This window comes from Listeria sp. ILCC796, assembly GCF_900186175.1.
GTDB lineage: Bacteria > Bacillota > Bacilli > Lactobacillales > Listeriaceae > Listeria > Listeria goaensis.
This window is the reverse complement of record NZ_FYBV01000002.1, coordinates 346,030-392,111: the sequence shown is the minus strand read 5'-3', so window position 1 is coordinate 392,111 and position 46,082 is coordinate 346,030. Positions and strand designations below refer to the sequence as shown.

The window sequence follows — 46,082 nt, the reverse complement described above, 5'->3', positions numbered from 1 at the left end:
GGCAAGGTCAGCACCTACAGTATTCGATGCGGCTTTACGAAGCCATCGAGGCTGAAAAAGTGCTGGAGAAATACATCGCGTTTGAACAAAGCCACACGACTTTTTTCGCCCCGTTTAGCGAGCTTGTGCGTGCGGTGCAACGAGCGGTGGAGGCGCTGCAAAATCAGGTGCAATTCAACGCAGAAACCGGCCTGTACAGTGTCGCAAAAACCTTTGCGCCAGCGATGAAAAGTTTACAGAAGTCGCTGAATGAAGCACGCGGGATTGATCCGAAACTCGATGCCCAGTTGGAAGAGTACCTCCTTTTCAAGGTGGCGTACAAAGATTCCAGTGGAAAAGAACAAGCGATGTGGATTTTGGAGAAAGACGGGGTACGTGTCCCGAACAGCGAACTCGAAGCGTATTTAAAACGAACCGCTGACTACCAAGATAAGGATAAATATACTATACTAACGTTAGAAGAGTTAAACGAGAAAATCATGAAAGCCTGGCAAGATAAGACGTATTACATGGACGGAAAAGTGTATTCAGGCGCGGCAGGGAGCATCTTACAAGCTTCTGCGTATGTGGAGGACTGGGAAGGCCAACTAGCCGAATCCGGCATTATGTCGGCATTATCAGGCGTAGGCCTAGGCGCTGCGATAGCTCGTGGGAGTAAGACGTATAAGGGTGGTAGTGGGGCTAAGTTTGGGAGTACAGAGAAACTAACAGAGCATTTTATAAAACATGGAAGTGAGTTTAAAGGAGCCTATAAAAATGTAGATGAGTACTTGAAGGGAGCAAATGATGTTGTAAAGAAAGGAATTAAAGTAAAATATGCATATAAAGGAGAAACAAGGACAGGATATGTGAAATTTATGGGAAACAATTCAAAGGGAGAAGCGAAATTTGAATTTGTTGGAACCAATTTAAGTGGTGAAATAACTACCTACCATATTCAAAGCGGTAAAAAATTTTGGAAAACCATTAACGGGGAAAATATTCCTGAAATTACTCCCAGTAAGTAGGTGATAAAATGATATATAGAGCAGAGGTATTAAAAACAAGTACAGTGGTAGAAGAAGAAGTAGTTGCCAGGATAAAAGGAGTTGAATTCACAGGTTTCATCGCGTATGCTCCTTATCAGGTGCAAGAAAATAAGGATTATTTGTTAGAACCTAGTCTTTTTCTAGTGGATGATCCCAAAATTTTTGAGAACGATGCAAATGAAAAAACACTTGTAAGAAAAGGGGATACTTTTTCTTATCAGGTAAAAGGCTATTTAACTCATGAAGGAATGCTGGATATAGGCTTTATAATTGATGATGAAATTTTAAAAGATTATGGACACTTCTTTGGAAGATATATAAGTTTTCAAGTTGATAGAATTGATTTAGATTTTCAATAAAAGTACATCAATCAAAATAGTCGTAATCAACTTTTTAGCAAGAAAAAGAGAAACAAATCCTAACACAGGAAATGTTTCTCTTTTTTCTATCCTCATTCACTTCCCATCAAGCTCTTCTTCGTCATAAGCCAAATGAATATCCATATCAAAAAAAGGGCGTATTATGTTAAACTAAAAAGTGGAAACGATGGTTATTCAATCTGCTCCAGCCCCAAGGGAGGTAGTGGGGCTAGTAATTTCAAATTTGGAAGTAATTCAAAGAATCATTTGAAAAATGTGGAGACGGTCAATACTAAAAAAGGTGTTGTCGGTGGTCATAATATGGTTGAATTCAATAATGCATTGAAGAATCAAGGGTTTAAATCAGAAGACTTGATTGTTTTTAAAAAACCACCCCCAACTATTGATGGTATTTATGAAGTTGAATATAGAATACCTAGAAAAGATATGGCGGGCAAGGTCGCAGAGCCAGTGTCGTATAAAAATATTAAGAATCCAAAAACAATTTATGATCCTGCTAAAATTAGTGACGAGGAAATATATAAGTGGGGAAAAGAAGCAATGCAAAATGGGGAAATTAATGGAAGCCTTGTTGAAGGAACAGCACCGAATGGTTTGAAATTCAGAGGGTATTTGGATGAAGCTGGTGAAATAACAAACTTTTTCCCTATTCTTGATTAATTGAACTATAATAATTTAGGAGGAAGAGAAATGAGTGAAGGCTATCAAATTGTTGGCAATAAAACTGATATTGATAAAATAATATCAACCTATTTCAACTTCATTAGTGGTAAATATTTGAAAACAGCATTAAAATGTTTTGCAAATAAAAAAGGATATGGGCAAGAAATAGTTTTTGTTTTTTTTGAAAAGGATTTAGATGACTACGGTATGGCTCAATTACCTAAACCGCTAGATGATAAACATGTTTTAGTTGAGTTAGGCTTTCCAGCTGTCGAAATAGACCAAATAGCGTATTTAGACTTCAAAACTTTTTATAGTTATTTAGAAGAGAATGTAAAAACTGAAATAGAAAAAAATTCAGGAGAAGGTGAATTAATAGAGCTATTAAAACAAGTTAAAAGCAGTTTAGAAATATAGTTTTTGCACCCCGTAACTTGATTGCCAGTAGCTAACAAAAGCTAGCTGTATTTATTGTACAGAAATTCAATATTGAAAAAGAAGCGATTCAGTTTTTTCTTTTTCTACTTTTATAACTTAATTTTTAGCCTCAAGGGAGGTAATGGGGTTAATCTATTCCATAGATAAGGAAAAATGCTACACAAGGTAAAGCCTTTGAACAGCAGGAATTCTAAAAATTTGAAAATAATGCAGATGAAACTGTGGAGCAGATGGCTATCAAATTGGAGAATTTGATTTAAATACAAGTGGATGAAATCCTTGTGCAGTTTACTATGTTATGCTAGATTAACAAGGACGTAGATAGAAGAAATTTTAGTAAGAGCGAAAATATGCATAAGCTTCCTAGTAAAGTAGTCATAGGAAGATGGGACATAAATAAAAAAAGCAAAAATCCAGTAAAACCCATTTTGGAAAACGGGATAATTACTGGATTTTTGCTTGTCTATTTTCCCTTTTTATGGAAAATAATCTAATTACATCCCAGTCGCTTTTCAATCCAAACTAGCTTTTTTCAAAACGATTCCTTTATAAAGTGTCACGGTAATGAAATAATAAATACAGTAAATCGCTAGGAAAAGTAACACGGGAACATAAAAATGATAATACGGGTTGATGAGAAGGAAAGAGAACATTTCCATGCCTAGCGCAACATGAATAAAGCCGATGATGCCTGGGAATAAGAAGATAAGAAACATTTCCTTGTAAATGGACTGTTTTAAGAGGCGCCGACGCACACCGATTTTTTCAAGCATTTCATAGCGGCGAATATCTTGAGTAGCGCCAGTCAAAATTTTAAACATTAGACAGCTCGCCATCATTGTAAGGAAAGCGAAACCGAGGAAGAAGCCCATAAACACTGTTCCACTCGCAAACGAGTTGTACATTTTATAAGAGCTATATTTGCTGCTTGTAATCTCTTTTCCGTAGCGAGCACTCTCCAATTCGTCCATTTTCTTTAATTCATCGAGATGCGAAACAAAGTTCGTTGTTTTTCCAAAATAAACTGTGCCAAGGTCGCCGTCCACATTAGAAAAATCAGCGGCAGACACGATTTTGAAAGTTTGATTCTGCGTTTCAGTTTGCGGGAAAGCTAAAGATAAGGCAGTGTCCCAAGCGTTTTGAGTCGCTTCCGAGTATTCTTTTAAACGCTTCGTTTCACTTTCACCATCTAGCGAATAGTTTTGTGCTAAAATTGGTTTTTTATTAAGTTCGCTGACATTGAAATAGACAGTATCGTTTTTTTGTTTATAAGCATATGTGGTTTTTTCTTTGAAATCGATTTCTTTCATGACAGCTTTCTCTGCCGGAGTTGGATTGACGATTTTTAAATCATACGCATCCATTCGGTCAGCGAGTAGCGGCCCATTATTTTGAAAGGCGAATCCAACTGAGATGGCGCCCACGCCAAGCGCGATAAGCATTGCTACGGTTGCTAAAACGCGTGTTAGTTGGCTTACACGGAAATTTAACTGCGCATACGTAAATGAGTTCAGTCGTTTGCTTTTTAAAATTTGTTTTTCGCGGCGTTTTTGAATGATTAATGGCAGGAAGGTTGCGAAAAACAAATAAGTGCCTAATGTAATGGTAAATAGTGCCACTATAATTCCGATATATTGCGTTTGCTTAATATCTATCATGCAGTAGTAACCAATTGCGAGTAGGATAATCGAAATGATAGCTTTTAAAACGATGGCTTTTTTACGGATAATAATTTTTTCTGATTTGGCATCGCCGTGGACTAAATCTAAAACGGTCACTTTTGAAATTTGAATCAAATTTGCAAATGCCGACAAAATAAAGAGGGCAGCAAAAAAGATACAAGTGACAATGAGCGACGGGAGATAAAATGGTGCATACGTGCTCGAATGAAATTCTAGTTGTTTCATCAAAGCTTGACCAATTAGGGCGGCAAGGCCTGTACCTAGCGCCGTTCCAATCAGTAAGGAAATGATGCCGATGAACATCGTTTCAATGAACATAATCAGTGAAATTTTGCGTTTTTTAGCGCCAAGTGTCATGTACATGCCGAATTCTTTTTGGCGTAAGGAAAACAAAAATGAGTTTGCGTAAAGCACGTAGGCAATTGTGATGATGGCGAGCAAAACGGATCCCGCCTGGAAAACAAAACTGACGGCATTAATCATCGCGTTTTCTTGAATAAAGGCTTTGTTTAAGGCAAGTGTTTCAAACATGTAAAAAATGGAAATGGACATAATTAAACCGAGTAAAAGTACAGCATAGTCTTTCGCTCGACTACGCATGCTCGATAAGGCGAGCTTAAATATCATCACTGTCACCCCGATTTTGTCCGAAAGTTGCGAGCACGTCTAGTATTTCTTTATAGAAGTCACTTCGGCTACCTGCGCGATTTAACTCTTTGTAAAGCACGCCATCTTGAATGAACAAGATGCGTTCGCAAAAACTAGCGCTTTGTGGGTCATGGGTGACCATTAAAATGGAAACATCTTGTTCCTCATTTAATTCCGTCATTGTTTCGAGTAAGCTTAAAGCATTTTTAGAATCTAGCGCACCTGTTGGCTCATCGCCTAACAAAATCGCTGGTTCATGCACAAGGGCGCGAGCGGCTGCGGTACGTTGTTTTTGACCACCGGATACTTCAGCAGGATATTTGTGTAAAATATCAGAGATGCCAAGCTGGCGGGCAACAATTTGTACGCGCTCACGGATTTTTTTCGGTTTTACGTCTTGCAAAGAGAGGGGAAGTGCAATGTTTTCATAGAGCGTTAAATTTTCAAGTAAGTTGAAATCCTGAAAAATAAATCCGAGTGATTGAGCACGAAAATCGGATAATTGGTCGTTTTTCATTTGGGTAATATCGACTCCAGCAATTTCGACTTTACCATTTGTTGGGCGGTCTAGTGTGGAGAGGACGTTCAGAAGGGTTGTTTTGCCTGAACCAGATGGCCCCATGATACCTATAAACTCCCCTTTTCTCATCGAAAAAGAAATATCTTTTAATGCGATGGATTGATTTTGATTTTTTTTACCGTAGATTTTTTCAATATGTTCTACATGTACGACATTGTTTGTCATGAAAAATTCCTCCTAATAGCTTGTCTATATTAGTATCATAAGGCAATTGTGCGATTGGAACATTCGAACGAGGTGACAAAAGTAGATTATTTTACTTACATTTTTGTCATTTTCGGCAGCAAGTTTGTGAACGTGTCAGAAAACTGCGCTAAATTAGAGATTTTAAAATGTTAAAAGCTGTTTTTCTCATTCTACAGACTGATTTTTCACAAATAAATCAAATGAGGGTTGAAAAAGATTTTATTATCGAGTAGAATAAGTGTTCGTCTTATTCTTTTTCAGGGAGGTTTACAATGAAGATTTTATTTCAACATTTGAAGAAATATCGAATGCAGACGATTTTATCCACGCTGTTTGTAGCCATTATGGTAGCGTCACAACTCTGGCAGCCTAAATTATTGCAACAAGTGCTCGATGCAATTATGGAAGACAAAATGGATGAAATAACGTCAATCGGTATTGTTCTTGTGGCAGTTGCTATCGTTGGTTTAATTGCAGGTATTTTAAACACGGTTTTATCAGCAAAAATTGCCCAAGGCGTGGGGGCTGACATCCGAGAGAGTAGCTTTCGAAAAGTTCAAACATTTTCATTTAGCAATATCGAACGTTTTTCGACTGGTAATTTAGTTGTCAGACAAACCAATGATATTACACAAGTTCAAAATTTAGTGATGATGTCACTTCAATCTTTAACGCGTATTCCGATCATGTTTATCGGAAGTTTTATTTTGGCGTTAGTGACATTACCTGCACTTTGGTGGGTTATTATTTTACTTGTTGTGCTCGTAGTATTAATCGTTATGATTACATTCGGGGCAATGGGGAAACATTTTGCAAAAATCCAAGCTTTCCTAGATAAGGTGAACGCAATTGCTAAGGAAAACTTAGCGGGGATGCGTGTGGTCAAAAGTTTTGTCCAAGAAGATAACGAACTTAAAAGATTTTCAGATACGAGTGATAAGCTAACAAGGCATACAATTATTGTAGGAACACTGTTTTCTGTTATGATTCCAGCGTTTATGCTCGTTTCGAACTTGGCAGTCGTTGTTTCGATTTATTTTGTTGGGGATATGGTAAAAGACGACCCAACTGTAATCGGGGCAATTGCTTCATTTATGAACTACTTAATGCAAATTATGATGGCAATCATTATCGGAGGTATGCTTACGATGATGGCTTCTCGTGCGTTCATTTCGCTTGGACGTATTAGTGAAGTTTTAAATACAGATGCAGATATTAAATATGATGAAGATGCGTCAGATGAAGACTTATCTGGTAGTGTCGAATTTAAAAATGTAAGTTTCCGTTACGAAGGAGATGACCAAAACGCGTTAAGCGATATTTCCTTTAAGGCGGCTCCTGGCGAGATGGTCGGGATTGTTGGGGCTACTGGTGCTGGTAAATCGACGCTTGCGCAGCTAATTCCACGACTTTATGACCCATCTGAAGGAGAGATTTTAATCGGTGGAAAGAACTTAGTACATGTGAATAAAAATACGCTACGCAAAACGGTTTCGTTAGTGTTGCAACGTGCGATTTTATTCTCAGGTACGATTTCTGACAACCTGCGCCACGGCAAAAAAGATGCGAATGACAATGATATGGAAAAAGCGACATCAATTGCACAGGCGAAAGAGTTCATTGAACGTCAAGATAAAATTTATGAAGCGATTGTGGAAGAACGCGGGAATAACTTTTCTGGCGGACAAAAACAACGCTTATCGATTTCACGCGGTGTTATCGGGGATCCGAAAATCTTGATTTTAGATGATAGTACGAGTGCGCTCGATGCTCGCTCCGAAAAACTCGTGAAAGAGGCGCTTAACAAAGAGCTTGATGATACAACTACATTTATTATTGCACAAAAGATTTCTTCTGTTATTCATGCGGATAAAATCTTAGTTTTAGATGGGGGTAAACTTGTTTCGGTTGGTTCGCACAAAGAATTGCTTGAGATAAGCCCGATTTATCAAGAAATCTATGAAACTCAAAAAGGAAAGGATGCGTGGGGAAATGAGTGAGTTTAAACAAATTACAAAATTCTTCTGGCACTATCTTCGCGCGTATAAATTACAACTTTCTGTTATCATCCTAGCGGTTATTGGTGCAACTTATTTGCAAGTTAAGGCGCCGCAATTTATTGGTGATGCGATTCAAGAGCTTGCCAATTATGCTGTAAAACTATTTACTACGGGTGTTGATGATAAATCAGAGTTCCATCATATTTTATGGATGCTACTTCTGTTTTATGTGTTAACTTCTGTAGCGACATTTATTCAAAGCATTATTATGACTGGTGTTTCTGGTAAGGCAACGAACCGGATGCGTATTGGTTTGTTCCGCAAAATGGAAAAACTTTCGATTCGCTTTTTCGACCGTCATAATGATGGGGAGATGCTAAGCCGTTTTACAAGTGATATGGATAACATCTCAAATACGCTTAATCAGGCGATCGTTCAAGTTTTATCTAACCTGGCCTTAATGATCGGCGTTATCATTATGATGTTCAATCAAAACGTTGAGTTGGCGCTTGTGACGCTAATTGCTTCACCGTTTGCGATTATCATTGCGGCGATTATTATTCGCAAGGCGCGTAGATATGTGGACTTACAACAAGATAGTTTGGGGCATCTAAACGCCTATATCGATGAAAAAATTTCTGGTCAAAAAGTGATTATCACAAATGGCCTCGAAGAAGAAACGATTGAAGGTTTTGTGAAGCACAACAATACGGTTAAAAATGCAACATATAAAGGACAAGTCTATTCAGGCTTACTTTTCCCCGTGATGCAAGGTATTTCGCTTTTAAATACGGCGATTGTCATCTTCTTCGGTGGATATTTAGCTTTAAACGGTAGCCTTGAACGTTCTGTTGCACTTGGTTTAATCGTAATGTTCGTGCAGTATTCGCAACAGTTTTATATGCCACTTACGCAGATTTCCTCGCAGTATAGCATGTTACAACTTGCAATTACTGGGGCGCGTCGTGTGAGTGAAGTATTCAATGAAAAAGATGAGTTTGAGCGTCCAAATGTGAGCAAAATTGATGGTATCAATACACAAGTTGCGCTTAAAAACGTGAACTTTGGTTATGATCCAGAAAAACCGGTTCTAAAAAATGTCAACATTACGCTTGATAAAGGCAAAATGGTGGCAGTTGTTGGGCCAACTGGTTCGGGTAAAACAACTATCATGAACTTGCTAAATCGCTTTTATAATGTGGATAGCGGCGAGATTGAATTTGATGGTAAAGATATTCGCGACATTGAGCTGAAATCACTCAGAAAACAAGTCGGAATCGTCTTGCAAGACTCTGTTCTGTTTAGCGGTACGATTCACGAAAACATTTCTTTTGGAAAACCGGAAGCACACCGCGATGATGTGGTATCGGCTGCGAAACAAGCCAATATTCACGATTTTATTATGACACTTGAAAAAGGTTATGATACGGAAATTAGTGATGAAAACAACATCTTTAGTGTTGGTCAGAAACAATTAATCAGCATTGCCCGAACGATTTTAACAAACCCAAGCTTGCTTATTTTGGATGAGGCGACAAGTAACGTTGATACGGTTACGGAGAGCAAAATTCAAAAGGCGATGGACAATGTTATTTCCGGTCGGACGAGTTTTGTTATCGCACACAGGCTGAAAACCATTTTAGACGCCGATCATATTGTTGTCTTGCACCAAGGTGAAGTCATTGAGGAAGGTACGCATGAAGGTTTACTGCAACAAAAAGGCTTCTACGCGGAACTTTATCATAATCAATTTGTATTGGAATAAAATGTTAGAGAGAGGCTGGGATTATGTCCTGGCCTCTTTTCATGTATAATGGAACAAAATAATGGGTGAAGGAGCTTGCAATGAAAAAATTTGGTTGGCTAGTTATACTGCTTTTTTTAGCGGGCTGCGGAAATGCGGAACCTGCGGATACATATGTGATGCTTGACGGGGTGATTAGTCGGGCTCATACGGGGGAAAATACGAGTGTTTTTGTGCGCGACTTATCTTCTCTTGATACCGATTTGCAAGGTGAAACGGAGCTTCATGCGATTAGTAAAATTGAAAATGAGAAGGATGGACGGGCGCTGAACGTGGCGTCGCTTGATGTGGAGGACCGTGTCCAAGTCTATTTGAAGGCGGATTTTAAAACGAAAGAAAAAGCAGTTCGGGAAATTGCTTATAAAGATATTATTAAAATTGTGAAGGAATAGTGGCATTAAATGATGTGTGCTTCAGTTGTGGAAACTACACTTTTAGAAACACTTGTTTTTGGAATTGCGGGAACAGCAAGGGGTGCGGTTCATGTAGTTACAGAAGCTGAGGCATATAGCTAATCTGTAAATATAATAAGAAACTGGTTTAAATGTGGCTAAAATGTGAAACTTTCCGAAAATAGGTTTCAATCCCTCCTTTTTCGAGTAAAATAAAAGTGATAGAGGCAGCGATTGGAGGAAGGACATATGGAAAAGCTAAATATTGAGCCAGCTTCTGTAGATGATATTAAACAAGTTGAAGAGCTTTTTATGGAACTAGAGGATTTAATTAAAGATTGCAATAATCTCGATGCGTTTGAAAAATTGGTCCGAATAGAATTGAAATTAGAAGAGTATCGGCTTAAACAAACACTGGCTGGTCAAGCAATCGAATCTGCGTATGCGGTAAAGCTAGAAAGTTTATTACGAAATGCTTAGGTTGCCAGTAACTGGCATTTTTCAAAGTCCTTGCTCGCTTCCCCGCACGGTCTGGCAAATAATGCCTTTCCTGTTTTCAATGCTGTTCTTGACCATGTGTGCGATGATACGTTTGTAGTGTGTAAGATTAGAAACAGACTTCCTACTGGGGGTCTGTTTTTTTATGGCGTTAGCGATGTTAAATTGATAGAATGAAAGAAAGATTAAAGTTCGTGATGGAGGAAAAAAGATGCGTCTAGATAAATTGCTTGCACATGCTGGTTTTGGGACAAGGAAGATTGTGAAAAATGTTTTAAAAAAAGAGGAAGTACTTGTGGACGGAAAACGGGTACGTGATGGGGCTTTTCAAGTTGTGTCAGCGAAAAATATTGTGACGGTCAATGGAGAGGCTGTTATGTATGCGGAACAGCTTTATTATATGTTGAATAAACCGCAGGGCGTTTTAAGTGCAACGGAAGACAAGGCGAGTAAGACGGTTATTGATTTGCTGGCAGAAAATGATAAGCGGCAAGGATTGTTCCCGGTTGGACGGCTAGATAAAGATACGGAAGGCTTGCTGATTTTAACGACAGATGGGCAGATGGCGCATGAACTTCTTTCGCCCAAAAAACATGTTGCTAAGGTTTATTTTGCGCGCACAGAAGGTGTTGTAACGGCAGAAGATGCGGCAGTATTTAAAATGGGCGTCACTTTCTTGGATGGCTATCAAGCGATGCCTGCAAGTCTTGAAATTATCCGCGTACACGGTGGTCAGTCAGACGTTCGGGTGACCATTTATGAAGGGAAATTTCATCAAGTGAAAAAAATGTTTGAAGCAGTTGGGAAAAAAGTGGTGTATTTAAAGCGAGAAAAAATGGGCAATTTAACGCTTGATGAGCAGCTTGCGCTTGGTGCCTATCGCCCTCTTTCAGATGCTGAACTGGCGTTACTTCGCGGTATCTAGTTGGTGCTGTGCTTTTAAAATGAGGAAGAGCTGTTGGGCCATATAGTCCGCGCTTTCTTGAAAATGATTTTCTGTCCAATAAACGATGATGCCAAAAATGGCGTGCGCCTGATAACTTGTGAGGACTTGCGGATTGATGTTGGCTAAGTTGGATTTAGTGGCATCGCGCAAAACTAAGTCTTGAATAACATGACAGACACGATTTTGAAAGCCGGGACCTATTTTTGATGAGATGACATGGCTATAAAATAATTGATTTCTATATACGTGATCAAAAATTTTAATCATGTGCGGCTGTAAATTTCTAGTGGAAAAAGCTTTATTTTGTTTATAAGGGTCGTCATAAGCGGTGCGCAAATCGTTTAAAACAGACTCTGTTAATTCGTGTAGCAAATCCTCCTTTTCACCATAGTGCTTGTAAAAGGTAGAGCGATTGACGTCGGCTTCTTGGACGAGCTCGGTGATGGTAATTTGCTGAACATTTTTTGTTTTTAATAATTCTAAGAAGGCACGATAAAAGGCATTTTTCGTTTTTTGGATACGTCTATCCATTTTTATCCCTCCAATGTTTACTTATTCAACATATATCAGAAAAATGGTGCTTAAGCAACGATAATGACTCTCGTTACTGATTGAATCCGCTTTCAATGAGTTGTATACTTGAGTGGAGAGCTAGAAACTTTAGCTGGAAAGCAATCAAGGAGGTAATAGTAATGGGGAAATTAAAAGGAAAAGTTGCTGTCATCACTGGGGCTGCGTCAGGCATGGGGAAACAAATTGCGCTGCTTTATGCAAAAGAAGGGGCGAAAATCGTTGTGGCAGATTTGAATTTGGAGAATGCGCAAGCGACGGTTGACGAAATTGTGGCGAGTGGTGGTGAAGGGCTAGCGGTTGTGGCAAATGTCATGAAACAAGCAGATGTTGATGGCATGATTGATGCAGCAGTTGATAAATACGGCAAGCTTGATATTTTGGTAAATAATGCGGGAATCATGGATAATTTTGTGCCCGTTTCTGAAGTGACGGATGACCTCTGGGAGCGTGTTTTATCTATTAATACGACGGGGGTAATGCGGGCGGCTCGAAAGGCTATTCCGTTATTTGAAGAAAATGGTGGCGGTGTTATTGTGAATATTGCATCAGCAGGCGGATTGTTCGGTTCGAGGGCAGGAGCGGCCTATACGGCGTCTAAACATGCTGTTGTTGGTTTAACTAAAAATATTGGTTTCCAATATGCAAATAAAAATATTCGCTGTAATGCTATCGCACCTGGAGCGGTGAATACAAATATTGGGACTTCCATTTATGACCCGAGTGCTTTTGGTCAAGAACGAGCAATGGCGGGAATGAACATTAACCCTCGTGTAGGTGAGGCCTCTGAAATTGCGAAGGTCGCTTTATTCCTTGGGTCAGATGATTCAAGTTTTGTAAATGGTACAATTATAACGGCGGATGCTGGGTGGACGGCTTACTAGAATGGTTTAAAAAGAGAAGAATTTTTCTTCTCTTTTTTTTTATGTGAACAAATTGTGATAGTTTGTTTAAATAGGTTCTCCATTACGGAAAATTGTAAAGGTTATTGGTTTTGTAAGGGGGACATTGATAATTTGGCGATACTGAGAAAATGTGACAAAAATGAGAACGTTTTCTTTAGAAAAAGATAGAAAAATCCGTCATAGAATATCTACAGACAATCTGGTTTGGCCTCGGTATGCTAGAGAATGAACCTAGTGTCAGGTTCAAACTTAATTTAAAGGAGGAGAATTATGAAGAATAAATTGAAGTTAGGTGTGTTTTTGGGTGTAGTTAGTGTGTGTTTAACAGCAGGATTTACATTAAATGCAGATGCTCATGGGTATATTTCAAAACCTGAAAGTAGAGCATATTTAGCTAATAAAGGGCTAAATGTCAACGTTGGAGCTGTTCAATATGAACCGCAAAGCGTTGAAGGTCCGAAAGGTTTTCCAAGTAGAGGACCTGTAGATGGTACTATTGCTGGGGCAGGGAAATATGCACCTTTAGATGAGCAAACTGCATCACGATGGCATAAAGTAAATCTTAATCCTGGACCGACTGTGGTGGAGTGGACACTAACTGCGCCGCATCCAACATCTAGCTGGGATTATTACATTACGAAAAAGGGCTGGAATCCGAATATGCCTTTAGTTCGAAGTGAACTGGAATTAATTAAACATATTGATGGCGGGAATTTGAAGCCTGAAAAAGTAGTTCGTCAACAGATTGATATTCCATCAGATCGTTCTGGTTACTATGTCATTTTAGGTGTCTGGAGTATTGCAGATACTGGCAATGCGTTTTATCAAGTAATTGATGCGAATATTAGTGGCGATGCTAAACCAAGCAGCGATTCAGAAGCGCCAACTCAACCAACTCAGTTGAAACGAACCATGGCAACAGCAAATAGTATTGCTTTTAGTTGGAAAGCGTCAACGGATAATGTTGGTGTGGCGAAATATACGGTTTATCGCAATGGCGTAAAAGTTGGTGAAACGGCTGGAACTTCTTATACAGATAAAAATTTACAAAGTGAAAAAGCTTACACCTATACGGTTGTTGCAGAAGATTTTTCTGGTAATAAATCAACGGTTAGCCAACCATTAACGCTAAGTACTACTCCAGTACCAGCAGTAGATACTGTCGCGCCAACTGCACCAGCTAATCTTCATGTCATGGGACAAAAAGAATCGAGTGTTTCACTCATGTGGAATGCGGCATCAGATAATGTAAGAGTCTCACAATATGAAGTTTACCGAAATGGGAAAAAAGTCAGAACAACAGCTTCAACGATGTTTGAGGATGTTAACTTAGTAAAAGGAAATTACGATTATACCGTTTATGCGGTTGATGCAGCAGGGAATCGTTCGAAAGCAAGCAATGGGATTTCAGTAAATGTGATTGGTGGAGGAGAAATAATTCCGCCCGTGCCAGTAGTTGGAGATGACGTGTGGCAAGCGAACAAGATTTATTTTGAAAATGATGTCGTCAACTATAATGGCAAAACATATCGCGCAAAATGGTGGACGAGAGCGAACAATCCAGAGTATAACAGCGTTTGGCAATTAGTTAGCGATCATGTTCAAGTGTGGAATGCACAAAAAGCTTATACAGCTGGAGAAAGAGTTAGCTACAACGGGAAGATTTATCAAGCCAAGTGGTGGGTAAGAGGTCAGAGCCCAGATCTTGGTGGTGCCTGGGAATAATCAACAAGAATGCCCTGAGCATATCCTCAGCCCCCCGAGGAATGCTCAGGCTTTTTTACGAAAAAGTTGAAAGTTTTTTTAAGCGTTCGCAGTCCAAAACAATGCCAGTTTCATCACTTTTCAGTATAAGCTTTTGCTTACTTAAACGCTTAAAAATATTTTCAATATGGTGCGTAGAACATTTTAAAGGATTCGCCACCATGTTTTCGTCAAAAAGAGGGAGTGTGACGTACTGCTGTTTAAGATCTTGCCTTGTTAAAATAATAAATTCCATAAGTAAATCAATCACTCTTTGTTTTAAAGGGGATTTTTTCTCTTGATAATTGAAAGTGAGAAACTTATAGCGTACAATCAGTTCCTCAATGATGAAATGAAAGAGTGCCGGGTGTGTGTACATATATTGCAAAAAGAAATATTTTTGAATTTCAAATGCCTGACCGTCTGTTAAAGCGATGGCCCGGTAATTGGTAGTATCCTCATATTTCCTGTTTGAAAAACAATGTTCGATGCCGAAAACAGCACCTACGGCTATTAAAGTTTCAAATTCCCAACTGTTTTTTCGACTTACTTCGACTTTAGCAATTCCTTCTGTTAAAACTAAAAGTGTGTCAGGACGATTAAGGTTTTGGCTGATATCCAAGTTTGGTGAAAAAGAAACTTCTTCCAATTTATTCCCGTGATTTTCATTCAGCAGTGAAGCAATTAAATCTAAAGGAGGCATTGGATTTACACCTCTTTTGAGAGGCAAGTTATTTTTGATAATTGTTGCAATTTTTGATAGTTTGTAATGTGGAAAGCTTCTTCCGTCTCAAGCAAAATCTGTTTTTCAGTGAGTTCATGAAGCACCTCTTGTATCGTTATTAAAGAGGCTTTTAAATAGGTGCTAAGCATTTCAGCACTAATAGGGTAGGGGAAAAGCACCGCGTTTTGTTCAACGGTTGCTTCAGATAAGATAATAAACTCGAGAAGTAAATCGGCCATTCGCTGGCGTAGCATGGCTTTTTTTTCGCGACAGTTAAAAGAAGTGTAGATATATCGCAACGAAAGCTTTTCATATAAGGCGGAAAAAATTTGTGGATTTGCATAAAAATGATTGATGAAGTATTCCTTTTCGATGACAAGGAATTCACCGTCTGTGGCACCAATTAATTTGAATTTCGAGGGTAAGAGGTTGGCTGTCTGGGGGGTTAAGAGGTTATCTATACCGGCGCAATCATTTGGAACTAGAAAAGTATTAAATTTCCATTTTCCTTTATGATGAATCTCTAAAATGGCCATTCCTTTTGTTATAAAAATAATATAGTCTCGCATGCAGGATTTTTCGTTACAGTAGGCAACTTCTTCGGGGACAAATACAACTTTTTTTGTATATTCTTTGGCTAGCTGGACGTCAGTTGTAAGGAATTGGTAGATGGTTTTCATAAGAAATGACTCCTCACTATAAATTGTACACTGGATACAAAATGGCTCTGTTACAGCATTTGTTGTCTATTTGCGGTGATTATAGCATACTTTTTTAGATGAGAAAAGTTCATTTTGATGTTGAATTGTGTCAAGAATTTGTCGTTTTAGTGAAAAAAGGCATTTTCCATAAACCGGAAAATACCTCAGACTGATTTTATGCGGTGAATTTTGTTTAGCATAAAGTTACAATCTGAGGTTTCCGCTTTAACAGTCGTTATTTTTTTAAATCTTCAATAGAGTTAATGTCTTTCATATACGTTGGGACAGCCAGACCAACTTTGGCGCCCTTCAAATTGACACCTAAATCTTCAATGTCTGATTTGTAGTCTTTATAGTAAATGCCAGCTGTGTTTGGTAACCAGGCGGCGACCATGCCATCAGCGGCGCCAGTTGCAACAGATGCCCACATAGGTTGGATTTCCATAGCTTGAATAGTTGGCTTATAGCCGATGCTACGTAAAACCTCGGCGACGACATTGGTGGAGGCAATTTCGGAATCCCAAGCGACATACGTTAGCTTGATGTCATCACCGCTTACTTTTGGAACGCCGTCTGTCCATTCGGCCACTTTATCGGGATTTTTTTTCACCCATTTTTTAGCAGCCTTTTCGGGATCAGCGCCATCATTCACTTCAAGCATGACGTCGGACATTTCCTCAGGCGTCCAATTAAACTTATCTAAAACCGCGTAGGCAGAAGGTTTTTCCTTCTTCAAACCTTTACGGACAATTGTATGAATATCTTCCGCATCACCAAAAACATTTTTTGGATCTTCTAAAAATTTAAGGTCAAATTTTGTGAACATCCAGTGTGGCGTCCAGCCGGTCACAACGATTGGCCGTTTATCTTTAATGGCTTTTTCGAGTGTGGATGTCATGGCAGCGGTGGAGCTCGTTTGCAGTTGCCAGTTATAATCGTCTAGGTTGTACGCTTTAATTGCGTTTTGCGTGGAAAGCATAATTCCTGCGCCGGCATCAATTCCCGTAATCGTATAGTTAATTTGCTCGCCGAGGGGTTTTGAAGCATCATAAGGCGCAAGTTCTGTCCCACAAGAAGCTAAAAGGAGCGAAAGGATACTAAGCAATGTCACGAGTCTTAATTTTTTCCACATAGTAGCCCTCCTTAGTTTTCAATTTTTGATTTTTTATTAAAGCTTTGCGTCAGACGGTCGAGAATGATGGCTACGATGACGATTGCGATTCCGGCAACGAAACCACCTCCAGCGTCATTACGTCCAACAGCGAAGTAGACACGCGTTCCTAGCCCCATTGCGCCAATCATGGAGGCGATGACGACCATTGATAATGCGAGCATGATACTTTGGTTGATGCCTGCCATCATGGTTGATTTGGCCATCGGTAGCTCTACTTTAAATAGTTTTTGGAAACCAGTTGAGCCGAACGAATCGGCAGCTTCTACGAGTTCAGTCGACACTTGGCGAATCCCAAGGTTTGTCATGCGCACAGTAGGAGGCATGGCGAAAATAACGGACGCGACGACGCCAGGCACCATACCGATGCCGAAAAAGGCAACAGCTGGAATTAAGTAAACGAACGCCGGCATCGTTTGCATGAAGTCGAGCACTGGCTTGAAAAATGCTTCAGCAACGTTGCTTTTAGACATCCAAATCCCTAGTGGAACCCCAATAACAAGAGCGATTAAGCTACTGGTTAAAACGAGGGTTAGCGTCTGTGTCATGTCTCGCCAAAAATCAAGGTTCCAAATGAGCAGCAATCCGACTAATTCGAAAGTCATAAGCCCCCATTTCTTACCTTTTCGGTTTAGCCAATAGGTTAAAGCGAGAACTAAAATAATAAAAATGTATGGCGGCAGCAAATCGAAAACCCACTGAAAAGCGTCAACAATTCCGCCGATAATATTTGTGATAACGTTAAAAAATCCTTCAAATTGCGTTAAGCTATCAACAAGACTGTCAATCCAGCTTGCGAGTGGAATTGTAGGAATGTTAGGCATTAGCGTTCACCTCATTTCCAGAAAGTGCGGCTAGAACGGAGCCGCGAATAATAATGCCTTTGAGTCGCCCATTTTCAGTTACAGCGACTGGAATCGATGTCGTGGAAATTAAATCCATTAAATCGTTTAATGGTGTGTCTGGATCGGTGGTTGGCACGTCAGTTTGAATAACGGATTCAAGCGAAGAGATGTTTTCCTTCACAAGTTTTGAAACGTCCGTTGCATGGGCAATGCCGACTAGTTCCCGTCCTTTTTTTACGACAAAAATACTTGAAGTGCCAGTTTCACGCATTCTTTGCAGCGCAACACGTGGCCCGTCTTTTTCAACGTGAACGATTTCAGGACGTATCATGACGTGGCTTGCGGTATAAACTTTCGAACGGTCAACGTCTTCGATGAATTTCTCAACATATGTATTTGCAGGATGTGCGAGAATTTCTTCAGGAGTACCCGTTTGAACGACCGAGCCGTCGCGCATAATCATAATATGATCGCCGATTCGCAAAGCTTCATCTAAATCATGCGTAATAAAAATAATCGTTTTTTGCATCGTATCTTGTAAATCTAGTAATTGGTCTTGCATATCTTTTCGGTTAAGTGGATCGAGTGCGGAAAAAGCTTCGTCCATCAAAAGAATGTCAGGGTTGTTGGCAAGCGCTCTGGCTAACCCAACGCGTTGTTGCATTCCGCCAGAAAGTTGGGAAGGATACTGCGCGCCATAACCGGCTAAGCCAACTAATTCAAGTGCTTCTTGCGCTTGTTTAGTCCTATCATTTTTCGGAATTTTCTGTACTTCTAGGCCATACTCTACATTACTTTGAATGGTACGATTCGGAAATAGTCCGAAATTTTGAAAGACCATGCTCATACTTTTTCTACGAACTTTGCGCAGCTCTTTTTTATCAAGCTTGGATAAATCCTTTCCGTCCAACCAAATTTCACCACTGGTAGGTTCGATTAACCGGTTTAAAAGACGAACGAGTGTAGACTTGCCACTTCCGGAAAGTCCCATGATAACAAAGATTTCGCCTTCTTCGACTTGAAAAGATGCTTGATTAACACCGATCGTCGAACCAGTTTCTTTTAATATCTCTGTTTTTGATTTGCCTTCTGTAAGCAGTGTGGAAGCTTTCGAAGTTTTTTTACCAAAAATCTTCGTCAGATTCGTAACTTCAATTTTACTCAAAACTTAATTCTCCTCTCGTAGTTGATTGGTTTTATTTCACATAACAAAATAAAACTAACGTTTACCATTGTAACGAAGATTCGGGATAAAATCATCCTTTCGACTTGGGATAGGGAAAATATTGGTGTTTCACTAGTGTATTCAATCCCATCATAGCAGGGGTTTTCAGAAAATGAAAAAAATCCGAAAAAAATTTCTTTCTCTTGAAATAAAGCGCTTTTATTGTTATTATAAACATGTGTTTAAAAAATAAACAAAAGTTTAGAAATGGAGGTGTTCTCCGTGGAAAACGAAAATCAAAAAATGAACGAAAAGGAAGAAATTATTTTTAATTCTATCCGCAAAAACCCATACATTTCACAACAAGAACTTGCGGACATTTTGGACCTTTCAAGACCGACTGTCGCTAACTTAATTTCTGGTCTGATTCGAAAAGGGCGCATTCTAGGCAAAGCATACATTTTAAACGAATCGAAGCAAATCATTTGTGTGGGCGGCGCGAACGTGGACCGTAAATTTTATATGAAAGAAAAGTCGCAGCTTGGGACGTCGAATCCAGTTCGGTCTTCGCAGAGCGCAGGCGGTGTCGCACGGAACATTGCTGAAAACCTAGGACGTCTCGGCAAAGAAGTGATATTACTTACGGCATGCGGCGCTGATGCTGACTGGGAAGCGATTGTTCGGGCGAGCGATACGTATATGAATTTAGATTACGTCACCGCCTTTCCAAGTATTTCAACGGGTTCTTATACGGCTGTTTTGGAAGGAAATGGGGATTTGCTTGTGGCGCTTGCTGACATGGAAGCGTACGAACATCTGACGCCAGATGCACTGCGCAAAAATGAAGCCCTGCTCGCGCGTTCCAGTGCGATTGTCGCCGATTTGAATTGCCCGAAAGAGTCGCTTGCCTATTTAGGTAACTTTGCGGAAACAAGTCAAGTGCCACTCGTCTTAGTTCCCGTATCCTCACCTAAAATGGCGCGTCTTCCAGAAGATTTGCATCAAGTTACTTGGTTAATCGCGAACCGTGATGAAACCGAAACGCATTTTGGAATGAAAATTGAAAACGATGAAGCTTGGCGTTTAGCTGTTCAGAAATGGCTAGATACAGGGATTCAAAACGTTGTTATCACAAATGGGAAACACGGTGCAATGGCAGGAAATCAAGCTGAAGGGATTATTCATGAACCAGCAATTGTGGCGCCTGTGATTCGCGATGTGACAGGCGCTGGGGACGCTTTTTGTTCCGCTGTCATTTACGCTTGGCTTGAAGGGAAGACGCTTCGTGAAACGGTTCTTGCCGGGAGTGTCAATGCGTATAAAACATTGCTATCGGAATTTACAGTACGGCAAAATTTGTCGACATCTGAACTACAAAAAGATTTGGAGGAAATCAAATGAAAAACTATTTATCATTTTCAGAAGAAGTGAAGGCAGCAAAATTAGCAGGAAAACCTATTGTGGCATTAGAATCGACCATTATTTCACACGGTATGCCATATCCGCAAAATGTTGAAATGGCGCGCGAAGTGGAAGAAATCATTCGTGAAAATGGTGCTGTACCTGCCACAATTGCAATTATGGATGGGCAAATTAAAATTGGGCTTTCAGATGCGGAGCTAGAACTTTTTGCAAAAAGTGATAATGTGGCAAAAGTTTCCCGTCGAGACATCGGCTATCTTGTTGCCACTAAACAATTGGGGGCGACAACTGTTGCAGCGACTATGATTTGTGCAGAACTTGCTGAAATCGCGATTTTTGTAACCGGCGGAATTGGCGGCGTTCACCGCGGTGCTGAAACAACGATGGATGTATCGGCTGATCTTGAAGAGTTAGCAAAAACGAATGTGGCAGTCATTTGTGCTGGCGCGAAATCGATTCTTGATCTAGGCTTAACAATGGAATATTTAGAAACAAAAGGGGTTCCAGTAATTGGATACGCAACGGACGTGCTACCAGCGTTCTATACGCGCACGAGCGAAATTGAGCTAACTATCCGTGCCGATGAACCAAAAGTTATCGCAGAAAGCTTGAAAGCGAAGTGGGATTTGAAAATTGACGGCGGCGCAGTCATCGCTAATCCAATCCCGGAAGCGCACGCAATGCCTGCTGACGAAATTAACGCAGTCATTCAAACGGCCTTGAAAGAGGCTCGGGAAAACGGCATTCACGGTAAGGACGTCACGCCATTCTTGCTCGCTAAAGTGAAAGAACTGACGGCTGGCAAAAGCCTCGAAGCCAACATCGAACTGGTGAAGCACAACGCTTTAATTGGTTCTCAAATTGCTGTCGCATATCAAAATCTGTAAAACTAAACGCTGTGGTTTCTTTAACTGAAATCATGGCGTTTTTTTGTTAAAATAAAAGTAGTAAAAAAAGGGGTGAAAAGCTTTGAAGATGGTGAGTGCATGTCTTGCGGGCATTCCTTGTCGTTACGACGGGGCGCATAAGGAAAATGAAACATTAAAAAAATTGGTGGAGAGTGGCGCTGCGATTTCGCTTTGTCCAGAAATGCTTGGTGGACTTCCCACGCCTAGAAATCCGGCTGAAATTGTGGGCGGAGACGGTAAAGACGTCTGGTCTGGTACGGCAAAAGTAGTGGATAATTTAGGTGCAGATGTGACGGAAATTTACAAAGAAGGTGCACGCAAAACGTTAGAGCAACTCCGCGAGCTTGGAATCGAGCAAGTTATTTTGAAGGAAAAAAGTCCGTCTTGCGGTGCGTGTCAAATTTATGATGGCACATTTTCAGGGGGATTAAAAAAAGGTGTTGGTGTGACGGCGGCTTATTTGCAGCTCCACGGTTTGAGCGTCGTTTCTGATGAGCAATTTAGTAGTGAAAAGTGACGAAAGTTTTGATTTAAATTCTACAGATTGATATACTGATAGTGTTGGAAAAGAATACAATTTTGGAGTGAGGGTTTTAATTTTCACTACGAAAATTTGGGCTAAAGGGAGAGCGTTAATGATCAAGGGAAATGTAGAAGAACAGAGTAATAATGTGTTTTTAAATCAAGAAAAAGTCCAGTTTCAAAATTCAGAAGTGGTGTTTAATGGGAAGGACAACTTGCTGATTTTAGATGAGAATGTAACTTTGAGAAATTCGAAAATTATTTTTCATGGAGATCATTCGGTCGTATATATTAAAAAAACGCTTCAAAATCAAATTATGATAAATCTTAATATTCATGCAGGTTCTACAGTGTTTATCGACGAAGGAGCTTCTTTTAATGGCGTTTTAAATGCGATTATATCGGAACATCAAAATCTTATCGTTGGAAAAGATGCGATGTTTTCTTTTGGAAGTTGGATACGTACGTCCGATGTACACCCCATCTATCAAATTGAAAGCGGGGAGCGGTTAAACAGACCGGCATCCGTTTTAATAGGGGACCATGTATGGATTGGACAAGATGTTAAGTTGTTAAAAGGTGCTACAATTGGCTCTGGCAGCATTGTTGGCGCTAATGCAATTGTCACGTCTGTTGTGCCGAATAACGCTGTAGTAGCAGGAAATCCAGCTAGAGTCGTGAAAGAAAGTGTTTTTTGGGAAAGGCCTTCGATGCATCTCGTACATCCTAGCGAAAATGTCACGAAAGAAGTAGAAACGAATAAATTTATTTTTAGTGGACCTTCAACGCAAAGTGTATGGAAAGATTTAAGTCAGGCGCTGTCTAATAAGCGTAATTCTTTTGAAAAGAAAACGTTGATTGACAGCATAGATTCAAATTCCAAGCTTTGCTGTTACGTTGAAAAGAAAAATAAAGGCGTTTTCGGGAAATTTAAAAAATAAGAAAATCTGATCTAAGACATAATAAAAAACCACGAAGCTAAAAGGTTTCGTGGTTAAATTTTTGCATTAAGCGCGCTTTTCGAGCGGCGAACTCATTAATTCGCCACGGTTTCGGTGAGAGCGTAAGGATGCCTTCTTCTTCGAGTTTCCGCAAGTTAGTCGCCACATAGGCGCGCGCTAAATTGGCGTAGTTTCCTAAAATCTTTTGGGTGAAAAAATAGGGAATGAGGCACGCGCCGTCATCCTCCATTCGACCAAATTGAGCGCCAATGCGAATTAAAGCGGCTAGGATTTTTTGGTCGGAAGGTAGTTGCGCCTCGGCTTCCCGCAGCAAGATTGGCTGAACGATGCGATTCAATTGTGCAAAAGCAGAAAACTCTGAGTGGCGTTTAAAGCGGCTATGCGCGTAATCGCGCGGAAAACGGTGCACAGTCATTTCGCTAATGGCCGTATACGTAACGGGTGAAACCGCATCTGGTTCGATGTGGAGAAATCCGATGCCTTCCCCTTTCCCGCAAAAAGATAAAATGCTATCTTCTTTACATGTATTTTTGCTCATTGCGGCTACGCCTTCTGTCACTATGTAAAAATATGGGTGATTTTCGCCTTCAAGGAGGATATTCTCCCCGCGCTTGATGTTTAAGCGCAAATACGGAAGTTGTGCTGCATCCGCTTCATATAAAACCTCTGCAAGACTGGGCTTTTGCGCCTCTCTTGTCCCTTTTTCTAAAACCATAACCGAGTCCCCTTTTCTCAGTATTTGATTTTTATTATACGGGAGAAAAAGGGGATTTTGAATTATTTAGACTGTGTAGTGTTGAGCGTTTCCTTCGTGTTCGGCGTGTTGTCAGGAAGGAGTTTGCTTTTGATGAGCTGACGGCGAATTTTAAGTCCGATGTAGCCGGCCAAAACGGCTTTGATGATGCCTGGAATGATAAACGGGAATACGCCCGTGAAAAAAGCGGCGCCAAGCGTCATGCCTGCGCTAATTTGCAACCAAAACATGCCGAACAGGAGCGTCACAAAAGCTCCGAGAATATTGGCGATGGCGGCATTCAAATTGGTGTAGCCAAACTTGTCGAGCAGAAAGCCGGTCAAAAAGGCATTGCCGATGAAGCCAATAATAAATCCGCCGGTGACGCCTAGAATGATGCCAAGTCCGGCTGTCATTCCTTGGAAAACCGGGATGCCAAACGCGCCAAGTAGTATGTAGACGGTGACGGAAATTGTGGCATGGCGGGCACCTAGAATGGTGGCGGCAAGCCCAACTGCGAATGTTTGGCCGGTAAATGGAATGGGGCCAAGCGGAATAGCTATTTGAGCTAAAATCGCGATAATGACGGCAAAAAGCGCGTCTACGATTAGAAATTTTAATTTTGTATTAGGCAAATTGTTCACTCCTTAATGTTAACTTTTATTTTTAAAGGTTAACATTAAATGCGTTTTTTTTCAAGAAAAAAAGGGTATGGAAAGAGAAGCGAAATCTTAAAGGGGTGTTCAAAATGACTGTAAACGTTAGAAAGGCAAGGCTTGAAGATGCGGCAGCAATTCAGCAAATTGCAGAAAAATCTTGGCACGACACGTATGAAAATATTATTCCAGTTGATGTGCAAGATCATTTTTTAAATAAATTTTATAATTTGGAAACGCTTAAAAATCGAATTGGAGCTACGGCTTTTGCGGTCATTGAAAAAGAAGGGGATGTCATTGGCTTTGCGAATTTCGTGGAACTTGCCAAAGGCAAAAGCGAGCTTTCGGCGTTTTATTTGGATCCAGCTTTAAAACAAAAAGGCTTTGGTACGAGGCTCCTAGATGAGGGTATGAGCCTGTTTCATTTGCCACTTCCGATGTATGTGAATGTGGAGCGGGGAAATGACGCGGCGTATCATTTTTATTTGCGTAAAGGTTTCGTCGTGGAAGAAGAGTTTGACGATGATTTTTACGGCTATACGCTTGCGACGATTCGGCTTCATTTGACGCATCATGTGGAAGAGGACGAGTAATTTGTAAAATAAACAAGCATACATCTAGTAATCAGGCCATTTCTAAAAATGGATTTTACTGGATATATGCTTGTTTTTTATTTTCGGGCGACTTTCTTTTTAGTATACATCTGCACGGAATCGCGTTCGATTAACTCGGTTGCAATGGAGAGTTGGACGAATTCGCTTTCTGAATGACGAATACGCCAGTTCATGAGGTCGACGGCTTTTTCGCCCATTGCACTTAGGTTGGTACACATCGTTGTCAGTTTTGGATTGCTTAAAACCGTGAATTCGGTGTTATCAAAGCAAATAATAGAGAAGTCTTGTGGAATTGTATACCCTTTCGACTGCAAGTATGTATTTAAAATAAAGCCGAGACCTGAGTTAACGCAAAACCAGGCGGTTGGAAACTCATCCAACTGGTCTAACGTTTTATAGAGTGCAGTTTGTTCCTCTTTAATCCGCGTGATTGTAAAAGCAGGGTTAAGGGGGATTTCTGCGGTTTTGAGTGCCATTTTATAACCTTCGAAGCGCTCCGCATAGCTTGGAGAAAACTGGATATCTCCTAGAAAACCGATTTTTTCATGTTGTTTTTGGATAAGGTGTTCGACGGCGAGAAACGCGCCGTCTTTATTTTGCGTTAAAATTGCATCCGCTTTTAAGTGCGGGTGGTGATGGTCAATTAAGATGGTGGGATGTTTCAATTCTATGACTTTCAAACTATAGGCTGTATTGATGTGCGAAAGTAGAAAAACGCCCGACCACTCTTCGGTTTCAAGCTCAATTGGCAAGATGCCTTTTTCAGCTTCGATTTCTCCAATTGGGAAAATAAAAAGTTCAGCTTGTTCAATTAAAAGTTGATTTTTTATGCTCGCAATGATTTCCCCAAAAAAACTCTTTTGCGCCAACGCGAATGAACTTGCAAGCAAAGCATATCTCTTTTTAACGACCTCGCGCGCAATTTCTTTCTTATATTGGTAACCTAGTTCATCTGCCATTTTAAAAACAGCTAGTTTCGTTTTTTCACTTACCCCGTTTTTATTGCCGAGAGCCTGAGATACAGAATTTTTCGTAATGTTAAGACGATCAGCAATATCTTGCATCGTAATTTTTTTCATAAAAGCTCCTTCTTTTACGACATAATAATTCTATTATAGCCAGAAAATAGTTTTTTTGCAAAGGAGAATGTAATTTTATAAGTATTTTTATGAATAATTTTGATATGTGTTGAAATTTTATCGTTTTTATGCACTTTTATTAAGTTTTATTAGAAAAGTAATTGTTGACATTACAAAATTGTAATGCAATAATGTAATTGTTTATAAAACGCTTACAATTATTGAAGTAGGAGGAGTTAGTAATGAAATTCAAAAAGTTAGTTTATGCAGCACTTAGTGTCGTGGCAGCGGGCTCGATTTTAGCCGCTTGTGGATCAGGTGGAAGCGAAGCCAATGATGATGGAAAAACGAAAGTAACTTTTTGGGCAGCACCAAACCCTACCCAAGTGAAATTTTGGAAGGAAATGGCGACAGCTTATGAAAAAGAAAATCCTGATGTAAAAGTAGAAGTGACTCAAATGAAAGAAAGTCCGTCTTCTGAAGCGACTATCCAATCGGCTATCGCATCAAAAACGGCTCCAACCATTTCAGAAAACATCAACCGTAGTTTTGCGGCTCAATTAGCTGACAGTAAAGCGATTTTACCTGTTAACAAAGTGGCTGGTTATGACGATGTTGTGAAAGAAAGAAATATGACGGAAAGCATGAAAGCTTGGACATTCTCGGATAAAAATCAATACGTCTTACCTGTATACTCGAACCCAATTTTATTCGGTTGGCGTTTAGATACATTGAAAGAACTTGGCTATTCAGAGCCGCCAAAAACATATAGCGAAGCACTTGAAGTGGGGAAAAAACTAAAAGCAAAATATCCTGACCAAGTTTTATGGGCAAAAGGTGATTTGTCCGATCCGACTGCATGGATGCGTTGGTTCGACTTCTTCCCGCTTTATAACGCGGCATCGAACGGTAATGCTTTTGTAGAAAATAACAAACTTGTAGCCGATAAAACAGCAGGCGTAGGATTACTTGACTTCATGGGTACGCTAGCAAACGAAAAACTACTGTTGACTGGTGAAGTAACAGATCCTTTTGAAACTGGAACAAGTATTATGACGGATCTTGGACCTTGGACATTCCCGAACTGGGAGGAAAAATATCCTGACTTGAAATATGGTGAAAACTATACCGTTACAACACCTCTTGTGCCAGATAATATGAAAGATTCAACAGATGTTTCCACTTATTCAGATGCAAAAGGTATTGTGTTTTATGCAAGTGCAACAAAAGAAGAGCAAAAAGCAGCGATGGATTTCTTGAAATTCGTTTATAGTGACGACAAAAATGATTTGAAATTCCTTGAAACAACAAACCTAATTCCAGCACGTGACGATGCAACGGAAAACGAAACATTCCAAGCGTTCTTTAAAGAAAATCCGCAATTAGAAGTATATGCAGCGAATGTTAAAAATGCGATTCCAGCGATGGATAACGCGGATTACAACGATATTCAACAAGTTATTGGAGAAGAAGCGTGGAATCCAGTTGTAAAAGGTGAGAAAAAAGGCGCGAAAGCTTGGAGCGATATGAGTAAGCAAATTAATAAGGTGCTTGAAGATGAAAAATAAAAATAATAAATTGGGCTGGTTTTTTACTAGCCCATACCTCATCTTTACCGCAATATTCTTTCTGATTCCGTTAGTATGGGCCATCTGGCTCTCGCTAACGGATTGGAATATGATGAGCCCGGACATAAACTTTGTTGGGCTTGATAATTTTAAAAAGGCGCTTATGAGTTCATCTGTTCATGCAGCGTTTTTCGTCACATATAAATTCTTGATTGTGTTTGTTCCAATGGCGCTAATCTTATCAATGCTAGTTGCCGTCTTAGTGAATGGATTACCTCGGTTTAAAGGCCTCTATTTAGTTGCTTTTTTCCTGCCATATTTATCTTCTGGCGTTGTAACATCCCTAATTGTAAAAGGTTTGTTGTCTTATAACAGCCCGTTAAATGTCTTTTTAAGAAATAATCTTGGCTGGGATATTGACTGGCTAGGAACGCCGATGTCAGCGTTATTTATTATTTCATTAATGATTGCTTGGAAGATGTCGGGGTACTACGCGCTGATTTTAATTTCAGGGCTTGCGAGTATTAACGATGAAATTTATGAAGCAGCGGCAATGGACGGTTCCGGTCGGTTCCGCACGTTTTGGAAAGTCACCATACCGATGCTCTATCCAGCACTCTTTACAGTGCTTGTCCTAGCTGTTGGTGTGAGCTTTGGTATTTTTACAGAAGTTTACCAGTTAACAGGCGGTGGACCGAATTTTGCTACCAATACATGGCAGATGGAAATTTACAACCAAGCGTTTATTAACTTGAAATCTGGCTATGCGTCAGCGATTTCGCTTATTGCGGCAGTTGTGACGTTTGCATCAATCGGCGTTATTAAAAAACTTTTAGAAAAATGGGGTGAACGAAATGGTTGGACGTAATAGAAAAAGCGGGAAGATTATTCGTTATATTTTAACGACACTTCTTATGCTCATCATGGTATATCCATTCATTTACCTTGTGCTTAACTCGTTTGCCGCATGGGATCAAGTCGATAAAAAACTTATTCCGACAGAATTTTCCTTGCGTTCGTGGCAGTGGTTGTTTGGCGATGCAGTAACAGCGGCGCCAGCACCGTGGATTCATTCGTTCATTAACACCGTCATAGTATCTACTATCGCAACAGGACTCATGCTACTCTTCGGTTTGACGGTTGGCTATGCACTTGCAAAAGTCAATTTTCGGGGAAAAAACTTTGTTAATAATGCGATTCTCTTCCAAATGTTCTTTCCAGCGATTATTTTACTTATTCCACAGTTCTTAATGATTACAAATGTCGGTTTGCTCGATAGTTACGCTGGAATGATTATTCCGACTGCGCTTAGTTTGTGGGCCGTTTTCATGTACACAAACTTCTTTAAAGCTATTCCAGATGCGCTCATTGAGGCGGCGCGTTTAGACGGAGCAAGCGACTTGAAAATTCTCTTTAGAATTGTACTACCAATGTCAAAATCTATCACAACCGTTATTTTCCTATTTTTATTCACGGATAGATGGACGAATTTACTTTGGGATTTGCTAGTTTCAAAAAGCGACTCAACCGTTACATTAAACGTGTTGATTTCCCAAATGTTTGGACCTTACGGGACGTATCCAGGACCAATGTATGCGGCTTCTGTTTTATTAACTGTTCCGCTTATTATTTTGTTCCTCTGCTTCTCGAAAAAATTCCAAGAAGGCATGCAATTTACATTGAAATAAAGTGAGGAAGACAATGCGTTGGTTTGAAAAAAGTGTGTTTTATGAGGTTTATATGAAGTCATTTTGTGACGGGAATGCGGACGGATTTGGTGATTTTATTGGTTTAAAAGAGCGACTTCCTTATTTGCGGGAGCTCGGTGTGACAGGACTTTGGCTCACGCCATTTTATCCTTCCATGCAAGTTGATAATGGCTACGATGTGTCCGATTATATGAATGTCGACCCGATTTACGGGACAATGGCAGACTTTCGCGATTTTATGACGGCGGCCAAACAAAATGGTATGGCGGTCATCATTGATATTGTTTTGAATCATACGGCGATTAATCATAGCTGGTTTAAAGCGCATCCGGAATACTATGTTTGGAAGGAGGCGCCAAACAATTGGGAGTCCTTCTTTGGTGGTTCTGCTTTTACGTATAGTGCCGAACAAAATGCGTATTATTATCATAGTTTTGCGAAAGAGCAGGTGGATTTAAATTGGACGAAGCCGGCTGTAATGCAAGAAGCGAAACAAATTTTGCAGTTTTGGTTAGAGGAAGGTGTAGCTGGGTTTAGGTTTGATGTGATTAACAATTTAACGGTAGACACAACGTTTCCAGATAACCCGTTTGACGAGTTAGGCGAAATGATTCATAAGTTTGACCGTAATCAGCCGGGTGTTCAGGCGGTTATAGCAGAACTAGCGAGCTTTTGTCGTGCTTGCAAGCCAGATGTGTTTTTGGTTGGTGAAATTAGTTCGGACGACTTGAACGAAATTGCGTCCTACAGTCGAAACGATTTGCTGGACGTTACATTTAATTTTAACTTCGGAAGCATTGAAAAATTGGCTGTAACGAAAATCTTTGATGAATTAGTGCGTATGGAAGAAGTGCTTCCTGAGCGGTTGCCAACGTTGTTTTTTGGGAGTCACGATATGGGGCGCTTGATGTCGCGCTTAGCGAATGAAAATAGAAGTGTGGCGAAGCTTTTGGCGTTCCTCATGCTGACGGCGCGGGGAATTCCATTTATTTATAATGGTGAGGAAGTGGGCATGCGAAACCAAGTTTTTGGAGCCACTCACGAATTGCGAGATATTCAAGGGATGCAAGCTTATCATTTGGCGCTTCAAGACGGGGCGAGCGAGCAGTCTGCGCTAGAGGTGGCAAATCAAAAAACGCGCGATGTAGGGCGTGGTCCGATGCTGTTTGCAGACGGGAAGTCATTTTCGGAAGGGAAACCTTGGATTTTAGGAAGAAATGAAACCGATTTGGATAAATTGGAGATGTTCCGCTATTATAAACGTCTGCTGGAATTCCGAGGACAAGCGGGTTTTCAAACGGAAGCGTATAAAAAGCTTGTTTTGGAGGAAGACGCGATTCAATATGTGCGTGGGCGCTATTTATTTGTGGCAAACTTTGGCGAAACGGATTTTTCTATTAAAAAGAGTGGGAAATTGGCGTTTGGCGAAGCGATGCAAAGTGAAAATTATTTTATTGTAAGTCCGTTTAGCGGCGTAGTGATAGAGTTGGAGGCGTAAAATGCAAAGTGCACGTGAATTATTAGAAGTATCCAGAAAAACAAAAAAAGTTGGCGATAGCAAAAAAATCACATTTTTGGGTGTTGATGGATTTGATGTTTACAATATTACCGCGCCGTTTCAACTCGAAGGGCGCAAAATGATTGCTGGGAGGGTTGAAAAACGCGATAGTGAGGCGTCGTTCATTGCCTTTTTTGAAGAAATCGATTTGACGACGTACAAGCGGATTCAAGGCGCGACGGAGCTTGAACTTCAAGATCCATTTATGACATTTATTGATGGGGAACTCATTTTAGGCGGCGTTGAAACATTTCCAAGTCCTGAAGATGCCACAAAACTGAGCTGGCGCACGAATTTTTATAGCGTAAAGGCTTTAAATGAAATGACTTTGTTTTTCTCAGGACCAAATGGCATGAAAGACTTGCGCTTGAAACAGCTTCATAATGGTGAAATTATGGTTTTGACACGGCCGCAAGGTGAAAAAGGCGGTCGTGGGAAAATTGGACAGTTGCGAATTCGTTCGTTAGATGAATTGACGATAGCGCGTATCGAAGCGGCGCCGCTTTTAAATGGCAATTTCAGCAACGAGGACTGGGGCGGCGCGAACGAAATTTACGAACTTGAAACGGGCGAAATTGCCGTTTTAGGTCATATTGCTTTTTTTGATGAAGAAAATAATCGCCATTATTATCCGCTTGTTTTTTGGCTGGAGGACGATACGATTTGCCGGCCGAAAATCATTGCGGAGCGGTCAGATTTTATAGAAAGTCCTGCTAAACGCGCTGATTTAGTCGACGTTGTTTTTAGTGGTGGTCTTGTGTTTCAAAATGAGAACGCGATTTTATATGCTGGCATAAGTGATGCTAGTGCACAGTATTTAGAACTTGATAACCCTTTTAAGAAAGTAGGAATATAAAACATGAATATTTATCGTTATGAAGAGAATCCTTTGATTACACCACTTGATGTTGTACCGTATCATGATGGCTATGAAGTTATCGGCGCATTTAATGGTGGTGTAGCGAAATACGGAGATGAAACACTCCTTCTCCTTCGCGTAGCTGAAAAACCAATTGCGACGCATGAAAATGAAGTCGTTGCGCCTTATTTTAACGTTCAGGAGCAAAAATTGGAGCGCGTTTCTTTTGATAAAAATGACCCAACCTATAATTTTGATGACCCACGTATGATTCGCCATAAAGATCATTTAGGCGGTTTCATTTATTTAACATCGATTTCCTACATTCGAATTGCTCGCAGTAAAGATGGGCATCATTTCACGCTCGACAAAGAGCCGTTTTTATATCCGTTTAATGAATATCAAACGTTTGGCATTGAAGATGCACGTGTGATGCAGATGGAAGATACTTACTACATCACCTTTAGCGCGGTTTCAGAATGCGGCGTGGCCGATGCGCTAGTCACAACAAAAGATTTCAAAACGTATGACTACAAAGGCAATATTTTTGCGCCTGAAAATAAAGACGTTCTTCTTTTTCCTGAGAAAATTAACGGCAGTTATTATGCGTTGCACCGTCCCAGTGCAAAAAATATCGGCGAGCTTGATATTTGGTTAGCTTCTTCGCCAGATTTAGTCAACTGGGGGAACCATAAACGCCTGATTGGTGTTCGCCAAAATAGTTACGATGATGGTCGTGTTGGAGGCGGTTGTACGCCGATTAAAACGGAGGCCGGCTGGCTTGTTTTATACCACGGGGCAACTAAAGGGCACCGTTATGTTATGGGCGCGGCGCTACTCGATTTAAACGACCCGTCTATTGTTTTAAAACGAACAACAGAACCATTCTTAGAACCTGTTGCGGAATACGAAAAGAACGGCTTTTTCGGCGATGTAGTTTTTGCATGCGGCACGATTCAGGAGGGCGACCTGCTTAAAATGTATTACGGCGTAGCAGATACTTCGATGGCTGGCTGTGAAATGAAAATTAGCGATTTATTAGAACATCTGGAGCGGACGTCATGTTTAGCGAAGTAGAGCTTTCGAGATGGCAGAACGCAAAACTGCCAGCGGAACTTGAAAACGATTTGAAAACAAGTCGCGACTTGCACGACCAGTTTTATCGGAATCTAGAATTTGGTACGGGTGGAATGCGCGGTAAAATGGGGGCTGGGCCCAATCGGATTAATATTTATACCATTCGTCGCGCGGCAAGCGGCCTAGCAGAATATTTGCGTGAAACGGGCGGGCGGCAAAAAGGCGTTGCGATTTCGTTTGATTCGCGAATTCATTCGCGTGATTTCGCTCTTGAAACCGCCCGCGTCTTAGCGGCAGCAGATATCCCCGTTTTTTTATCCGAAGAATTGCGACCGACGCCAGAACTTTCCTTCATGGTGCGCGAATTTCAAGCGGCAGCGGGCGTTATGATAACGGCAAGTCACAACCCGGCAGCTTACAACGGCTTTAAGGTGTACGACGAAACGGGTTGCCAAATTACGCTAGAAGCCGCGAATCGCATTATGCAGTTTATGGAAGAAAAGGCAGATTTATTTGCGATACCGGTCGAAGCGGCCGATTGCCCACTGATTTCATGTGTAGGGGATTCGATTGACGAGGCGTATTTAAAAAACGTTCAGGTGGTGACGCACCGTCCAAATCTCATTACGGATTTTGGAAGCCACTTGAAAATCGTTTATACCCCGCTGCACGGAAGCGGCCTAAAGCTCGTTACAGAAGGACTTAAAAATGCCGGATTCAAAAACCTCACGCTAGTCCCCGAACAAGCCAAGCCAGACGGCCGTTTTCCGACAGTTGTCTCGCCGAATCCAGAAGAATTAGCCAGTTTTGAATTAGCTTTCAAACAAGCGAAGGAACAAAATGCTGATATTGTTTTGGCGACTGATCCTGATGCAGACCGACTTGGTGTAGCTGTTTTGGACGATGGCGAATACAAAATTTTGACGGGGAACCAATTAGGGGCGCTCATGCTGCACTATCTTCTTGCCGCAAAAGGCGAAGTAAGCGAAAATGATGTCCTGGTGACTACCGTTGTGACGAACGATTTAGGACGGAAAATGGCTAACCATTACGGCGCGCGGCACGTTGAAACGCTAACCGGCTTTAAATTTATCGGCGAACAAATTGCTGGCTTTGAAAAAACAGGTGAACACTTTTTATTCGGTTATGAAGAAAGCTACGGCTATTTAGTTGCGCCATTTGTACGCGATAAAGATGCGATTCAGGCGGCGCTTTTAACAGCAGAAATGGCGCTTTATTTCAAAGAAAAAGGCATGTCGCTCTTAAACGTTTTGGATAGGCTCTATGATGAATTTGGTTATCATAAAGAAGCGCTAACGAATTTGGCCTTTGAAGGTGAAGATGGCACAAACAAAATGAATGAATTATTGACAAGATTGCGTAAAGAAACCGTTTTTCCAAATGTCGTACAAAAAATTGATTTTGCAAGCGGCAATTTAGGGCTGCCAAAAACGAATATGTTGCAATTTGATTTTGCAAACGGTGAACGCGCATTTATTCGCCCTTCGGGAACAGAACCAAAATGTAAAATTTATTTTCAAGTGGTTGAAGATTCTGCTGAAAAGGCTGAATTAGCACTTCAAAAGCTGACCGAAAATATACTTACACATATATAAAAGGAAGCCAAGATAATCAAAAGTCTTGGCTTCCTTTTTTTATTGCCGTATACTGAAAATGAAAATTGGTATAGTTTGTGGAGAAAATGTGGAGAAACGATGTATAAGATTATACGTATATTGGTCTAGTGTGCTACAATGAGATTTTTTCGCCGCCTAAATCCGCGGAAGCTTGTTCATGTTCTGCGATGCTAATCGTTTCTTTTGCGCTTTCAAGTGGGACTGCTAGGCTAGGGTCGCGACCATTTAAAAGTGCGTCGGCGAAATGTTTAATCTCTAAATAATAGCCGTCTTCTTTATTAATGGCTGGCTGAAACTTTTCCCCTTCTTCTGGGTAGTCTGTTAAAATGCCGTTTTCTAAAATAATTGTTCCTGTGTCAAAGTTAATGCGGTAGCGCATTTCAAAGCCGAACTCGCCGTTTATTGTCCAGTCATCTTGTGCGTTTACGACTTTTCCGTCGGCATAGTGGTAGTTCGAGGAAACGATATCGTAGCCACTCCCTTTGAAAATCACTTTGCCAGTTGTGGAAACAGCTTCGGGCTTGCCAAATAGCCAATTGATGGTGTCAACATCATGGATATGCTGATCGAGTAAGCAGCCACCTGATTTATCTTTTTGCAGCAACCAATTTTCAAACGACCATTTTGGTGTTCCGCCACCCCTGAAGAATGAAGCGCTTACAACTTTGCCGTAGCGACCGCTCTCGATAGTTTCTTTCACATATTGATAGCTAGGGAAGAAACGAAGCGTTTGGCCAATCATTAGTTTGCGGTCATATTTTTTCGCAGCTTGAATCATTTCTTCGCAGGCAGCTTTTGAGATGGCCATTGGTTTTTCGCAAAAAACATGCAAGCCGAGCGACATCGCAAGAACTGATTCTCTCGCATGAAGATAGGTAGGTAAACATAAATCTACATAGTCCAAGTCTTCTTTTTCGGCCATTTCTTTTAAGCTGGAATAAAAACGGAATTTTGAGAAGTCAATTTGTTTGCCGTGAACTTCCAGATTTCCTTCTACTTGTGCACCGCTATGTTTGGTTTTATCAACATCACAAATTGCGACAAGTTCAACTGGGAACCCTTCATCCATTAGACGTATGTAATTTTGCAAATGAGCGTGCCCCATAAAACCGAGCCCAACAAGACCAACTTTTAGCATGATAAAGCCTCCGTTTTGATTTGTATTTCACAAACTTGCTTTTTTAAAACAAGAAAGTGATTGTACTAATACCTTACACAGGAAGTGATATTGTGATATTTAGAATCAAAGACACAAATTTTATAAAAAAAGACTAAATGTTAAAAAGAGGCTTTTCAGATTGCTTTTTGCCTGTAATAATCAAATTAAGCCAAGGGAGGCTTCTGGAAATGATAAACAGTGATTTCTTAATGACACTTGAGCCGATGAAGCGATTGCTTAATGTGGAGAGTATTGTAACCGTTTACTATTTCGAGTTTTCTAAGAACTATTTGTATACTGGGGAGAAACATGATTTTTGGGAAATGGTCTATGTCGATAAAGGCGAGCTAGAAGTTTCAGCAGATAAGGAAGGTTATGAATTAAAAGAAGGCGACATTATTTTCCATAAGCCAAATGAATTTCATAATTTATGGGCAAACGGGATTACTGCACCGAATGTTCTTGTTGTAAGCTTCGTCTGCAGCTCAGAAGGAATGCATTTTTTTGAAAATAAAATCATGCGTCTTGCAACTGGTGAGCGAGAACTGCTTGCGAAAATGTTACAAGAAGCGAAAGGTGTATTTAAACCCGAACTAGGTCGACTTTATTTAAAAGAAACGCGGCTGGATCACCCGCGAATTGGCGCCGAGCAAATGCTGTACATTTATTTAGAGCAGTTTTTAATCCGCTTGATTCGCGATGAAACGACCAATGTTAATCAAAAAAGAATTAGTATAGCAACCAAAAAAAAGTTTGAGAAATCAATTGTAAACGACATTATTCAATTTATGAATGACAATTTATACGGGCATCTTTGTTTAGACGACATTTGCCAAGCGTTCTTTTTCAGCAAGACGTACTTAAAAACGATTTTTAAAAAAGAAACAGGCTACACAGTAATGAATTTTTTTAAAATGTTAAAAATGGAAGAAGCGAAAAAATGTATTCGAGAAAACAATCATACCTTTACGCAAATTGCACAAAAACTAGGCTTCGATTCGGTGCATTATTTTTCGAACAGCTTCAAAAAACAGACTGGGCTTAGCCCGAGCGAATATGCCAGATCCATTCAGGCGCTCGAAACAAAATTGCGTGAAGACGGGGAAGGAAGATAAATGTGGGAGTGAAATTTGGAGTTGTTGGTCTCGGGAATCGCGGAAGCAAGTTTGCCTTGCATTCCATCATACCACATCCTGATTTTGAACTTGTGGCCATTTCAGATGCGGACGAAAGAAAGTTTGTGCTATTTGAAGATTTCGATGTGGAAGCCTACACAAATTACGAAGATTTACTCCAAAATAAAGAGGTTGAGGCGGTTTTTATCGCGACGCCTGATGACACACATGCAGAATTGGTAATAAAAGCGGCGCAGGCTGGGAAGCACATTTTATGTGAAAAGCCACTTGAAGTGTCCCTTGAAAAAGTAAACGAAATCGAAGCTGCACTTGCGCGTTTTCAAGGGGTTTTTCTTGTAGGTTACGTCCTCAGATATGCGCCGCTTTATTATAAAGTGAAGCAAATCCTTGCCGCGGGAACGATTGGCCGCATTTGGCTCGTGAACGGCACGGATCATATTCATTACGGCGGTTATGCTTTTTTTCACGACTGGCACCGCGATAAAGTGCGTTCTGGTAGCTTGCTTTTGCAAAAAGCAACGCACAGCTTAGATATTTTGAACTGGTTGATAAACTCTGAACCCGTGCAAGTTTCAGGGCTCGGTGGATTAGAAGTTTTTGGAGAAAGGGGAGCGAAGGAAAAATTTGGCGCGCCCTTACAAAAAAAATTGCATTGCCGAACTTGTCAAATCAAATGGAGCTGCGAGGAAAGCCTCTTAAACATAAAAAAATATAAAAATATCGAGTGGCAAAAAGATTGGCCAGATGATTGCGTATTTGATTCTAGTGTAAATGTAGATGACCATCAAGCGCTTTTAATTCTTTATCAGAATAATACGAAATTGACCTATTCATTATGCCAATTTTCGGCGTTCTACAGACGCGAGTTTCAGTTTTTCGGTACAAAAGGAGAGCTATATTTCGATGATGAGCGAAATGAAATTGTGATAAACGACCGCTTGAATTCGGAGCAAACCATGATTCATGTACCAGAACTGGCTGGCCACGGCGGTGGTGACGATGAAATGTTGCTAGATTTCTTAAAGTGTATTGAAAGTGGGGCAAAACCGCGTTCCAATTTGGGAAGCAGTGCATCTGTATCGAGGCTTGTCATTGCAGCGGAAGAGGCCATTAAAGAAAATAAAATTATACGTGTGGAGGGATGATGTTGGAAAACGAAGAGCGTTTAGCAGTGAAACTTGCGAGGGCAAAGAAGTTGGGGCAACTTACGTTTTTTCGGTATTTTCTAGTGGAACCAATTGCGGAAGAGACGGCGCGGATAGTACGGATTGAAGAAGTCTATGCTTTTATGAAGGGGATTCAAGAAGGCGAGGCTGAAATTATGTTTTCGAGTATCGGTAAAGATAAAACGGTCTTTCTCGTAACGGGAAAGTGGGGAAATCGGGCGCATTTTAATGTCATGCTGGATTTTAGTGGCCATAATTCATCGAAAATCAAGAAATTTGAAATTGCCGGCCTAGAGGGACTGTTCCAATTTGACACGACTACGGAAAATGCTTTTTATTCGAACTTTTTAAATACTGAATCCGTCAAGGATCATAGGGTGCCTAGTGCGCAAGGAAGACAGTTGTTTGAACTGATTTTATCTGAAAAAGTAATAGATTTAAGGAGGTTGTCGTTTTGAAAATAGGCATTATTGGGACGGCACACATGCATGCCGAGAGCTACGTGAAACATTTGCGAACGCTTGATGTTGAAATTGTTGGCGCGTTTGATAGGAATAACAGCCGGCTTGCGGAGTTCTGCAAGCGCCACAAATTGCCGGCATTTAAAGAGTTAAATCGTTTGCTAAAAAGTGACATTGATACAGTTTTAATTTGTTCGGAAAATGCGTTTCACGCTGATTATGCGGTGGCATCAGCCATGTACGGGAAACATGTCATCGTGGAAAAACCGATGGCGCTATCCGTTTCGGAAGCTGACAAGATGATTCTTGCGTGCGAAAGTTCCAAAGTCAAATTGATGGTGGCACACCCCGTTCGCTTCTCCAAGGTAATGCAGGAGCTTAAAGCAAATGTTGATGCCGGAAACATCGGACGCGTGCTCGCAATTGATGCGACGAATCATGGGAAAAATCCGGGCGGCTGGTTTACTGAACCCGAATTGTCAGGCGGCGGTGCCATTATCGACCACACCATTCATATGGCAGATATGGTTTATGCGCTGTTTCAACCTAAAATTGAAAGTGTTTTTGCGACAAGTGAGAATTGGACGGAAGGGGCTGCCGTGGAAGATACAGGGCTACTTCATATCCGCTTTCAAGACGGCGTTTTCATGAGCTTAGACACATCTTGGAACCGTCCAGAAGCCTATCCCGTTTGGGGCGATGCGTCGCTTGCGCTAGTCACGGAAAATGGTTACGTCCATGTTGATGGCTTTGGCCGCAAGGGCCTTCGCTATACGGAAGAAAAGCCAATTCATTTTGACTATTATGAAACAGATATGGATTTTCTCATGCTAGAAGCGTTTAAAAAAGCGGTCGATGAAGATTTGCCGTCGCCAGTACCAGGCGCTGCAGGGAGATTCACGGTGCTGCTCACAAAAATGGCTTACGCTTCCATTGAACAGGAGAAACTGATTTACTGGGAGGATATAAGATGAGGAAGGGAATCAATAGTTGGTGTTTACCAACAACGCTCACGAGGAATGAAATTTTCCAAGAAGCAAAGGCAGCAGGTTTTGAAACAATCGAGCTAAACATGGCGGATGCGCATGCCGACGCGAACTTCGCGGATGAACTGGGCCTTGTAGACACAGAAATTTTAACGACTGAAACGACAGAACAAGAACTTTTGGGGTTAAAAAATCTGTCAGAGAAATTTGCGCTACCGATTTCAAGCGTGGCTACAGCGCTTCATTGGTCGTATCCTTTAAATGCTAATGATGAGAAAGTGCGGGAAAAAGGCAAAATGATTGCTAGAAAAATGATTGATGCATGCCACATTCTAGGTGGCGATACGGTTTTAATTGTTCCCGGCGTTGTGACAGAGGACGCTGATTATGCGACTTGCTACGAGAGAGCAAAAGAAGCGCTCCTTGAACTGGCCCCGTATGCAAAGGAAAAAGGCGTTGTCATTGGCGTGGAAAATGTGTGGAATAAATTTCTGCTTAGTCCGCTGGAAATGAAGCGGTTTATTGATGAAATTGGCGATCCGAATGTAAAAGTATATTTTGATGCTGGAAATGTGTTGCAATTTGCTTATCCAGAGCAGTGGGTTGCTATTTTAGGGAGCCGCATTCAAAAAGTGCATATTAAAGATTTCTCAAAAGTTATTGGCAATATTCATGGTTTCACAGGCTTACTCGCAGGCGACATGAACTGGCCGAAACTTATGGAGTCCCTTCAAACAATTGGTTATGACGGCCCTCTTACGTGTGAATTAACCCCGTATAGGGAGAACCCATTGCAACTTTCAAGAGATGCGAGCCAGGCAATGGATTATATATTAGCTTGTTATAAAAAATGAGAGGAGCGATTTTGAGATGAAAAGAAAAGGATGGACAATTGTGTTAGTGATGTTGCTTCTAAGTTCAACACTCGCAGCATGTGGGGGCAGCGGCGGAGGTGGCGGCAAAAATTATGGCAGTGGAAATGTGGAAATCGAGCAAGTAAATTAACGCCCTAGAAGGAGAAGTTATCCGCCGCATCTTTCGCAAGGTGAAGCGGATTACATATTAACCAACCATAACAAAAAGGAAAGGGGTTATTTTAACATGAAAAGAAAAAGTTGGGCAGTTGCTTTAGCTGTATTACTTTTAAGCCTAGTACTTGTGGCGTGTGGAGGAGGAAGCAGTAGTGACGACGGCAGCGGAAGTGATCAGAAAGTCATCACGTATGCACTTTGGGATAAAGAACAAGCACCCGTTTATCAAGAAATTGCAAAAGATTTTGAAAAAGAAAATCCAGATGTAAAGGTGAAATTTGAAATTACACCCTTTGCACAATATTTTACTAAACTGGAAACGGCCATCACGGGAAAAAATGCGCCAGATGTATTTTGGGTCAATATCCCACGAGCGCCAGATTACATTAACAACGGCGTTTTAATGCCAGTTGACGATGTGAAATTTGATAAAGATAAAATTCCTGAACAATACTTAAAAGCTTATTCAAAAGACGGAAAATTATACGGCGTACCAAAAGATTTTGATACAAATGCTCTCTTTTACAATAAAAAAATGTTTGATGATGCAGGAATAAGCTATCCCGACGACACTTGGACATGGGCAACGTGGCAAGATGCAGCGAAAAAGCTTGCAAAAGCAGATGAGAATATTTATGGCTTAGCAGCGCCACTCACTTGGCAAGGCGGCTATTATGACACCATTTATCAAAATGAAGGAAGCCCATTTGTGGATAAAGGAAAGAAATCAGGCTTTTCAGATCAAGCGACCATTGATGGCGTTGATTTTTGGTACAGTTTTACAAAAAATGGCTCAGCAACCCCACTAAAAGATATGGCAGGGACAACAGGGTCCGAGTTGCTCCTTAATGGCCGAGTTGCAATGTCGGTCGAAGGTTCTTACATGGTACCCGTTATTTTTAAGGAAAAATATGGAAAAGATAACATTGACGTAGCTCCGCTTCCAAAAGGGAAGACGCGCGCGACAACTTCCAACTCACTCGCGAATGTCATTTCAGCAGGGACAAAAAATGAAGATGCCGCCAAGCGCTGGGTCGCATTTTTATCCACAAAAGAAGCAAGTGAAAAAGTAGCCGAATCAGGCGTTGTTATTCCAGCGTACCAAGGTGCAGCTGATGCATGGATTAATGCCTATCCGGATAAGAATTTAAAAGTTTTCACAGAAGCGGTTGATTATGCGGTGCCACTACCAAATACAAAAAACAGCTCCGCGGCCATCGCAATTGAAAGTGACGTTCTCTCGAAAGCATGGACAGGTGAGGAGAGCATTGAAGCCGCCTGCAAAGAACTCGCAGATAAAGCGAACGCGCTATTAAACAAATAATGAATAAGGACTGATAAGCATGGCAAAACAAACACTTTCTGTGAAAAAATATAAGAAAAGAGATATGCTATCTGCCTTATTTTTTGTTGGTCCGCTTTTTTTGGGGCTACTCATTTTTTACTTGATACCAATGGTTCAAAGCGTATTTTATTCCTTTACGGAGTGGGGCATGTTTGGCGGCTACAATTTTACTGGCCTTGCCAATTATAAAAAAATGATTACCGACCCAGAAGTGTTGAAAGCGCTAAAGAATACGCTAACGTATGCAATTTTCACAGTACCAATTGCAATGGCGATTTCCATTTTCATTGCGACGCTACTCAACAATAAAATTAAAGGCGTCACGGCCTACCGGATGATCTATTTCTTACCTGCCGTGACCATGACGTCCGCCGTCGCGATGATATGGAAGTGGATGTTCAATTCACAATACGGGATTATCAACCAATTCCTAGGCCTATTTGGCATAGATGGCCCAGCTTGGCTAACGGATTCGAATACCGCGATGATAGCGCTCATCATTGTTGGCGTTTGGAGTTCGCTCGGCACATCCATCGTGATTTACTTAGCAGGCTTACAAGGCGTGCCAACAACATTTTATGAAGCCGCTGAAATGGACGGGGCAGGACCAATACGCAAATTTTTCAAAATTACACTGCCGCTTTTAACACCAACGATGTTTTTCAATTTAATTACATCTCTCATTTCAGCCCTTCAGGTGTATGATTTAATTTTCCTAATGTACAGCCAAACAAATCCAGCACTTCAAGACGTGCAATCACTCGCCTACCTTTTCTACAAAAATGCCTTTATTTTGAATGACAAAGGTTATGGTGCCGCAATTACAGTCGTGCTACTCATGTTAACGCTAGTGATTACCGTAGTTAACTTTGGCCTACAAAAAAAATGGGTTCATTACCAGTAAAGGAGTGGAAAACGTGCTTAAAAATCGCTATTCCAAAAAATGGCTTGTCCATCTATTGTTGATTCTCGGAGCCTTTATGATGGTTTTCCCCTTTTTCTGGATGATTATGACATCACTAAAGACGACGGCAGAATCCATTGCCATTCCGCCGACCATTTTCCCAAGTGAATGGCAATGGCACAATTATAAAGACATCTTTGTCATTTTTCCGTTCGGGAAGTTCTATTTAAATACATTCGTTTCGACCGCAGTCATTACAATCGGCCAAGTTTTCCTTTGTGCCATGGCCGCCTACGCCTTCGCGCGAATTAATTTCCCTTTTAAAAATGCGCTATTTATTTTAATCTTGTCGGTTTTAATGGTACCTGCTCAAATTTTCCTTATTCCACAATATTTGATTATCCAAAACATGAACTTACTCAACACCATTCCGGCGCTATTTATTCCCGGATTGTTTTCAGCCTTTGGAACGTTTTTACTCCGGCAGTTCTTCATGACGATTCCAAAAGAAATTGAGGAGGCGGCCATTATTGATGGCTGCTCGCGCATCAGGGTTTTCTTTAGCATTATTTTGCCGCTTTCGCGCTCTGCCTTAGTGTCCTTGGCAATTTTCGCGCTATTATATGGCTGGAATTCGCTACTTTGGCCATTAATTGTCAACACATCTACCGATAAAATGACGCTTTCCGCCGGACTTGCTTCATTAAGTGGGCAGTATGCAACGAATTATCCACTCATCATGGCGGGTTCATTCCTAGCGATTATTCCACTCATCATCGCGTTCTTAATATTCCAGAAACAATTTATTGAAGGAATTGCGCTTAGTGGCTCGAAGAATTAAAAGAAGCGAGAAAACGAGTTTGGGACATAGTTAGACTTTGTTCCATAAAAAAGGAAAATAGACAAGCAAAAAATCCAGTAATTATGCCATTTTTGAAAATGGATTTTACTGGATTTTTTCTTATTTTTCATTTATGTCCCAGTCTCGTTTCTTTGAGTTTGAATGCAATTTGCTAAATTATAACTTCCACGTGTTATAATGAAAATGGATGCATTTATAAAACAACCAAGAGGTGATGAACATGATTAAAATTCAAATTAGCGAAAGCGAACTGCGGACCCATGCCAGCGACTTACGGGAGGCAAGCGGCGGGGAACCTTATCAGACCTTACGAGAGCTAGAGGCGCAACAAGCCGAGCTTCGAAAGGCGTTGTCATCATGAGCCGGATTAGTATTGCCGAAGTACGTGCCTTTCAAGAAGCCTTACAAAAGGCCAATGCCACCATGCGTGCCCGTATTCAAGCGGTACAAGCAAGCGCCTTTCGTTATTCGGCGGATTATTTCTTAGACGGGCAAGCGATTCAAGCTTCCCAGTATTATTTTCGCGAAACCTATCAGACGGTAGGTGGGAGTTTGCTTGAAATTTTAGATACGAGTGAAGCACTTCTGGAACGCTATTTGAATGATTTTAGTGCTCAAGTGGATGACTCGAAGACGGCCAAAGTCAATGCGGAGTTGTTAGGTGTAGCTGTAGAGAAAGCTCAACGTATTCGCCAAAAACAAGAAAAGTTACAACATTCCCTTTCCTCACAGACGGGGCCTTCCCAAGAAGGACGCGTCCAACAATTACGGCTAGACCTTGTTGAAGCGGTGGAAGAAGAAAAAATTCTGGAAAATTATTTGCAATTTGAGCAAAGTCATACCCACTTTTTCCAAGAACTTTTAGCGCTTGTGATGACAGCACAAAGAACGATGCGACAACTCTTGCAGGAAGTCGAATTTAACGCCCAAACCGGCACCTATACATATCCGAAAGGCTATACCCAGTCGATGGATGCCTTGAAACAGCGGCTTAATACCGTTCGCGGCGTAGACCCAAAACTGGTCGAAGCGCTGAAAGCCTATCAAGTTTTGGCAGTGGTGTACTACGATGCGGAGGGAAAGCCGCAAGTGATGTGGCTGCTTGAACAAAACGGAGTGGGTGTGAATGACCCGAAACTGAAGAAATACTTAGACAAGGCAGGAAAGTATTTAGACCCAAGTGACTACCAAATTATCACGAATGAGGATTTAAACAAAAAAATCACTGAATCGTGGAAAACCGGCACCTATTATATGGACGGCACGCAATACACCGGTATGGCTGGTGGCACGCTTCGGGCATCCGCGTATGTGGAATCGGTGAAAGGTACGCTGGCTGAAAGTGGCCTGATGGACGTGGTAATGGGGCTAGGCTTGAGTACGGCGGCGATTCGGGGGAGTATGACGTATGAGGGAGCAGGTGGGACTACTTCAAAAATTGATGAAGTTACTCCTAGGATATTAACTGAAGCTGAAAAGAAAGCCTATAAAAGACCATCAGGGTATAGAAAAGGTGTAAGAGATGAAGTATGGAATAATGCTAAAAGTAGTGATGGAATTGTAAGAGATCCATTAACACAACAACCATTACATGTTGAGGAGCCATGGGATATGGGACATAAACCAGGGTATGAGTTTAAAAAGCATCAACAAAGTGCGGCAGACAGAGAAATTCCCAGGAAACAATTTCTTGACGAACATAATGACCCCTCTCATTATAGACCTGAGTTGCCTAGCTCTAACAGAGGACATGCTGGGGAAGACGTTACAAACAAATATTTTGGACCATAAGGAGAGTAAAAATAAATGAATAATGATAAACTCGTTGCACAAAGAATTTTGCAAGCTGTTGGAGGTAATCCTAAAGTAGTAGAGTATAGAGATAGAAATGAAAATTCGGCTATTGATATATTTATTGGTACTGATAGACCTTATGAAGAAATTACTACCTATTCAACAATTGGACTTTCAAATTATGGAATTGGTTTAAAATCCCCAAATAAAGAAATACGAGTAGAATTTGTTGGAGGGTGTGAATCAACATATGAAAAATTTGGAAATGTATTAAGTAGCTGTGCATTTAATATTATAAATGACCAATTTTCTTGTAAACCTGGAACAATATACCCTAATATTATTAGCGAATATTATGAAGAAACTTCTATGAAACATGTCCTTTTCACAAATCCATTTTTATGGGACGAGTTGGGATATATTGATACAGAAAATGTGCATATAACATGGTTAATGTTGGTTCCAATTTCAGATAAAGAGTTTGAATTTGTAAGAAATAACAGTGCAGAGGAGTTAGAGGATTTATTTGAAAAAAATGAAATAGATATTTTTGATTTAAATAGAGATTCTGTAATATAAAAAATAAAAAGACACTCAATCACAAGACGGGTAATCAGGTGGTTGAGTCTTGAATAGTAAGCAATACACTCGCTAATTGAGTTATCAATAGCTAACTGTAATTTCTGGAAGGAAACAAGTTCAATTAAATCGTTTCTTTTTTACTTTTAAATTTATTGTTAAAACAAGTAGCTAAAATAAGAAATATTATCAATAGGAGTTTCAAGTATGAAGATGATGCCACCAAAGCCTTAGCAACGAAAATAAAAAATTCCCCCTACTTATTTTAAATGAAGTAGCACTAGCA

The 46,082-nt window shown here is 40.6% G+C and carries 47 protein-coding genes; 35 read left to right on the top strand and 12 right to left on the bottom strand.

Annotated elements, in window-relative coordinates; translation table 11 throughout:
* The 4 genes from CFS04_RS04625 to CFS04_RS04610 all read left to right on the top strand — a co-directional run.
* Positions 1 to 1,007 (top strand): hypothetical protein (locus CFS04_RS04625; protein ID WP_159457920.1); only part of this gene is annotated, 1,007 nt, incomplete at its 5' end.
* Positions 1,008 to 1,015: 8 nt separating this feature from the next.
* Entirely contained in the window at positions 1,016 to 1,387 is a 372-nt protein-coding gene (locus CFS04_RS04620; protein WP_088809437.1) for a hypothetical protein, read from the top strand.
* A gap of 132 nt (positions 1,388 to 1,519) precedes the next feature.
* Positions 1,520 to 2,068 carry a CdiA family toxin C-terminal domain-containing protein gene (locus CFS04_RS04615; protein WP_088809436.1) on the top strand — a complete coding sequence of 183 codons (549 nt, stop codon included), beginning with the start codon at positions 1,520 to 1,522 and terminating at the stop codon, positions 2,066 to 2,068.
* Positions 2,069 to 2,098: 30 nt separating this feature from the next.
* Complete coding sequence (locus CFS04_RS04610) at positions 2,099 to 2,488, top strand: hypothetical protein (protein ID WP_088809435.1); 390 nt, start codon at positions 2,099 to 2,101, stop codon at positions 2,486 to 2,488.
* Positions 2,489 to 3,021: 533 nt separating this feature from the next.
* Here CFS04_RS04610 and CFS04_RS04605 read toward each other — a convergent pair.
* Both CFS04_RS04605 and CFS04_RS04600 read right to left on the bottom strand, forming a co-directional pair.
* On the bottom strand, positions 3,022 to 4,818 hold the full coding sequence (locus CFS04_RS04605) for an ABC transporter permease (RefSeq protein ID WP_088809434.1): 1,797 nt from the start codon (positions 4,816 to 4,818) through the stop codon (positions 3,022 to 3,024).
* On the bottom strand, positions 4,808 to 5,584 hold the full coding sequence (locus CFS04_RS04600; RefSeq protein WP_088809433.1) for an ABC transporter ATP-binding protein: 777 nt from the start codon (positions 5,582 to 5,584) through the stop codon (positions 4,808 to 4,810). Before CFS04_RS04600 ends, CFS04_RS04605 begins: the two co-directional genes overlap by 11 nt.
* A 293-nt stretch (positions 5,585 to 5,877) precedes the next feature.
* Between CFS04_RS04600 and CFS04_RS04595 the strand changes: the two genes are divergently transcribed.
* The 5 genes from CFS04_RS04595 (at position 5,878) to CFS04_RS04575 (ending at position 11,224) form a co-directional block, all read left to right on the top strand.
* Positions 5,878 to 7,605: an ABC transporter ATP-binding protein gene (locus CFS04_RS04595; protein ID WP_088809432.1), complete on the top strand. Its 1,728-nt coding sequence runs from the start codon at positions 5,878 to 5,880 to the stop codon at positions 7,603 to 7,605.
* A complete protein-coding gene (locus tag CFS04_RS04590) occupies positions 7,598 to 9,370 on the top strand; it encodes an ABC transporter ATP-binding protein (protein WP_088809431.1) in 1,773 nt (590 codons plus the stop codon). The genes CFS04_RS04595 and CFS04_RS04590 overlap by 8 nt, the downstream gene beginning before the upstream one ends.
* 80 nt (positions 9,371 to 9,450) lie before the next feature.
* The gene (locus CFS04_RS04585; protein ID WP_088809430.1) at positions 9,451 to 9,801 is read left to right on the top strand and encodes a hypothetical protein; all 351 of its coding nucleotides are present in this window, start codon (positions 9,451 to 9,453) and stop codon (positions 9,799 to 9,801) included.
* Between the two features lie 249 nt (positions 9,802 to 10,050).
* Entirely contained in the window at positions 10,051 to 10,281 is a 231-nt protein-coding gene (locus CFS04_RS04580; protein WP_088809429.1) for a hypothetical protein, read from the top strand.
* A gap of 229 nt (positions 10,282 to 10,510) precedes the next feature.
* On the top strand, positions 10,511 to 11,224 hold the full coding sequence (locus tag CFS04_RS04575) for a 16S rRNA pseudouridine(516) synthase (RefSeq protein WP_088809428.1): 714 nt from the start codon (positions 10,511 to 10,513) through the stop codon (positions 11,222 to 11,224).
* Here CFS04_RS04575 and CFS04_RS04570 read toward each other — a convergent pair.
* Entirely contained in the window at positions 11,207 to 11,776 is a 570-nt protein-coding gene (locus tag CFS04_RS04570) for a TetR/AcrR family transcriptional regulator (RefSeq protein WP_088809427.1), read from the bottom strand. The two genes, CFS04_RS04575 and CFS04_RS04570, sit on opposite strands and share 18 nt — an antisense overlap.
* A gap of 161 nt (positions 11,777 to 11,937) precedes the next feature.
* Between CFS04_RS04570 and CFS04_RS04565 the strand changes: the two genes are divergently transcribed.
* Positions 11,938 to 12,699: an SDR family oxidoreductase gene (locus tag CFS04_RS04565; protein WP_088809426.1), complete on the top strand. Its 762-nt coding sequence runs from the start codon at positions 11,938 to 11,940 to the stop codon at positions 12,697 to 12,699.
* A gap of 291 nt (positions 12,700 to 12,990) precedes the next feature.
* Positions 12,991 to 14,445 (top strand): lytic polysaccharide monooxygenase, encoded by a 1,455-nt coding sequence (locus CFS04_RS04560; protein WP_088809425.1) that lies wholly within the window; start codon positions 12,991 to 12,993, stop codon positions 14,443 to 14,445.
* Between the two features lie 55 nt (positions 14,446 to 14,500).
* Here the strand turns inward: CFS04_RS04560 and CFS04_RS04555 are convergent, their stop codons facing one another.
* The 5 genes from CFS04_RS04555 to CFS04_RS04535 all read right to left on the bottom strand — a co-directional run bounded on the left by CFS04_RS04555 (position 14,501) and on the right by CFS04_RS04535 (position 19,069).
* Positions 14,501 to 15,166: a Crp/Fnr family transcriptional regulator gene (locus CFS04_RS04555; protein ID WP_088809424.1), complete on the bottom strand. Its 666-nt coding sequence runs from the start codon at positions 15,164 to 15,166 to the stop codon at positions 14,501 to 14,503.
* A gap of 5 nt (positions 15,167 to 15,171) precedes the next feature.
* Entirely contained in the window at positions 15,172 to 15,867 is a 696-nt protein-coding gene (locus CFS04_RS04550; protein ID WP_088809423.1) for a cAMP-binding domain-containing protein, read from the bottom strand.
* 256 nt (positions 15,868 to 16,123) lie between these two features.
* A complete protein-coding gene (locus CFS04_RS04545; protein ID WP_088809422.1) occupies positions 16,124 to 17,020 on the bottom strand; it encodes a glycine betaine ABC transporter substrate-binding protein in 897 nt (298 codons plus the stop codon).
* 11 nt (positions 17,021 to 17,031) lie between these two features.
* Positions 17,032 to 17,883 (bottom strand): proline/glycine betaine ABC transporter permease, encoded by an 852-nt coding sequence (locus tag CFS04_RS04540; RefSeq protein WP_088809421.1) that lies wholly within the window; start codon positions 17,881 to 17,883, stop codon positions 17,032 to 17,034.
* Positions 17,876 to 19,069 (bottom strand): glycine betaine/L-proline ABC transporter ATP-binding protein, encoded by a 1,194-nt coding sequence (locus tag CFS04_RS04535; protein WP_088809420.1) that lies wholly within the window; start codon positions 19,067 to 19,069, stop codon positions 17,876 to 17,878. Before CFS04_RS04535 ends, CFS04_RS04540 begins: the two co-directional genes overlap by 8 nt.
* A 282-nt stretch (positions 19,070 to 19,351) precedes the next feature.
* On the opposite strand from CFS04_RS04535, the gene CFS04_RS04530 reads away from it, so the two are divergent.
* From CFS04_RS04530 to CFS04_RS04515, 4 genes are all read left to right on the top strand, one after another.
* Entirely contained in the window at positions 19,352 to 20,470 is a 1,119-nt protein-coding gene (locus CFS04_RS04530) for a carbohydrate kinase (RefSeq protein WP_088809419.1), read from the top strand.
* The gene (locus CFS04_RS04525) at positions 20,467 to 21,378 is read left to right on the top strand and encodes a pseudouridine-5'-phosphate glycosidase (RefSeq protein ID WP_088809418.1); all 912 of its coding nucleotides are present in this window, start codon (positions 20,467 to 20,469) and stop codon (positions 21,376 to 21,378) included. The genes CFS04_RS04530 and CFS04_RS04525 overlap by 4 nt, the downstream gene beginning before the upstream one ends.
* 82 nt (positions 21,379 to 21,460) lie before the next feature.
* Positions 21,461 to 21,916, top strand: coding sequence for a DUF523 domain-containing protein (locus CFS04_RS04520; protein ID WP_088809417.1), 456 nt, complete (start codon positions 21,461 to 21,463; stop codon positions 21,914 to 21,916).
* 118 nt (positions 21,917 to 22,034) lie between these two features.
* Positions 22,035 to 22,862, top strand: coding sequence for an acyltransferase (locus CFS04_RS04515; protein WP_088809416.1), 828 nt, complete (start codon positions 22,035 to 22,037; stop codon positions 22,860 to 22,862).
* Between the two features lie 37 nt (positions 22,863 to 22,899).
* Here CFS04_RS04515 and CFS04_RS04510 read toward each other — a convergent pair whose 3' ends face one another.
* Both CFS04_RS04510 and CFS04_RS04505 read right to left on the bottom strand, forming a co-directional pair.
* Positions 22,900 to 23,598: a Crp/Fnr family transcriptional regulator gene (locus tag CFS04_RS04510; protein WP_088809415.1), complete on the bottom strand. Its 699-nt coding sequence runs from the start codon at positions 23,596 to 23,598 to the stop codon at positions 22,900 to 22,902.
* 62 nt (positions 23,599 to 23,660) lie between these two features.
* Positions 23,661 to 24,251: a biotin transporter BioY gene (locus tag CFS04_RS04505; RefSeq protein ID WP_088809414.1), complete on the bottom strand. Its 591-nt coding sequence runs from the start codon at positions 24,249 to 24,251 to the stop codon at positions 23,661 to 23,663.
* A 113-nt stretch (positions 24,252 to 24,364) separates the two neighbouring features.
* Here CFS04_RS04505 and CFS04_RS04500 point away from each other — a divergent pair, with 113 nt between their 5' ends.
* Positions 24,365 to 24,865: a GNAT family N-acetyltransferase gene (locus tag CFS04_RS04500; protein ID WP_088809413.1), complete on the top strand. Its 501-nt coding sequence runs from the start codon at positions 24,365 to 24,367 to the stop codon at positions 24,863 to 24,865.
* 77 nt (positions 24,866 to 24,942) lie between these two features.
* Here CFS04_RS04500 and CFS04_RS04495 read toward each other — a convergent pair whose 3' ends face one another.
* Positions 24,943 to 25,965: a substrate-binding domain-containing protein gene (locus tag CFS04_RS04495; protein ID WP_088809412.1), complete on the bottom strand. Its 1,023-nt coding sequence runs from the start codon at positions 25,963 to 25,965 to the stop codon at positions 24,943 to 24,945.
* 242 nt (positions 25,966 to 26,207) lie between these two features.
* Here CFS04_RS04495 and CFS04_RS04490 point away from each other — a divergent pair, with 242 nt between their 5' ends.
* Genes CFS04_RS04490 through CFS04_RS04460 form a run of 7 tightly spaced genes read left to right on the top strand, consistent with a single transcriptional unit; the run spans position 26,208 to position 34,352 of the window.
* Positions 26,208 to 27,533, top strand: coding sequence for an ABC transporter substrate-binding protein (locus CFS04_RS04490; RefSeq protein WP_088809411.1), 1,326 nt, complete (start codon positions 26,208 to 26,210; stop codon positions 27,531 to 27,533).
* Positions 27,523 to 28,401 (top strand): carbohydrate ABC transporter permease, encoded by an 879-nt coding sequence (locus CFS04_RS04485; protein ID WP_088809410.1) that lies wholly within the window; start codon positions 27,523 to 27,525, stop codon positions 28,399 to 28,401. The genes CFS04_RS04490 and CFS04_RS04485 overlap by 11 nt, the downstream gene beginning before the upstream one ends.
* Entirely contained in the window at positions 28,388 to 29,221 is an 834-nt protein-coding gene (locus tag CFS04_RS04480) for a carbohydrate ABC transporter permease (RefSeq protein WP_088809409.1), read from the top strand. The genes CFS04_RS04485 and CFS04_RS04480 overlap by 14 nt, the downstream gene beginning before the upstream one ends.
* Before the next feature lie 13 nt (positions 29,222 to 29,234).
* Complete coding sequence (locus CFS04_RS04475) at positions 29,235 to 30,740, top strand: alpha-amylase family glycosyl hydrolase (RefSeq protein ID WP_088809408.1); 1,506 nt, start codon at positions 29,235 to 29,237, stop codon at positions 30,738 to 30,740.
* A gap of 1 nt (position 30,741) precedes the next feature.
* The gene (locus tag CFS04_RS04470) at positions 30,742 to 31,656 is read left to right on the top strand and encodes a DUF1861 family protein (protein WP_088809407.1); all 915 of its coding nucleotides are present in this window, start codon (positions 30,742 to 30,744) and stop codon (positions 31,654 to 31,656) included.
* Between the two features lie 3 nt (positions 31,657 to 31,659).
* Complete coding sequence (locus CFS04_RS04465) at positions 31,660 to 32,736, top strand: glycoside hydrolase family 130 protein (protein WP_088809406.1); 1,077 nt, start codon at positions 31,660 to 31,662, stop codon at positions 32,734 to 32,736.
* On the top strand, positions 32,721 to 34,352 hold the full coding sequence (locus CFS04_RS04460) for a phospho-sugar mutase (protein ID WP_088809405.1): 1,632 nt from the start codon (positions 32,721 to 32,723) through the stop codon (positions 34,350 to 34,352). The genes CFS04_RS04465 and CFS04_RS04460 overlap by 16 nt, the downstream gene beginning before the upstream one ends.
* Before the next feature lie 133 nt (positions 34,353 to 34,485).
* On the opposite strand, the gene CFS04_RS04455 is transcribed toward CFS04_RS04460, so the two are convergent.
* Positions 34,486 to 35,511, bottom strand: coding sequence for a Gfo/Idh/MocA family protein (locus tag CFS04_RS04455; protein ID WP_088809404.1), 1,026 nt, complete (start codon positions 35,509 to 35,511; stop codon positions 34,486 to 34,488).
* 209 nt (positions 35,512 to 35,720) lie between these two features.
* Between CFS04_RS04455 and CFS04_RS04445 the strand changes: the two genes are divergently transcribed.
* The 12 genes from CFS04_RS04445 (at position 35,721) to CFS04_RS04400 (ending at position 45,796) form a co-directional block, all read left to right on the top strand.
* Complete coding sequence (locus CFS04_RS04445) at positions 35,721 to 36,647, top strand: AraC family transcriptional regulator (RefSeq protein ID WP_088809460.1); 927 nt, start codon at positions 35,721 to 35,723, stop codon at positions 36,645 to 36,647.
* 8 nt (positions 36,648 to 36,655) lie between these two features.
* On the top strand, positions 36,656 to 37,813 hold the full coding sequence (locus tag CFS04_RS04440; protein ID WP_255377388.1) for a Gfo/Idh/MocA family protein: 1,158 nt from the start codon (positions 36,656 to 36,658) through the stop codon (positions 37,811 to 37,813).
* Entirely contained in the window at positions 37,813 to 38,292 is a 480-nt protein-coding gene (locus tag CFS04_RS04435; protein ID WP_240310420.1) for a hypothetical protein, read from the top strand. The genes CFS04_RS04440 and CFS04_RS04435 overlap by 1 nt, the downstream gene beginning before the upstream one ends.
* On the top strand, positions 38,289 to 39,269 hold the full coding sequence (locus CFS04_RS04430) for a Gfo/Idh/MocA family protein (protein WP_088809401.1): 981 nt from the start codon (positions 38,289 to 38,291) through the stop codon (positions 39,267 to 39,269). Before CFS04_RS04435 ends, CFS04_RS04430 begins: the two co-directional genes overlap by 4 nt.
* A complete protein-coding gene (locus tag CFS04_RS04425) occupies positions 39,266 to 40,135 on the top strand; it encodes a sugar phosphate isomerase/epimerase (protein ID WP_088809400.1) in 870 nt (289 codons plus the stop codon). Before CFS04_RS04430 ends, CFS04_RS04425 begins: the two co-directional genes overlap by 4 nt.
* 16 nt (positions 40,136 to 40,151) lie before the next feature.
* Positions 40,152 to 40,286 (top strand): hypothetical protein, encoded by a 135-nt coding sequence (locus CFS04_RS13085; protein WP_255377387.1) that lies wholly within the window; start codon positions 40,152 to 40,154, stop codon positions 40,284 to 40,286.
* A 96-nt stretch (positions 40,287 to 40,382) separates the two neighbouring features.
* Positions 40,383 to 41,636, top strand: a complete 1,254-nt coding sequence (locus CFS04_RS04420; protein WP_088809399.1) for a sugar ABC transporter substrate-binding protein — start codon at positions 40,383 to 40,385, stop codon at positions 41,634 to 41,636.
* 19 nt (positions 41,637 to 41,655) lie between these two features.
* The gene (locus tag CFS04_RS04415; RefSeq protein ID WP_088809398.1) at positions 41,656 to 42,561 is read left to right on the top strand and encodes a carbohydrate ABC transporter permease; all 906 of its coding nucleotides are present in this window, start codon (positions 41,656 to 41,658) and stop codon (positions 42,559 to 42,561) included.
* A gap of 13 nt (positions 42,562 to 42,574) precedes the next feature.
* Entirely contained in the window at positions 42,575 to 43,402 is an 828-nt protein-coding gene (locus tag CFS04_RS04410) for a carbohydrate ABC transporter permease (RefSeq protein ID WP_088809397.1), read from the top strand.
* 241 nt (positions 43,403 to 43,643) lie between these two features.
* A complete protein-coding gene (locus tag CFS04_RS12950; RefSeq protein ID WP_159457913.1) occupies positions 43,644 to 43,784 on the top strand; it encodes a hypothetical protein in 141 nt (46 codons plus the stop codon).
* Complete coding sequence (locus tag CFS04_RS13150) at positions 43,781 to 45,214, top strand: GH-E family nuclease (RefSeq protein ID WP_304441939.1); 1,434 nt, start codon at positions 43,781 to 43,783, stop codon at positions 45,212 to 45,214. Before CFS04_RS12950 ends, CFS04_RS13150 begins: the two co-directional genes overlap by 4 nt.
* A gap of 15 nt (positions 45,215 to 45,229) precedes the next feature.
* Complete coding sequence (locus tag CFS04_RS04400; RefSeq protein WP_088809396.1) at positions 45,230 to 45,796, top strand: suppressor of fused domain protein; 567 nt, start codon at positions 45,230 to 45,232, stop codon at positions 45,794 to 45,796.
* Positions 45,797 to 46,082: the final 286 nt, after the last annotated feature.

Excerpts from the sequence above, each read along its gene's own strand:
- CFS04_RS04620 (WP_088809437.1), top strand. The coding sequence starts at position 1,016 with ATGATATATAGAGCAGAGGTATTAAAAACAAGTACAGTGGTAGAAGAA.
- CFS04_RS04615 (WP_088809436.1), top strand. The coding sequence starts at position 1,520 with ATGAATATCCATATCAAAAAAAGGGCGTATTATGTTAAACTAAAAAGT.
- CFS04_RS04610 (WP_088809435.1), top strand. The coding sequence starts at position 2,099 with ATGAGTGAAGGCTATCAAATTGTTGGCAATAAAACTGATATTGATAAA.
- CFS04_RS04605 (WP_088809434.1), bottom strand. The coding sequence starts at position 4,818 with ATGATATTTAAGCTCGCCTTATCGAGCATGCGTAGTCGAGCGAAAGAC.
- CFS04_RS04600 (WP_088809433.1), bottom strand. The coding sequence starts at position 5,584 with ATGACAAACAATGTCGTACATGTAGAACATATTGAAAAAATCTACGGT.
- CFS04_RS04595 (WP_088809432.1), top strand. The coding sequence starts at position 5,878 with ATGAAGATTTTATTTCAACATTTGAAGAAATATCGAATGCAGACGATT.
- CFS04_RS04590 (WP_088809431.1), top strand. The coding sequence starts at position 7,598 with ATGAGTGAGTTTAAACAAATTACAAAATTCTTCTGGCACTATCTTCGC.
- CFS04_RS04585 (WP_088809430.1), top strand. The coding sequence starts at position 9,451 with ATGAAAAAATTTGGTTGGCTAGTTATACTGCTTTTTTTAGCGGGCTGC.
- CFS04_RS04580 (WP_088809429.1), top strand. The coding sequence starts at position 10,051 with ATGGAAAAGCTAAATATTGAGCCAGCTTCTGTAGATGATATTAAACAA.
- CFS04_RS04575 (WP_088809428.1), top strand. The coding sequence starts at position 10,511 with ATGCGTCTAGATAAATTGCTTGCACATGCTGGTTTTGGGACAAGGAAG.
- CFS04_RS04570 (WP_088809427.1), bottom strand. The coding sequence starts at position 11,776 with ATGGATAGACGTATCCAAAAAACGAAAAATGCCTTTTATCGTGCCTTC.
- CFS04_RS04565 (WP_088809426.1), top strand. The coding sequence starts at position 11,938 with ATGGGGAAATTAAAAGGAAAAGTTGCTGTCATCACTGGGGCTGCGTCA.
- CFS04_RS04560 (WP_088809425.1), top strand. The coding sequence starts at position 12,991 with ATGAAGAATAAATTGAAGTTAGGTGTGTTTTTGGGTGTAGTTAGTGTG.
- CFS04_RS04555 (WP_088809424.1), bottom strand. The coding sequence starts at position 15,166 with ATGCCTCCTTTAGATTTAATTGCTTCACTGCTGAATGAAAATCACGGG.
- CFS04_RS04550 (WP_088809423.1), bottom strand. The coding sequence starts at position 15,867 with ATGAAAACCATCTACCAATTCCTTACAACTGACGTCCAGCTAGCCAAA.
- CFS04_RS04545 (WP_088809422.1), bottom strand. The coding sequence starts at position 17,020 with ATGTGGAAAAAATTAAGACTCGTGACATTGCTTAGTATCCTTTCGCTC.
- CFS04_RS04540 (WP_088809421.1), bottom strand. The coding sequence starts at position 17,883 with ATGCCTAACATTCCTACAATTCCACTCGCAAGCTGGATTGACAGTCTT.
- CFS04_RS04525 (WP_088809418.1), top strand. The coding sequence starts at position 20,467 with ATGAAAAACTATTTATCATTTTCAGAAGAAGTGAAGGCAGCAAAATTA.
- CFS04_RS04515 (WP_088809416.1), top strand. The coding sequence starts at position 22,035 with ATGATCAAGGGAAATGTAGAAGAACAGAGTAATAATGTGTTTTTAAAT.
- CFS04_RS04510 (WP_088809415.1), bottom strand. The coding sequence starts at position 23,598 with ATGGTTTTAGAAAAAGGGACAAGAGAGGCGCAAAAGCCCAGTCTTGCA.
- CFS04_RS04500 (WP_088809413.1), top strand. The coding sequence starts at position 24,365 with ATGACTGTAAACGTTAGAAAGGCAAGGCTTGAAGATGCGGCAGCAATT.
- CFS04_RS04495 (WP_088809412.1), bottom strand. The coding sequence starts at position 25,965 with ATGAAAAAAATTACGATGCAAGATATTGCTGATCGTCTTAACATTACG.
- CFS04_RS04490 (WP_088809411.1), top strand. The coding sequence starts at position 26,208 with ATGAAATTCAAAAAGTTAGTTTATGCAGCACTTAGTGTCGTGGCAGCG.
- CFS04_RS04485 (WP_088809410.1), top strand. The coding sequence starts at position 27,523 with ATGAAAAATAAAAATAATAAATTGGGCTGGTTTTTTACTAGCCCATAC.
- CFS04_RS04480 (WP_088809409.1), top strand. The coding sequence starts at position 28,388 with ATGGTTGGACGTAATAGAAAAAGCGGGAAGATTATTCGTTATATTTTA.
- CFS04_RS04475 (WP_088809408.1), top strand. The coding sequence starts at position 29,235 with ATGCGTTGGTTTGAAAAAAGTGTGTTTTATGAGGTTTATATGAAGTCA.
- CFS04_RS04470 (WP_088809407.1), top strand. The coding sequence starts at position 30,742 with ATGCAAAGTGCACGTGAATTATTAGAAGTATCCAGAAAAACAAAAAAA.
- CFS04_RS04465 (WP_088809406.1), top strand. The coding sequence starts at position 31,660 with ATGAATATTTATCGTTATGAAGAGAATCCTTTGATTACACCACTTGAT.
- CFS04_RS04460 (WP_088809405.1), top strand. The coding sequence starts at position 32,721 with ATGTTTAGCGAAGTAGAGCTTTCGAGATGGCAGAACGCAAAACTGCCA.
- CFS04_RS04455 (WP_088809404.1), bottom strand. The coding sequence starts at position 35,511 with ATGCTAAAAGTTGGTCTTGTTGGGCTCGGTTTTATGGGGCACGCTCAT.
- CFS04_RS04445 (WP_088809460.1), top strand. The coding sequence starts at position 35,721 with ATGATAAACAGTGATTTCTTAATGACACTTGAGCCGATGAAGCGATTG.
- CFS04_RS04435 (WP_240310420.1), top strand. The coding sequence starts at position 37,813 with ATGTTGGAAAACGAAGAGCGTTTAGCAGTGAAACTTGCGAGGGCAAAG.
- CFS04_RS04425 (WP_088809400.1), top strand. The coding sequence starts at position 39,266 with ATGAGGAAGGGAATCAATAGTTGGTGTTTACCAACAACGCTCACGAGG.
- CFS04_RS13085 (WP_255377387.1), top strand. The coding sequence starts at position 40,152 with ATGAAAAGAAAAGGATGGACAATTGTGTTAGTGATGTTGCTTCTAAGT.
- CFS04_RS04420 (WP_088809399.1), top strand. The coding sequence starts at position 40,383 with ATGAAAAGAAAAAGTTGGGCAGTTGCTTTAGCTGTATTACTTTTAAGC.
- CFS04_RS04415 (WP_088809398.1), top strand. The coding sequence starts at position 41,656 with ATGGCAAAACAAACACTTTCTGTGAAAAAATATAAGAAAAGAGATATG.
- CFS04_RS12950 (WP_159457913.1), top strand. The coding sequence starts at position 43,644 with ATGATTAAAATTCAAATTAGCGAAAGCGAACTGCGGACCCATGCCAGC.
- CFS04_RS13150 (WP_304441939.1), top strand. The coding sequence starts at position 43,781 with ATGAGCCGGATTAGTATTGCCGAAGTACGTGCCTTTCAAGAAGCCTTA.
- CFS04_RS04400 (WP_088809396.1), top strand. The coding sequence starts at position 45,230 with ATGAATAATGATAAACTCGTTGCACAAAGAATTTTGCAAGCTGTTGGA.